Here is a 40,831-nt window from a genome sequence, read left to right as displayed (position 1 = left end):
ATGAGTGACGAGAAAATACAACCCTTTACACATCCTAGGTTACCCTTGATGAGAGATGAAGGACTTGTTCATGCAACCGTTTTTTTTGTCAAGTACAATTTATACCAAATTAGATGCGATTACCCTGCTATAATCCCAGGGATAACAGTCTGTCTAATCATGGTTTAGATCAGCTTAATCTGGAGATACGTGATCAATTAATGCGCTCTGGTCAAGCATTAGTCAATTACTCTAACTATCAAGAACAGATTGTAATTCGCTTCATTCTCAGCAATCCAGATATTAACGAAGCAGATCTAGATAGCTTTTTTGCTAACTTTATCAAAATTGGTAATAGTTTATTATAGGGTTTATTGCATTTATTAGGTACGCTTATAAACTTCAAAGTCCCCCTTGATAAGGGGGATTTAGGGGGATCGCTTTGCACCTCATGGGAGAGATAATTGCTATATAGGGTAGTCGTTTCAGCCGATTCACATTAATAGTTGATAATAACAGGTACGGAAGAGCCATAACAACAAAAAGAGAAAGCTGACGAATCTATAAGCGAATGCCAGCATCTCAATTGTAAAGGTGTGAAAATAAGCGATAGAATCGCAAAGATAAAATGTCTTATCTCATCCTGCTGTCTTGTCTAAACAAACATTAGTCTAAACCAGCCTGTCACCCGACTTGCGACGAATACCAACTACAGAAGGACGGGGTGGTCCAGAGGGATTTCCATCACCACCATCAGCCTTAGGTAAGCTACTAGGCTATTGACCTATTGGGTGTTAACTGTAACTTGTTCTGTTATTTTTGTCTTAAACTTGTACTAGGGTATATCTTTAAGGTAAGGATTCAGCCCTTAGCTGATAGCTGATAGCTGATAGCTAAGGGCTGAATCAAGGAATTAATAGAAGTAGGGTGGGTATCCTGCCCGCCTGAGGGAGGAAACGGGTATCCTGCACGTTCCACTAAGATGTCTATTCCACCTCACTCTTAAAATCATTCAATTATTAAGCAACGCCCAGATTTTTAGTTAACCTTCTTCCAAAGGTAGAAACGTGTGTAGTCATCGTTGGGCTGATAGCGGGTGGAAACAAGCTTGTCCCCCAAACCATCTTCGTGGAGGTAACTATTGTCTGCCTTGACCCGAATGCGGAAGGTGTCATCATCATTCTTGTCGAAGTAGAAGCGTGTGTAGTCATCGTTGGGCTGATAGCGGGTGGAAACAAGCTTGTCCCCCAAACCATCTTCGTGGAGGTAACGATTGTCTGCCTTGACTTGGATCCGGTAAGAACTGTCCCCCAGACGTTCTGTCAAGATGAACTTGGTGTAGTCATCGTTGGGCTGATAGCGGGTGGAAACAAGCTTGTCCCCCAAACCATTTTCGTGGAGGTAACTATTGTCTGCTACCACTTGAATTCGATATTCTCCGCTTAAGTCCATACAGGTAGTTCCGATCGCCATTGCTGGATTGGGACACCAGATCAACAAACTGGATACCGCAACCAAAAAAGCTATAGAAACATTTTCTAGAATTGATTTCATTGAAATGAATTTTATCATGGTCTGCCAATACTAATTGTTTTTTAATTGAAAATAGGTAATTAATTAAGGCGGCTTTGGTATAAATTAATAGTTTATCCTTAACCTTCCCTTAACCCTATCTTTTATAAGCTATCAGTATATGTGGTAAGTAGTATGAGGGGTAACAGCCTCCAGGGGTAAGGATTCAGGTAGGGGCTTGACAAAGTCCGGGATGGAGCTGGAGAATCATCAGAAGAATGTGTAGCTTCTCACTCTTAAAGGGTGACAACCGATCTACAAAGCTTGCTGAATCAGGGACAGCGCATAGAGCTAGCTGATAATAATCGTCAAAAGGCTTGCCACTGTTAACGATTTTCTACAAAAATCTTGCACTATTTACAAAGATGTCTTAGATTTTAATCATGGTACTAGTTCCTTTACGTAAGGCGGTCGAACTTACGGGATTATCCGGAAACACTCTAAGGAAGTATGCGGACAATGGCACAATTCGGTGCGAAAAAAACCCTGGAGGAACCAGGATCTTTGACACAGATAGCTTGCTCAGATTTGGTAGCTTCAAAGGAGACGTGGATCGAGTTCGTAAATTCAGTATTGGGTATTGCAGAGTCAGTACCCACAAGCAAAAAGACGATCTCGCCAGGCAAATTGCCTACCTCCACTCGCTCTTCCCAGAAGCGGAAATCATCAAAGACATCGGTTCAGGACTCAACTACAAAAGGAAAGGTCTTAAAGCCATATTGGAACGAATTGTGCGCGGAGATAAGCTCACAATTATTGTTACCTGTAGAGACAGGCTCACCCGATTCGGATTTGAACTCATTGAGTACTTGGTCAGTCTCAACGGTGGAAAAATCCTGGTTCTCGACCAATCTGAAAGTTGCCCAGAATCCGAACTTACAGCAGATCTTCTCTCCATCATTCACGTCTTCTCCTGCCGAGTCCACGGACTCAGAAAATACGGTAAAAAAATCAAAGAAGATTCGAGTGTTCCTAAACCCTGAACAGCGTACGCTTGTTCGCCAATGGTTTGGGGTATCCCGTTACGTTTTCAATAAAACCGTCAAAATTCTTCAAAATGGCGAAGTTAAAGCTAACTGGAAAGCTATTAAAACTGGTATATTGAACGACCTACCCGAGTGGTGCAAGTCAGTGCCTTATCAAATTAAGTCGATAGCGATAAAGGATGCTTGCACCGCTGTGCGGGAGGCTAAAAAGAAGTACAAACAGACTTTTCAGATTAATCGGGTTAAATTTAGATCTCGTAAAAATCCAAGACAGTCTTGCTACATTCCAAAGTCCGCAGTATCTGAGAAAGGTGTTTATCACACCAAGCTAGGGGAAATCTCCTATACCGAGTATCTCCCCAGCAATATTGGAGATTGCAGACTAACCAGCCACAATGGGGATTATTACTTGATAGTCCCCCATGAAGCAACGAAAGATAAAACCGATAACCAAGGCCGAGTAGTTGCTTTAGATCCTGGAGTCAGAACCTTTCTCACTTTCTTTAGCGAAACTTCCGTTGGAAAGATTGGGCATGGAGACTTTTCTCAAATTCAAAGACTATGCCAGCACTTAGATAATCTACTTTCCAAGATTATTAAGGCTAAACGTGGGCAGAAACGCCGAATGAGGAAGGCTGCCCGCCGAATGATAATCAGGATTCAAAACCTGATAAATGAACTACACCACAAAGCTGCCAGGTTCTTTGTAGACAATTTTGATGTGATATTACTTCCCACTTTTGAGACATCTCAAATGTCAAAAAAAGGAAATAGGAAGATCAGATCTAAAACTGTTCGCAATATGCTTAATTTTGCTCATTATCGGTTTAAAGAGTTTCTTTTGCATAAAGCTAAAGAGACTGGTAAGACAGTAGTAGATGTCTGCGAAGCCTATACTAGCAAGACTGTTAGCTGGACTGGTGAAATGGTAAACATTGGCGGCAGTAAAACAATCAAATCTAGAGTTGATGGTCGATCTATGGATCGAGACATCAACGGCGCTCGTGGAATATTCCTGCGAGCCTTGGGAGATACCCCCTGGCTGCGAGAGCAGCTTGCATTAGTGGGCTGAGATCTGCGTTTTGTAGATTTTGGTAGCTAAAAAGTATCGGTTCATCCTTCATCCTTCAAATTAGCGATTGTCAAGGTTAAGGACTAAATCAGACTTCAAGGTTACATCTAAATCTGTGTCAGGGTCGATGACAAATACTTCTACGTCTTCCTGACCTCCTGCAAGGAGAAGTTCTGTAACCAAACCGAGTCCAGCACCAGCTAAAACTTCCCAAAATTCAAGCTTACCAAAGATTTCAGAGAGTACAGCCCCGGCAGCTGCACCAATAGCAGCACCTTTGAGCAAATCGGGATCAGTGTTTTTGGTAATGGTTTCAGTTTTGGTGACAACCTCGGAGGTGGCATCAAGGGATAAGGATTGATCACTATCCCTGAGAATCAACTTTTCGGCGACAAACTGAGAACCTCCTTGAACTGGACGCACTTCACCTTCAATCTCACTACCTGCTGGAATTAGGAGGGTTCCTGAAAAGGAGACTACATCTCTAGCTACTATCACCGTTATCGGTAGAGTTTCATTACGAGTGACAATAACTCTCTTGGCGTCGTCGGATTCAACTGGTATTAAAGTCCCAGCAGGAATGATGACTTGGGTAAATTGAGCCAACTGTGGCTCGATGTAGAATCTAGACTGGGCATTAGCTTGAGTCGCTATCAACATTGGTAACGCCACAGTTGAAGTGATCCCCAATGCGGTGAGTAGAGCGATTCTGGACTGCCAACGATGGGAAATAAACATTAAATATATCTTCCTTGAGGATGAGTAGAAGCGATTAATTAGACTAAAAAGAGCATAGTTATGTTTCCCAAGGTGATCATGAATTATGTGATCATCAAAGCAAGCGTACGCTAATTGATCAAAATTCTGACCAGGATACCCCACCTACACCCACCCGACCTTTAAAGCTGCTTGTCACCCCATCACCCCATCACCACCATCTTCTGCTCCCGGAGCGTTCGCGTAGCGTAGCCCTTCGGGCTAATCGCATCATGTCTGTTTTAGAAGCTAATTTAAAACCTAAAATCTGTAGGATTGAGGTAAGATCAGGTTTTTGAGCCCCATAGAACTAGAATTAGGTCTGGGACTGCTAGAGCCACTGGGAGGTTTCACCATGAGTCTAGGCACATGGATTGGTCTACTTGCCTTTATCCTTTCGTTATACATCCTGTGGCAAATCCGTAAAGTACTGCTGCTGATATTTACTGCTGTGGTACTTGCCAATGCCTTAAATATCTTGGTGGAAAAATTCCGCCGGGTTGGCATCAAACGGCTTTTTGCTGTGCTGCTGTCAATTCTTCTGATGGTTGCTCTAACGGTAGGGTTTTACTGGCTAATTGTTCCACCGTTTGCCGACCAAGTGCTAGAGCTGATTGATCAGGTTCCTAGGGGTATAGAAAAATTAGGTCAGTGGTTGGATGTGTTGTCAGCGCGTCTTCCCCCAGATCTGATTACTTTCCCCGAGATCCAATTAGATTTAGATCAGCTAATTCAACAGCTACAACCGTTACTTAATCAGTTATTGGGTGGTGGATTCTCCATTGCCTTTAACTCTTTGGCTGTCGTAGCCCAAGTTTTGCTGGTATTAGTTTTGACTATAATGCTACTGGCTGACCCCAAGGCTTATCGTCAAAGCTTTATCCGACTTTTCCCATCTTTCTATCGCCGTCGAGTTGATCAAATTTTGACTCTATGTGATCACTCTTTACGGGGGTGGTTAGTAGGCATTCTCGTTAACATTGCTGCCATTTCTGGCTTAAGTTTTGTGGGTTTGGTCATCCTACAAGTGGAACTGGCACTGGCACAGGCGGCTTTGGCAGGTATCTTGACATTTATCCCCAATATTGGCCCTGGATTGAGTGTAGTCCCACCAATTGCGATCGCTCTACTAGATGCACCCTGGAAAGCGATCGCTGTTTTAATTCTCTACATCATTATTCAGCAGGTGGAAAGTAATTTGCTAACTCCCCTGGTCATGAAGCAACAGGTATCCCTGCTACCAGCAGTAACCCTTTTGGCTCAGGTATTTTTCGCGACATTCTTTGGTTTTTTAGGTTTACTGTTAGCTTTACCATTAACCGTAGTTGCTCAGGTTTGGCTAAAAGAAGTTTTAATTAAAGATATCCTCGATCAATGGAAAACTAGTCCGATATCAATCAGAGATACCCAGACCTCTACAGAAACCGTTGCGATCGCATCACCAAATCCTGATTTAGCCAGCCCAACTACATCAAAGGATTCCCAGGATAGCACTGAATCGGACAATCACCCCAAATCCGACAAATCATATCAAATCGAGAAGGAGGAAGAGTAAGCCTTCATAAGCCTTGAGCCGTTACAATCCAAGCTATGGATTTTCACAACTGCCTATGATCACGCTCGGCTGACCGAGGTGAGCTAATGGGCGGCAGCCCCGCGCCCTACCTGACAAGGTGGGCGTCGGGAAGGATAGCCCGACAATGTACGGTAACTTGGCCGTAGGCCACGCTTCGCGAACAAACCCCGTCGTTTTGCTTGTTGTTCTAACTGTCTTTTTTCAAAATAAGTAATCCTAATTGTCATTTTTTGTGTTGGAATTTTGACTTGCTAATTGACTGGAGGTATACTAGAATAATTGTAATAGGTCGAAAAACAAAGGACAAGATTAATGAGAGCTGCTTATCAGTACAGGTTACGATTAACAAAACAACAAACCATTGAATTAGAAAGGTGGCTAGAAATGCTGCGCTGCCAGTACAACTACTTGCTAGCTGATCGGTTCTCCTGGTACGAACAAAATAGGTGCGCTATTAACGCTTGTCCTCTTGTTTGTCATTTACCAGAACTTAGAGATAATCCGGATTATTACTACCAAAAGCGAACTCTGCCTCAACTCAAGAAAAATAGGCCGTGGTATGGAGAAATCCACGCTCACGTTTTACAGGATTGTGTCAAGCGGGTAGATTTAGTTTTTAAACGCTATCTAAAAGGGGACTGCAACGGGAAAAGAAGCGGCAGACCTAGATTTAAAGGTAAAGGCCGATATCGTTCTTTGACTTTTCCCTCTCTTGGCAAAAATCCTGTCGATGGTAACAGTTTAAAGCTGCCAAAATTTGGTTGGGTCAAAATGGTCTATCATAGGCCAATCCCGGACGGATTCAAGGTCAAGACAGCTATAATTACTCGCAAACCCGATGGTTTCTATGTCACCCTGTCAATCCAGGATGATACTGTTCCCGAGGTAATTCCTGTTGATAAAGTATCTAATCCAATTGGGATTGACATGGGACTTAAGTCCTTTTTGATCAAGTCTGATGGCACCGAGGTAGAAATTCCCAAATACTACCGAAAAGCTCAAAAACGGCTCAAGAAAATCCAAAAAGCTGTTAGCCGATCCCAAAAAGGCAGCAATAACCGAAAGAAGGCTGTAATCAAACTGGGTAAAGCCCACAAAAAGGTAGCTGACACCAGAAAAGATTTCCACTTTAAAACAGCCAAAGGACTGCTAGATAATCATGATCTAGTAGCTCACGAAAAGCTGAGCATCAAAGGTCTGGCCAAAACCAGAATGGCTAAATCAGTTCTAGACGCTGGATGGGGACAATTTCTGTTAATCCTATCAACCAAAGCCGAGAAGGCTGGGTTGTTAACGGTTGCGGTAAATCCCAGAAATACCAGCCAGAACTGTTCTAACTGCGGGAAAAAAGTACCCAAAAAACTAAAAGATCGCATTCACTCCTGTCCTTATTGTGGGTACGTGGAAGACAGAGATGTGAATGCAGCTAAAAATATCTTAAATTTGGCGGTGGGGCATCCCGTCAGTAGTAAAGCTTGCCGAGCAACCAAACCGTTGGGTGGTGTTGGCAAGAAGCCCGCGTTGTCCCGTTAGGGCAACGTCGGGAGTATGTCACCTAGGATACCACTGGCAAGTGATATTTTGGAAAACCTTTCTCCCCATTCCCAATCCCTATGCGAACCATTGCTCAAATTAATGACAAAATCGAGGGTAACTGTGCCGTAGTGTGGACAGTCGAAGAATTAAAAGCACGGGTGGCAGACATCGGTGTCACTCAGGCAGCGAAAGAAGTAGACATCATTACTACCGGTACCTTTGAGCAGATGGAGTCTTCCGGAGCAATCATGAATTTGGGACATACTGACCCACCCGTGAAAATACGGAAATGTTGGTTAGATGGAGTTCCAGCTTACACTGGCTTCGGAGCAGTGGATTTGTTTTTGGGAGCAACTCAAGTTGTTGACTACCCAGATAACCGTGAGATTCCAGATATGGACGAACAGAGGCAAAGGGGTGGTGGTGATGTCATTGAAGACCTGATTGCTGGGAAACCCGTCCACCTGCAAGCCCTCGGACAGGTGACAGATTGTTATCCTAGAGGCTCCTTTGAGACCACGATCACTAAGGATAGGATTAATCAGTTTTATTTATTCAATCCCCGCAATCTGTATCAAAACTTCATTGTAGGGGTGAATGGAGGCGATCGCCCCTTGTATACTTATCTGGGTTTGTTGCAGCCCAAACTCTCCAATGCAGTTTACTCTAACCCAGGAGCAATCTCACCCCTAATCAATGATCCGGAACTGAAGCTAGTGGGTATTGGCACGCGGATTTTTATGGGTGGAGGGATTGGCTATATTGCTTGGGAAGGGACCCAACACTTCCCACTGCAAAAACGCCTTCCCAATCAAACACCCATAGGACCAGCAGCAACTCTAGCTTTAATTGGAGATGCCAAGCAAATGAATCCCAAATGGGTACGGGGTTGTTACTTTAAAAATTATGGCCCCTCTCTGATGCTAGGTGTGGGCGTACCAATGCCAGTACTGAATGAAGAAGTAGTGCAACGTTGTGCTGTACAAGATCAAGACATTGTTGCACCAGTGGTAGATTTTGCCATTCCTAGACGGGTGCGTCCAACCTTTGGGTTAGTCAGCTACGCTCAGCTGAAGTCTGGTCGGATCACTATTGATGGTAAATTAGTACGTGTAGCTCCTCTTGCTAGTATTTTCCTCTCCCGGCAAGTTGCTCTGGAATTAAAGCAATGGATTGAGAGTGGCAAATTTACCCTAACTGAACCAGTAGCACCAATTCCGATGGACCGCTCATTTCTACCTCAAGACCTATGGGGTTCTCAAATTAGTTTGGATTGATTTATTCATTGGTCATTTTAAAATTAAAAACTGAAAATTGAAAAGTAATAATTAGCAATTATCAATTAGCAATTACCAATTATCTTTAGCTTACTTGAGCTGTGACATTTGCTCGTCTAACACAGCTAATTTTGAGCGCAGTAGAGGATTGTCCTGTACTGCAAGGATTCGACAAATGCGATCGCGCATTTTTTCGTGGTGCCTGAGCATGGTGTCAGCGTCTGCTTGTAAGCCGTAGTGGCGCTCTTTAATTTGTGTCTCTGGCAAGCAGAAGAATACCCCTCCATCAGTTCGTTGAATACTGCCTTCAAGCAGGTCAAATATTCGTGCGTTGCTAGTGATGGAGCCCTTGGGGTTTTGGCACCCGTATACATGAAGGCTCAAAAAGCAGGATTCTCCGGGGTTGCCCATCTGGTGAATCATATCGTCAGCTACCGCCTTTACCTCTTCTGACCTAAAGTCCAACCGCTTCAGGGTTTGTAGCACTCCATCTGTTAAGGTATACACGTAGTGTTCCGCCTCGCCAAAGCACTGTACTGCTCCCCATTGGGCTACGCCGTGGTCATGAATCGTGCTGTAGTCTCCTGGAGCCCAAGACATCACCATAATTTCAAAGGAATCGCACTCGTACAGTAGCTTTCGACCGTAGCTTTCGGTGATGGGATGATCAAAGTCAGCCCATCTAATCAAGTCTTCCGGTGAGATGCGTGCATCCAAAATGCACTGACGAGCAATTTTCGGTACCAATACCGACTGACTTTCGATATTACTAATTAAGCGCTGGATACTCTCGGGAAGACTTTGGTCGGATACAGAAGTCGAGTTTGCCTGAATAATCTGAATCATTTTTCCATCCTCTAATTTTTGAAAAAACTTGATTCCTATGAAAATGGAGACTTAAAAATTTAAAATTAACAAAATCGGATTAACCATCCTAGAATGGATTAACCGAACTTGATAGTATTACTAGGTGAAGAAATGGTGTTAGGGTAATGGTGTTAGAGTTTACTATTCAAAGCCTAATCCCTAATACTTAATCCCTCATGCCTAGATTTACCTAACTAATAATTCCTCACTGGTTGACTTTACTGTATAAACCTTAAAGCTCTAGGCTGAGAGAAAGCTGATAAATTCCTCACTATCCTCTGAAAAAGATTGAGAAATATCTCAGCTTATTTTTATTTAGTACACATGATGATTATTCCTCATATCATCAAAGATTTCTTCAAGCTATAGTAAGCCCGATTGAAACGAGAAAGAAATCCCTGCACCTCTTCGACCTCCTTCCCATCTTCCCATCTCCCCACATCTTCCCATCTTCCCATCCGTTAAATCCGCTCGAACTATCGGTTGCAAGCTCCTCCCATGTTCAAAAATAAAACACAGAGTGTTATAATTCAGGACGGTAAGGTAGGATATGGGACAAAACAAGCTGCATAATAACCATGTCGTGCCAGCGTCCCTTGAAAAACCCAATTTCTTTTTGAACACCTACAACCTCAAATCCAAATCGCTTGTGAAAATCAATACTCCCTTGATTGCAGGCAAGAATTTTAGCAACGACATGGTGATAGCAAAACTCCTCAACTTTCTTGAGCAATGCTGTTTGTAAAATACTGCCGTAACCCTTACCAGTTTCCGCTAAAGAAAAATAAATCGAAATCTCGCAGCAAACACGGTAGCCTAAGCGAGGGCTATAGCGCTTGATTACACCCCACCCAATCACACAGCTTTCTCGTTCTGCAACCAGTATGGTTTCGCGATCGCCAAACTTATTCGCGAGTACTTTCATGTCCTCAGCGGTATAAAATTGGCAATCCATCGTACTGTTGCCTGCAGCGATAGACTCGTTATAGATAGATGCAATTGCTTGGAAATCAGTATCTTTATATTGCCTTACCAGAATGTTGGGATGCTCTGATAAATCTGCACAGAAATTCTCTTGTTTAGTTGACATTTTTCTGCACTTATTTTTTTTGCCCTAATTATTTACTCGCTCTCAATTATAATTTAGAGAACTAAACACTCCTAATCTTCAACCAAACACAACTATAGCTTTTTTCTCGGCTTTCGAGAAAACTCAATCATCCAGGTGAACAATCGCTCCATTATCGATTGGTTAGTTAACAGTTCTAATCTAGCAAAGCCACCAATATTTCCTCCATTGATTTCGCTAATGCACCAGTTACCCTCATCATTCATCAAAAAGTCATATCCCAAGGTATGTATACCCCGACAGCGATAGTGTTCAAAGGTGGCGTCAATTGCTTCTTTTTCTTCAGAGCTGATATCTGATAAAAAACATTCTCCATCTACGCTGACATTATGCACCCAATGACCACTTTTCGAGCGGCGGATATAGGCACCGTAAATTTCACCATCTACCACAACAATCCGCTTGTCTCCCGCATCAACTCGCTGCAAGTATTGCACAAATTGTAGTGGTTTGCCTGTGGAACCTTTCAGATAATTCATCACCTCAGAAAAGTGAGTAAACTCCCTGGTACCTGCAAAGGGATTATCCACTAGGAAATGACCCTTGTCATACCAAATTTTAAAAACTCCTCGACCACCACAACTATTATATCGCTTAGCCACAATAACTTGGTGCTTTTCAAAAAAAGTCAATGCTTCCATCCAGCTATCGGTTACTACCATGTCTGGGGTAAATTTACTCGCTACCTTGAGGAGGAATTCTTGCTGAATTTGCTCATGAATTCCCGTAGGACTATTGACAAATTTTACAAAAGGCTCCCACAATCGTAGTCTATCTAGATATCCTTCAGGAAAAGGCTTTAAGGTGCGACAAAATACCAAGTCAAACTCCTCTAGCGATCGCCAATCCCGGACTTGTGAATCTAATTCAAGAAAGGTAGTGTAAGGTAGTATTCCCTTCACCGGAGCTACCTGAATCAATTTAGTATTTGCTCCTTGGGTGAAGACGCCCTCAGTAGGGATGTGGAAGAATTCAAATCGTTCGTCGAGGGCTAGCCGTTGGTAAAAGATGGGTATGTCCAGTAACGGACTAGAGTATCGAGAAGGATTGCAAATGGAAAGTAATTTCATCTTACATTACTTCTTATATTACTTCTTACTTTCATTAAATTACAAGCTGATTAAACTATACCGATTGCTAACTCTTTTCTACTCCTTTGATGGCAATTATCATACTGATGAGGTACACCGATTTTTGTCCCACTCCCTACTCCCTACTCCCTACTCCCTACTCCCTACTCCCTACTCCCTACTCCCTACCCACTCCTAGTAACTACCTCACTGAATTGATAACTGCTATCTACTTACATAGAAGATGCAGAACTTTCTCCTCTAGCTGCAATTTCCTGTGTTGGTTGGGGCTGTTGTTTACTAAAGTTAGTGATCGAGACTCCAATCATGATCACAATAAATGCTATTACTTGCATCAGTGAAGGGCGTTCTCCATTGAGAATTAGCGCATAAACTATCCCAAATACGGGGGATAATACAGTCCACTTACCTACCGTCTTCGAGTCTAACTTTTCCAGGGCAGCGTACCAGAGAAATTGGGTAATCACGATGATAATTAGCGCATAGATACTCATCACCATCCAAAGCTGACCTGAAAAGACATCTCCAAAATGAGACGGGCCAAATAAATAACTAGCGATCGAGAAAAATATTACAGCTGATATAAAGTTACGGCTGAAGACAATTACCGACAAACTGTTGTGTTTAGAAAGGGTCAACTTGCCGATAATCGAAGTAACTGCATACAAAAACGTTGATGCCAGGATTAAAAGGTCTCCCTGATTGATTTGATAATTACTGCTTGTGAAAACAATAGCAACAATACCGACGCCAATCAGAGAAAAGCCAATCCATTCCCATTTCAGAATACGCTTGCCAAAGAAAATTGCTCCTGCCAGAGCATAGAGCACCGGACCAAATCGCCCCAATAAGACCGCATTGGTGACAGTAGTGTGTTGTAGTCCCAGGAAAATCAGTGCAGACAGTAAGGCTGCTAAACAACCATTAATAAACAGTCCCAGAAGCAGCTTTACATTCAACTTTCTGAGTTCATTTAGAATAGGAATCGCTCCAAAAAAAGCCACCACTGCCAAAGACGCACAGAGATTGCCAACAAACAGAACGTTACAAAACGATATTGGTGTTTCCTTCCCGCCACTGAGCATACTAGCGTTGGCAATTAGGAAAGCAATCACCGAGGGTCGCAATGCTGCCAGGGCCCGGGAGACAACTAGCAGCAATTTGGGATTAAGGTTATTGATACTATTGGCAATCATTTCCGTTATTGAGGAAGAGTGGTGTATCCTTTCCTAGAGAAGCATTAGTCCAGTAATCAGAGCAATGGGTAAATCAATGACTAGGTAACACCTAAAAGGGGGGGATAGGAATACCTAAATCTATCCTTTTCTGTTAATACATATATCAGATCATTTGTCAAATTCTCTACAAGCGTGGGGAATCGGAGGAGTGTGAGTAATTCCGTTACCCATCGATTGCCCATCATCCCCAGGTTTACTGAGTCACCAGCTCATAACTTTCCGGGTCAGCTTTGAGAACAAACATATCCCCATATTGAACTACTTCCCCAGTGATCCGGATAGGGTCAGCTACCTTGTCCAAAATCCGGGAGTTAACTGCCTGGTTTTGCCGATCTACTAGGAGCAGATAAATATTATCCCTCTGCTGATTGTGTACTAAGAACACTGGAGGAACGCCACCACTAATGCAGCGAATGGCACAGGAGCGATGGGTTTTAGTTTGTCCTGGTTTCATCACCCCGGGGTAGCATTTACTGTCTAAAATCTCTCCTAAGAGGGAGAACTCACCCAGAGATTTACCCGCATCCGGTTTCACTGCTCCCGAAGGAGGGTCAATTGCCTCTGCAGAGCGAGCTGCTATCACCGTAAGGTTGTTGCGATAAACTGGACTACCGGTTAGCTTGACCCACTTTCCCACTTGATCCAAGACGCTGGACTTGGGTGAGGTTTTTCCCGGACCCGTGAGCAAGTAGCGAGAGTAGGGGGCTTGGGAGGAGGTATCCCCTGGACGGGGTACCAGCAAGTGAGGAACAGGTTGTCCTAACAGCAACCCTTCAAACTCTTGAGCCTTATTGACCTTTCCAGAATTAAACTGGTAATGAATTAAGGGGAAGACAGCCCCTAGAATCAGAATCACCAGGGCTAAGACCGGAATCAATATTAACAAAAACCGTTTGATGCCGGTCGGCACCTTACCATAACCGATATAAAATTCATCGGTGTTTTGACCTTCGCTGTTGGTAGTCACCTCTGTTCCTCCATAGCAATTACAGCAGGACTAACGCTGGTACCAGGAAGGTTCGGTATAGTTTTCACCAAAATGCGATCGCCTTCTAACTTAATATCAAACGTAGGGATTTTTTCTGTAAAGGGTGGGGGGGAAGCACCATTTTCTGGTAGATACTGGTAGCCGTGCCATGGACAGGTGATGCAGCCATCCACAATTTTTCCCTCCCCTAGAGGGCCATTCTGATGCTGACAGACGTTGGAAACCGCAGAAATCTTACCGTCATACTTAAAAATTGCCACCCGCTCGCCTCCGAGAGTGACTATCTTAGCTCGATTTTCCGGGATTTCTGCGATGCTGCCCGCATCCACAAATTCTTCGTTTCCTGTAACAAGATCCTGATTGTCCCGCCCGAACTCCCGAATCCCTGCTGCCAAATGCACTCCCACAATCCACACTAGTCCAACACCAACAGCAAGGGTCAGAACTGGATGCTTGTTAGTTTGCAGTGCTCCTAGCAGGACATGACCTGTCAGTAGTCCGTAGGCAAGATAAACGCTCATATGTAAACCTTTCCAAACCGGAGCGGTTAGGTTAGCCAGCCAGAAATCGTGGCTAGTGGCTGCCATTAGGAACAAGATCACCAGGGGAACAAATCCCAAAACCTGGAAGGGAAAGCGAATAAAGGTAAAATAGTTAGTATTGCTCAGAAACAGACTAACCAAAGGTTCGAGATTGCCGAAGTCGTGGTACCATTGCAGGCCAAGGCGGGTGTGCTGGAGGGCTAAGAAGAACATCGTAACCCCCATATGACGCCGATTGTAGAGCAGGGGATAGAATTTTGGGCTCAGGCGAGTTAGCGGACCAATGGATAAGATGACGTGGAGCAGGATGAAAGCAGCTGAGCCAAAAGCGCGAATCCTGACTCCCCTGATGTCGATGTTGCTATCGAACCACTGGGTAACATTGATGAAAAGTACAATATAAAGGATAACTAGGCTCAGAAGGATAGCATCGTAAATAAACTTCTGGCGGTTCCACAGAACAGCTTTATAGGCAACACTCATTGTTTTACTAAAGGTTATTTGCTATTGCTATAGCGGTTTTTAAGCTAGTAAGGTACAATTTTTTGGCTTTTAGGGAGCAGGGAGCAGGGAGCAGGGAGCAGTAAAGTCGGAAGAGGAAAGAGGTAAAAAGTTTTGTGTACCTCATTAGGCTAAAAACCGCTATATTGATCATTATTCATTGGTAATTATTCATTAGTAACTATCATTAAAATTTCGTTTATTTACTAAGCACTAATAACGATAAACTGTAGTCAGTTTGGCTCGCAATGGTAGAGCTGCAATAAGCTTCTGTTGCCCCTGGCTGTAGATCAGCAAATGTCCCGCTTTACCTCGCACACTGCCAGGAAGCAAAAATTGTTTACGAGATAACCCTGCCAGATTGCCTAGCAGTATAGAGCGATCGCTAATTTCTGTGGGGGCTTCCTTAGTAGCTTCCCAATACAGCAAGGGGTCAGGAACTTGGAGCAAAGAATCAGACTTCAATTCCATGACCAGTTTGCCTTGGTAATTGACAAAGGTTTCAACATGAAACCGAAATGTTCCATCCTCAAGTTTAGTTGAGCCAATTTCTTTTCTGGGTTGGGTTTGTGTCACGAACCCTGCCTGTGTAAATAATTTATTGGTAGCTACATCCACTGGTTCGTAACTAGGACGCAGTAAAATCCCTGCCAAGAAGCACACTGGTAGGACAACTGCTAGTACCACAAAGGAATAAAAGTGAGTTTTACGGCGAGCGAGAATCATAGCATTTCCCTTTCAGGTCAGTCGTTTGGCCGATATACGGTGAGCATTGCGTTCAGTCGGAAGAGTTTTTCCTCTCAACAGGCGAGTGGCAAACATCGGCCAGAAGGCAGTCACACCGGGAATGATCATAATGCGAAAGCCGATCGCCCATCCATGGACATTGGGATCAACCCGTTGCACCCCAAAGATGACGAAAGGAACCGCAAAAATCAAACCAGCGACCAGGTAAACGCGGAACAGTTTTATGATCCACTCGACCATAGCAATGGTGAGGCTTTCCATTTTTCTACTCTTGAGGAGTGATGGATATGATTCAGTTTATACCAAGCTATGACAATGGGTATCTGTTTCTTATTTAAGATTAGGTAATACTGGAGAATCTGTCTGCCTGAAAAAATCGTATGTTTGTGACACTCCCACCTGGGAAGCCTCTCAAGGTTTGTTGAGATAAAGGGCGCTCACTATTGCCTTGAAGCAAGTCCCGAAAAAATCAGGCAAAAGCAAGCCAAAAGGCAATCTTGACGATTAAGAAAGGATGAGCTAGCAGCCAAACCCAACACCCAAGCCGAGTAGCTAATCAAAAGCTGACTGCATGTAGTGTTGTAGAATCAGCTTATACCCTGCCACCAATACCGGTTGAGCTAGCTCAACGATCGGAAATTCGATCTCTTGATCTGTGGTTGTAGACTGTAAAGGTTGCTTCAGGCACTGGCAACGGACAAGAGCAACATCAAATCGGCAGGGTAAATTAGCTAAATCTGGATGTTCTGACAGAAATAACTCAGCTGTACGCCGGAGTTTAGCTTGCTTTTGTGGTGTAATCGCTCTTCGACCATCAGCATCCCAATTCCCTCGACTGCGAGTTTTAACCTCGACAAAAGCCAATGCCACCGGGTTTCCTTTGGCAATTAGGTCAATCTCTCCCCATCGACAGCGCCAGCTATGGTTTAGGATAACCCAGCCTTGGCTTTGTAACCACCTAGCGACTAAATTTTCTCCCAGTTGCCCAACCTTAGCCATCTTATGATTGTAAAGTCAATTGTATCACTGGTATCTTGATGATGATAGTTGTAATCGTTATCAATGTTGTGCTCTCCCTGTTGTGTCTATACGCTGCTTGCCAAGTGTGGCGATTGGGACAGTGGCTTTCATCTATCGCTAATCAGTTGGAAAGGGTTGAACGCGGTATCTCTAAAAAGTTATATAGTGCTCCCAAGGCAATTGTTCTTGGACAAGTAGGTATTCATGGTTTGAGAGAGGAGTATCAACAATTACAGGTTCAGCTACACACACTCAAGCAAATTTTTCTACTGTTGGGTATGCTTCAAAAATTTGGAGGATTTAGGTGGCGCTTTAGTTATAAACCTACTAGCAAGAACAGCTTAGTGCCTCGAGAGCGATCGCACTAGTATCGGGTTATGACTAGTATCGGGTTGTAGTATTCCCAGCATAGCCCTCACCAAGCCCAAGGGGCAACTTAGATCAGTCTCACCGTACCTGTCGTGAGAAACCCTACACTCTTAGCCTACTAACTACTGATCAATTATCAAGCTACTTGTAGGATAATAAACCAAAACCATTTACTATTAAAGTTTTATCCATCCCATTTATCTAAAACTGTTGTAGGAAAACAAATCAAAAGATGTCAAAAAAAAGTGCTGGAGCATTTATCGGTGGCATGCTATTGGGTAGTGCCGTAGGAACAGTCGTAGGGTTACTAATTGCCCCCCGTACTGGTCGCGATACACGCAAGCTCTTGAAAAAATCGGCGGATGCCTTACCCGAATTAGCCGAAGATCTTTCTAGCAGTGTGCAACTACAGGCAGATCGCCTTTCCGATTCCACACTGCGTAACTGGGATGATACCCTAGCTCGACTAAAGGTAGCGATCGCAGCAGGTCTTGAAGCTTCTGTGGCTGAAAAAGCTTCTGTGGCTGAAAGCGTAGAGCCAATAAAGTCCGAGTCGGAAGTTGCCGCAGAGTCCAACTCGTCCGCTAATCAACATTAGCTTTAGGCATCCCGGACGGGGGGTAAGAAGGTCTACTTCTTGTTTTGGTGTTGCCGATTGGCCAGATGTCATGGGTTTTTTCTTACTTCCCCTTCTTCCGCTTCTTCCCCCTCTTCCCCTTATCCATAAATTATCTCCCTACAAGGACAACGCCCTGTTTTTGTGTGGGCTAGCCGACTCGCGAAGATCGGAAATGGAAAAATTTATCATAATGCTGCAAGTATTAGCCAATAATATCACTAAACCTTGTCAAATACGTTGTCAAATGTCACGAAAACTGATAGCATACAATTGATTAAAGTTTGGGCGAGCTTAATGGTGTTTTCTCAAGGGTGTTTTATCAAGACTTCACGCTGGCTAGTCAGTTAAGTTGACTTAAGCTTAATTACTGAAGGCGAGGGTTGTGTGACAGTTAGCAAAAGTGTCAACTAATATTACAAAATCTACAACTAATTGGTAGATTAGAGCCATGGCACTTGTAGCCGACCTAAGGCGGTCGAACTTACGGGACTCTCGAGGAACACTTTAAGGAAGTACGCAGACCATGGGACGATCAAATGTGAAAAAACGCCAGGTGGAACCAGATTGTTTGACACCGAAAGCTGGCTTAGCCTTGGACGACGACAAGCAAGACAAGCAGTTACTATCTGCTATTGCCGAGTCAGTAGTAGCAAACAATTTGACGATATCGCCAGGCAAATCGCATACATGCACTCCCTCTTCCCGGAAGCGGAAATCATCAAAGATATCGGCTGTTGACTCAACTACAAGCGAAAAGGTCTTAGAGCCATATTGGAACGACTTATGCGCTGTGATCAGCTCACGATTGTTGTTGCCTGTAGAGACCGACTTACCCGATTTGGGTTTGAACTCTTTGAATACTTGGTCAGTCTCAACGGTGGAAAAATCTTGGTTCTCGACCAGCCTGAAAGTTGTCCGGAATCGGAACTTACCGCAGATATTATCTCCATTATTCACGTCTTCTCAAGCCGTGTCCACGGACTCCGAAAATACGGCCAAAAAATCCAAGAAGATTCGAGTGTTCCTAAACCCTGAACAGCGCTCAATGATTCGTCAGTGGTTTGGGGTTTCCCGTTATGTTTTCAATAAAACCGTCAAAATACTTGAAAATGGCGAAGTAAAAGCTAACTGGTTTGCCATTAAGACTGATATATTAAATGACCTTCCCGACTGGTGCAAGGCAGTACCTTATCAAATCAAATCAATAGCGATTAAGGATGCTTGCACCGCCGTTAGGGAGGCCAAGAAAAAATACAATTTGACTGGGCAGTTTAATCGGGTTAGATTTAGGTCTCGCAAGAATCCCGTTCAATCTTGCTACATCCCTAAGTCGGCTGTTTCGGCTCAAGGAATTTACCACACAAAGTTAGGTGAATTAACTTTTACTGAAACACTCCCCGAGAACATCTGTGATTGTCGATTAACTAGCACCAATGGGGATTATTACCTAGTAGTCCCTTACAAAACAGCTCACCTTAAGACCGAAAGCCAAGGTAGAGTAGTTGCTTTGGATCCTGGTGTTAGGACTTTTTTGACATTTTTTAGCGAGACTTCCGTTGGAAAAATTGGCCATGGCGACTTTTCTAGGATTCAAAGACTTTGTCAACATCTAGATAATCTGATCTCAAAAATCAGTAAGGCTAAAGGCAAGGGAAAATATCGAATGAGAAAAGCTGCCAGGCGGATAATAATCAAAATCCAAAACTTTATCAACGAGTTACATCACAAGGCTGCCAGATTCCTAGTTGACAACTTTGACGTAATATTGCTTCCAACATTTGAGACGTCTCAGATGTCCAAAAAGCCGAATCGGAAACTTAGATCTAAAACGGTTCGTAATATGCTCTCTTTTGCTCATTATCGGTTTAAAGAGTTCCTTAAGCATAAAGCAAGCGAAAATGGGAAAGTTGTTGTTGATGTCTGCGAAGCTTATACCAGCAAGACCGTCAGCTGGACTGGTGAATTAATCAATATTGGTGGCAGTAAAATCATCAAATCAAAAATCGATGGCCAGATGATGGATAGAGACATCAATGGTGCTCGTGGAATTTTTCTGCGGGCTTTGGTAGATACACCCTGGCTGAGCAATCAGCTTGCATTGGCGAGCCAGAATTTGCTTTTGGTAGATTCTGGTAGCTAAAAAGTATCGGCTTGAACAAAAAAGTTGTAAACTCCGATTTTCCATTGCTAGTTACCGAATCATAGCATAGATTAACCTGTATAATAAATCAACGGTCATCACCCCTCTCCCCCATAGACGGGGCTTCCCAACATCCTAGGATTTTTTGTGATTGATCCTCTATTTTGGCTCGGGCTGTCCTTTCTGCTCGTAGCAGTTAGTTTAACCGCTGTTTTGGTAACATTATTGCCTGCTGTACAAGAGTTAGCGCGGGCAGCTCATAGTGTGGAAAAATTAGCTGATACCCTAAATCGGGAATTACCACCGACCCTAGAAGCCATTAGGCTGACAGGGTTAGAAATCAGCGACTTGACCGATGATCTTAATCAAGGAGTCAAAAGTGCTGGTCACGTGGTTCAACAGGTTGACCACAGTATCAGCAGTGCTAAAAACCAAGCCCAAAAAGTCAAAGAGAATACTCGTAATGTGGTTAAGGGTGTCAAAGCTGCCTGGAAAACTTGGAGGGGTACCTCACCACAATCTTCTAGGTCAATGGATTCCCTACCATCATCTCACAGAAAAGCTCTAGAACTTCTTGAGACTGATGAACGCTCATCACAAGTTAATCAGCATTGGCAAGGAAGAAATAACTCTAACCATAAAGAGGTCAATAAGGCTACTCGTGAAACCTCTAATGACGGAATCCATGATAATTCCATCCATGATAATTCTTTTTAACGAAGGCAATACCAAGACTCGAACCTGAAGACTATACAGAATAAATAAATAATAAATGTAATGCCACCCTTGAGTTTATAAACTCAAGGGTGGCATTATCCCGTTTTTGTTAATGTTTGGTTAATGGATGAGAAATATAGTTAGTCGGTAATTGGTAACTGGTAAACAAAAGCAGATAAAAGTATAGCAATCCTATTAAATTAAAACATGCAGAAAAATCAGTCCGACTCTCGGTAGATTCTTCCCCATCTTCCCTAACTTCGGTCATCTTGCCAATCTTACAACTGGTCAGATTAGGAAAGAAATTCAAGTCTACTGCTGACATCACTCACAGATACATCGTGTAATACTGCAATCAAATCATTCTTAAAATATAAAGCTGTGCTACCGGGTAACCCATTATCAGCGTCAACCAAATCATATTGATCCGCTACACCATAGAGCTGAATGATGTCTTTAGATTCTAAGTCATAAATCTCTGCATAATCATTGTCGCCCTTACCCTGGTAGAAAGCGCGATGATCATCTCCTAGGATAAAAGTATCTGACCAAGCTCCACCAACAAGAACATCAATTTCACCATTACCTCGGGAACCATTTCCAACTCCATTGAGGGTGTCATTACCGGAACCTCCAATCAAAGAGTCGTTACCAGAGCCACCCTTAAGGAAGTCATGGTGCTGCCCACCGTCGAGGAGGTCATCACCCAAACCTCCGATCAAATAGTCGTTGCCAGAGCCACCCTCAAGACTATCATGGTTCCGGCCACCGTCGAGGAGGTCATCACCCGAACCTCCGATCAAATAGTTATTCCCAGAGCTACCTTTTAAGGTATCATGGTCACTCCCGCCATCAAGACTGTCATTACCCGAAGCTCCAATCAAATAGTCGTTACCAGAGCCACCCTCAAGGCTGTCATTTCCCTGGTCTCCTCTAAGGTAGTCATTGCCAGAGCCACCTTTGAGGGTGTCATTTCCCTCACCTCCTCTGAGAGTATCATCCTCTGTCCCAGCCTCGATGAGGTCATCACCCGAACCTCCGCTTAGAGTGTCCTGACCTGAACTACCTTCTAGGGTATCGTTACCCACATCTCCCATGATCCTATCATTGCCAACACCCCCAAAAAGGTAGTCATCTCCCTGACCACCTCCGAGAGTGTCATCATTATACCCACCATAGAGATTGTCATTGCCCCAAGTTCCTCTGAGAAAGTCGTTACCGGAACCTCCAACAAGAGTGTCATCCTCAGAACCTCCTGAAAGAGTGTCATGACCCGAGCCACCAATTAGTGTGTCATTATTGCCATTACCCCAAAGCCTATCATCACCATGACCGCCTTCAAGCCGATTATCGTAACGGTCTCCCCTAATCGATTTGCTTTTCCAATTCTGGTTAAGGACTTCAATGGTGAAAGTTTTCTCGTAGCTTTCACCCCCCTGGTCGGTGGTGCGGATTTTGATCGGGTGACTAGAGTTGATATCAAAGTCTAAGAGAGTGCCATTTTTGACTTTTAGTTGATCGTCAACAATTTTAAAGCGACCTTGAGCATCATCTAATAATTTATAAGTATGGCTATCTCCGGAATCAACATCCTTAGTAGTCAGCTTAGCAATGGTAGTGCCATTTTTACTGAATTCTTTGACACTCCTGCCATCAAGGGTGATATCCGTCGGAGCAAAATTCTGGTTAAGGACCTCAATGGTGAAAGTTTTATCGTAGCTTTTACCTCCGGAGTCGGTGGTGCGGATTTTGATCGAGTGACTAGAGTTGTCATCAAAGTCTATGAGGTGGCCATTTTTGACTTTTAGTCGATTGCCATCAATTTTAAAGCGACCTTGAGCATCATCTAATAATTTATAAGTATGGCTATCTCCGGAATCAACATCCTTAGTAGTCAGCTTAGCAATGGTAGTGCCATTTTTACTGAATTCTTTGACACTCCTGCCATCAAGGGTGATATCCGTCGGAGCAGTGTTGGTAGGTTGAGGCTCCTCTGCCACATACTGAACGTCGCTAATATTTGTTATGGTGTCCGGAATAATAATCTCTTCCCATACAGGTGGTTGACTATCCTCCTCGAAGGTAATGTTAAGGCGATCGCTTTGAGAGACTGCATAGTAGTCTTTGAGGGTAATCGAACTATCCCAGCCTAGATCAAGAATCAGGTCATAACCCTCTTGAGTTTGGGTTACACTAGAGGAAGCATATTCGGAAAGATCTAAAGTATCTAGATAGTTCCAACCTTCAATAATATCATCACCCGTGGAAATTCCCAATTCATAACCGCTAAAGATATTGGCTGCACTATTGGCAATGATGTAATCGTTACTGCTGGAGTTGATCAGATTGTGAAAAATTGTATCGAATGCGATCGCAGTTCCAGATTCAGACGTAAGGTATTTTGTTCCGCTGTCATCGGTCCTAGCTTTATAAGAGCTACCATTGTAAGCGTTTTGGGTGGTTATAATACCCCCCTCATTCATATCAAAGTGGTAACCTGTATTCAAAAAAGCCAGGTTTGAAAAGTCTAAAGTATTTTCACCACCACTATCCCAGAGGGTTTGCTTAATCGGTTTGGTTGCACCATAATCCTCACTACCATCTGTGTAGTAATAAACGCTGTCAAAGGAGTAAGTAGTATCCCCGTGGTTATACTCCCTAGCTCCATAGATTAACTGTAATGCTTGAATGTCGTAAATCATTGGGGTAATCGCTGATTTCCCAGCAAAGTTATACGACATTACTGTGTTGGTGGTATTGTCCTCGTTAAAGGGCAAAAATGGACCGTGATCATGGTCCTCGTATTTATTAGGATGTTTGAAACCCAGAGCATGTAATGTCTCGTGAATCAGGGTCATGTAGCCATGATTCCCTGGGTCGTCAGCAAATCCGTTTCCGTTCTTACCTGTGGTGTCGTAGGCTGGGTTCAAATGCACATCCCCGGCCACATCCCACCCATTGCCGAAATTGAAGTTAAATCCCTCAGGCAAATAGGCATAGGAATAGCCCGGACCATCAGATACCATGTAGCGCAATAGACCATAGTCTGTTGTCGTATCTGGTACCTCATGGAAATCAACATCAAGGTATCTTTCCAGAGTTTCGAAGATGCTTCTGATATTGTCTTTGGTTTCTTCTGATATCTCTGAAACCCCCGTTTCATCTCCGTAATAAGAACCACCGTTGGCATTGTTATAGAAGCTGTAGCTGATAGTCTGAGTGTCCCAGTGAGCAACACTCAGAAGTGGATGAGTTGAGGAAAATGTGTCAGACATTGCTTTTATTTAATTCTTACTGCTTGACAAAGCCTAGTTACGGGAATGATTTGGTCGTCAGGGAACTTCCTGATTGTTGATGTTTAATGGCTTATTGCCAGTTGCCATGAATCGTAGCTATAACCCCATTCGATAACTAGTCAAACGCACTGAATTTCATAGGGTATTGGGTTACAAACCATAAAATTTACCTAGTTAAAATCCCTAATATTAAATTAATCATGAAATATCTCTGTTTCCGTTCAAGGTTGATATGTGTATATTTTTTTTTGGGGGGGGTATTTTTTACGGTTTATATGCAAAAGTCAAAAAAACGTAAATCCGTACAAAAATCAAAAATTTCAATAAATTAAATATAAATAAATTAAGTAAGTATTTTTTCAGTATTAACGATGAATGTTTATTTAAGGGTTTTATTAGCAATTAAGCACCATTAATATCAGATAGCGTTTTTATTTTATTTGTGAAAATACTACCTTATTAAAATACAAAATACAAAAGGCAAAACGCAATAAGGGCAACAGCTCCAGAGTTTTAGTGTCCAATAAAAAAAGACATCCTACGTTTACATCTCATTTATAAACCCTATAAATAAAGCCTAGGGATAGGGATAAACTCTCAAAATTGTCCAGTTTACGTCGAACTCGAATCCTAGTTATGTGAAGTTAGTATAAAGTTCTAACAAATAGATAGAGGCTAAAATCAGTAGTTTTTCTAGGTCACCGTTTATTGGTAAGCATATGCGCTACGCGCACGCTGCGCGAACAGCATTGAGCTTAAGCTTTTTTTTGTAGGTGATGTCGCCATGATGCCCTTTTGTTCGGTTCGTTCTGTTGCCAGCATCATGAATGGCTGATAGCTGGCAACCATAGCATGGGCTTAGTTGCGTAGGGTGCGTAGGGTGTGTTATATCATGTCAGGATAATTACCCTTAATAAAAATTTCCCCCATCTCCCCATATTCCCCTCCTGGGAGGGGTTAGGGGTGGGTTCCCATCTCCCCATCTCCCCATCTTCCCATCTCCCCATCTCCCCATCTCCCCATCTCCCCACACTTCCCACCCTCCCCGCGCCCGGGCCCCTTAATTATGGGTATTCAACCAGACTTGATATTAGGGGCGGGCTTGCCCTCATCTTCAACCTCGAGCGCCAGTGTTGCGACAGCCCGCCCCGTAACGCACCACCAAAAGGCTCGCCCTCATTTTATCGGTAGCTAGTGTTGGGACAGTCGGTCCCGTAACACACCACCTAGTAGGCTGAAGGTTTACGTTGATCAAGCCTGCCTTTCAAACATAGAGTCTTTCATCTGTGTATTCTGATTTCTCAAGCTTCCCCTCCCTAAGTTGTTGCTCAAGTCATTGAGTGGGGTTATCTTAGAACGGAATTGTACTCACAGTATGAGTGTCATTATTTGCTAAGGCTCATAATTGAAAGATGTTCAGACCCAAATTATGGATCAAGATAGGTTTTATCGAGCATATAGGAGAATTTTTTGCGAAATTTAGAACTAAACCGGCTCCTAACACGGTATTTCCTACTGTATTTCTAGGTTTATCTTTAGTTTTAGTCGCCTGTGCCCCCAAGGGTGGAGACCCTAAAAGCAATACGGTTACTATCCTGGGAGTAATGACAGGGGAAGGGGAGCAAATCATGGAACAGATACTAGAACCCTTCACTAAAGAAACGGGTATCAAGGTGGTGTATGAAGCCAGTAGTGATTTCGCCACCCTCCTACCTGTGTTGGTGGAATCTGGAAATGCTCCCGATCTTGCCATGTTCCCTCAACCGGGTTTGATGGCTGACTTTGCTAGGGAAGGTGAACTGGTACCTGTAGATACCTTCATGGACAAATCTCAGTTATCTGCTGCTTATTCTCAAAACTGGCTAGATTTGGCAACTGTCGATAGTAAAGTATACGGGGTGTGGATTAGGGCGGCGGTCAAAAGCTTAGTTTGGTACAATCGAGCTGCGTTTAAGGCAGCTGGTTACAAAATCCCTACCACCTGGAATGAAATGATGGCACTGTCCGATCAGATTGTGGCAGATGGCGGTGTCCCTTGGTGCATCGGAATAGAAAGCGGTGCGGCTACAGGATGGGTTGGTACTGACTGGATTGAGGATATTATGTTGCGCACGGTTGGTGGGGAAGTGTATGACCAGTGGGTTGCTCACAAGATTCCCTTTAATCACCCAGCGGTTAAGAATGCTTTTGAGCAGTTTGGCAACATTGCCCTTAATCCTAAGTATGTGTTTGGTGGCACTGTTGGTATTATTAGCACTCCCTTTGGTGACGCAACTGCACCGTTATTTGATAACCCCCCAGGTTGCTATCTGCATCGCCAAGCTAGCTTTATCACTAGCTTCTTACCTAAAGATGTAGCGCTAGATAAGGATGTGAGTATCTTTCTGTTACCGGGTATTAAACAGGAATTGGGAGTGCCAGTGTTAGTGTCTGGTATTGTGACTGCTATGTTTAAGGATACTCCAGAAGCACGGAAGTTGATGGAGTATTTATCAACTGCCCAAGCCCATACTATCTGGGCAAGTCAGGGAGATTATGTCTCACCCCATAAACAGGTTAGTTTGGATGCTTACCCCAATGACATTGTTAAACGTCAAGCGGAAATCTTAGCCAATGCGGATATGGTGCGCTTCGATGGTTCGGATATGATGCCAGGAGCCGTGGGTACCGGGACATTCTGGAGTGGCATTGTTGATTATATTGGTGGGACAGATGTGGATACAGTTCTGAAAACTATTGAGGACAGTTGGCCAGATTAAGTATGAGGAATTAGGGATTAGTCATTGTAAAAAAAAATATTTATTTAAAATCGCCTTCTAATGTTACTTTAGCACAATTGCCAAATCGGTAACTATAATATCAAGTCTGGTTGAATACCCATAATTAAGGGGTCCGGGCGCGGGAAGTGTGGCCAGATGGGGGATATTTTTATTAAGGGTAATTATCCTGACATGATATAAGATACTGAAATCAAATTAAGTCAGTTATTCGCCACCATTTAGCGAAAGGGACAATAGCGGCGTTTAGGCATTAATTACGATTAAATATCTGAGTACAATATCAGCACTTGCGCTTCGCTCCGCTGTAACGGCAATCCCTTGGGGTGTAAGCAGGCAGGATATAGTAGGATGTCAGTGACTACTATAAATTTGGCTTTGCTGAATAGGATTTGGGTACTCAAGTATAGTTGGAGCAGTTACCGATTAACGATTACCGATTACCTTTGGATCTTCCATAATTGAGCAACACCGTAAGTTTAGGATTCCCCCTTTAGGCCAAACTCAAGTTTAAATAAGAAATAAGCTATGGATACTAGTCAGATTGATAAATTTGTTTCCTATTGCCAAGGTTAACAGCCACAAAGTGAAGAAGATATGAGACGTTTTTTTATAGGGGTTATTGGTTTTCCCTATGATCAGGAACTGCTATTACAGGCATATCTATTTTTCAATATCAACTCATTATTTCCAACCTGTAGTCAGCTCATCCTGTTTGAAAAGGCCCTAATCCAAGACTATACAAATTTAGGTAAAGTAGATTTTGTTTATCTTAGTAAAAACAAAAAAATATTTTTAATTGAAACTAAATATATTGATACTGAAGCGACAGGAAAGCACGAAAGAACTAGAAGAAATAAGCATAGAAATAAGGTAGTGGAACAAGTCATTGATTGGAAATACAAATTGAGACATTATTGGAATATATCAACTAACCAAATTCATTGTGGAGTATTTACAACCGATCCACAAGTAGGTGATCGTGCAAGGAGCACTGACATTATCGCTAAATCAATATCTATCTATGAACTGGAACTGTGGCAAAAAAATTATAAATTTTATAATTTAGAGCATGGCAATAAACGGGATTCGGTGAGAGATTTATATGAGGTGATCAAGTGATAAGGTTATCAGGTGATGAAGTGATGAGGCAATGAAGGATGGTATTGCTCAAAATAGTTACTTTCATTCTCGCCGTTGTCATAGGCTGTGGTGGGGTGATAGCTTTATTATATGGCATGAATGGCTTGGTAAATCAGCTACCCAATAAAACGCGATTGACCTTGGCCAAAAGGCCACGCTACGCGAACGGTCACGCTACGCGAACGCATTTTGTGGCTTGGGTATACTTAGCCCCTGCTTTAGCATTACTAACCGCTTACCTGATTCTGCCGACCCTCAATACTATCTATATCAGCTTCTTGGATAAGCGATCGCAAAATTTTGTGGGACTGGACAATTACATCTTTGCCTTTACCAACCCTACTATGCTAATCGCTTTTCGTAACAATGTCCTTTGGTTGGTATTGGTAACAGGGTTTAGTGTAGCATTGGGTTTAATTATTGCGGTGCTGGTGGATCGGGTACGCTATGAACCCGTAGCCAAGTCTATAATCTTTATGCCAATGGCAATTTCCTTTGTGGGGGCTAGCGTGATTTGGCGATTTATCTATGCTTTTCGTCCAGCTGGCTCAGAACAAATTGGCTTACTCAATGGCATTATTACCAGTTTAGGATTTGAGCCTGTAGGTTGGTTAGTGGAGCGCGAACTTAATAATTATGCTCTGATTGTGATTATGATTTGGTTGCAGACAGGGTTTTGCTTGATTTTGCTCTCTGCTGCCATCAAAGGTATCCCCAAAGATATTATCGAAGCTGCACGGATAGATGGAGCTAGTGAGTGGCAAATCTTCTGGACAATTACTATTCCGATGATACGAGGGACTATTGCTGTGGTTGTGACTACTGTAGTAATAGCGGTCCTAAAAGTCTTTGATATTGTCTGGGTGATGACCGGTGGTAATCAAAATACGGAAGTGATTGCGTCTCGTATGATTAAGGAAATGTTCAATTATCGGAACTTTGGACGAGGTAGTGCGATCGCAGTTATTTTATTACTAGTTATTATTCCGGTTATGATTAGCAATATCCGTCGGTTTCGAGAGCAGGAGAACAGCCGTTAATAGTAATATATAATTATTATTTGAATTGTGAACATACTCCCGCTTGGGAAAGGCAAGAGGGAAGAGGCAAGAGGCAAGAGTTAATCAAGTAGCGATGCAGCAAGGGAACAGGTGAGCCAGTGAGGCCAAAGGGGATTTCCCCCATTCGCGACTGCATCAAGACATAGAAGGATTTTGGTTAAGGTCAAAAACGGTAATTATTATTTATTATTTCTAATTGATTTAGAAATGTTATAGTATTCAGATTAAAGTTAAAATTTGATTCTGATGGCGTCACCGAGTTAAGCAACTGTTCTAGCTATGGTTGAAATTCTATAAGGCTTGGGGTGATGCGATGCTCCTTTGGAGCCGCTTCGCGAACGCATCTTGCCCAGTTGTTTTGCCCAGTTGTTTTGCCCAGTTGTTTTGCCCACTTGTTTAACGACTGCTGTTGTGGGATTGGTTGCACAAAGCGCTTATCTTGGCAAAAAATAGACTAATTCCAGACATGACTTTAACCCAGCTATGGCACCAAAACCGTTCTTTGTAGCAAAATCCCAACACCTACAGCAATTCTTCTGGAAAATCCCGATTCATCTGACCCTGATTATCATCTCTTTGATCTGGACTCTACCCACTGTTGGCTTGTTCATTAGTTCCCTACGCTACCGAGATGATGTGCTCAAAACCGGTTGGTGGTCAGTCTTCCAACACCCCTTCAATTTCACCCAATACCACCTGGGTAACTATATTGATGTGATTACCTCCGAAGGGATGGGACAGGCATTTTTCAATAGTCTGGCTATCTCGATTCCCGCTACAGTTATTCCGATTGCGATCGCTACTGTTGCTGCCTATGGGTTTGCTTGGATGAAATTTCCTGGTCGCCAAGTCCTGTTTATGGTAGTAGTTGGCTTGCTGGTAGTCCCGTTACAGATGACTCTGATTCCGGTATTGCGAGTCTACGGATATCTAGGACTTTCCGGTACATTATTAGGTATTTGGTTAGCCCACACAGGCTATGGTTTGCCCTTAGGAATTTATTTATTGCGTAATTATATTGCTAGTTTGCCTCAGGAGTTAATCGAAGCAGCAGCAGTGGATGGTGCGTCTCATCTAACCATAGTTACCCAGCTGATTGTGCCTCTATCCATGCCTGCGATCGCATCATTTGCCGTGTTTCAATTTCTCTGGGTCTGGAATGACTTGCTAGTTGCTTTAGTCTATCTCGGAGTTACACCAGACGTTGCCCCGCTAACGATCCGATTAACAAATATAGTAGGTTATCGTGGGCAGCAGTGGCATCTTCTTACCTCTGGTGCATTTATCACAATGATTGTACCACTGATTGTGTTTTTTGTTCTACAGCGGTACTTTGTGCGGGGGATTTTAGCCGGTTCGGTTAAGGGTTGAAACTCTTATCTATAGCAGTTTTTAATTACCAGAAGTACTTTCGTCCTGGGTTGCGCGGGAGTAGGGAGTAGGGAGTAGGGAGTAGGATTCAGTTTATCGAGGGTGAGATTCAGGGCTGACCTACTTTAGGTAATTCTGTTTCATTGGAGAGAGCGAAATTATCTAAAGAAACCTTTGCTGAATAGGCAATACCATCCCGCTGGTACAAAATTAATAGGCTATTTGCGTGTTTGACCTTGTAACCCAAAAATCTATCTACTCCACTTACTACTTCCTGATATTCATTACCATTGGGATGTGTAAATGCTATTGTTATACTATCATTGTTTGTTAATCTTCCATCACCATTGGTATCTTGTTTAATAAGGTTGTATAAAACGGCTATAACTGGTTTAGATTCAACCCTGTTATTAGCTCTATCATTAGTTTCTGAAATGAAGCTATCGCTAGCAATTAAATAGTCATTCTTAGCAAAGAGCCATTTGCTTTTACCTGTTTCACTATCCAAAAACAAATAGTTTCTAGTTGAGCGTGTCGATTTGCTATAATAGGATTGGGTATAAGATTGGTCTGAGTAAAGCGGCACCATTAGATAGGTTGTGCCATCAACTTCCCTGAGATTACCCAGCTCCCACTCTTGAGACCTTGAGCTATCGTCATCGACATTAACAATGTTAATCCGCTGCCGCTCTCTCGTAGTGCTTTTGACTATCTCGATAGCAGCAAAAGCCAAAACCGCTATTGCTAGCAATCCAGTAGCCATAATAACAATAGCATTAAAGCGCCACACAAAACGAAAAAATTTCTTGTCGTCCATGATTGTTCACCGTTGACAGCTGACGGTTGACTATTGACGGTTGACTATTGCTCTGAGGAATAAGACTCAATATGAGGTAAAATTATGTAATATTATTACACTAGTCAATTTTTGGGAGAATAATATGATATCTGCAGCAATCGCTTACTTTGGAATTCTAGCTGCTGCCACTGTTGTGGCTCTGACTCTATTTTTTGGACTTAGAGCAGTTAAGTTGATCTAACTACTGTTGTTTCCAGAATAATTCAAGCAGTATGGCGGATTTAAACATTTAATTGTTTTGAGTATAGCCGCCTACTGTAGCGCTATAGTTAACCAGCTATAATTAACCAGCTATACTTATAGCTATCTATACTTAGCCAGATCAACTCTCCTTGGCCAAACAAGGTTTAATTGTTGCTACCACCGACTGAGCTAGAGCAGTGAGTTCATACCCGCCCTCTAAACCAAAAACAATCCGACGAGTTAGTTGCAGACAATACTTGGTAAATAGCCCATAATCATCTGGCTGCAAGGCAATATTTGCCAAGGGATCGGCGGCATTAGCATCATAACCAGCACTGACAATCAATAAATCTGGCTGAAATTTGGTTAAAAAGGGCATCACTTTCTGTTCAAACATCGGCTGGTAATCTGCTAACGTGCTGCCTGGTGCCATGGGAAGATTAAGGACATTATTGTGAAACCCCTGTTCACTGGCTTGGCCTGTACCAGGATAGCAAGGGGATTGATGAAGGGAGATGTAGGCAATGCGAGCATCTCGTTCCACAACATCTTGAGTACCATTGCCGTGATGGACATCCCAGTCTAGGATGGCAACTCGTTCGACTCCCGATTGCTCTAAGGCATAGTAAGCTGCGATCGCAGCATTGGAAAATAAGCAAAACCCCATCCCTCTCTGACGTTCAGCATGATGACCAGGGGGACGGGCTAGAACAAAGGCTGAATTATTGGTAGTGAGGACTTGATCTACCGCATCTAGCCAAGCACTAACGGCGAGTAGGGCAACATCGTAACTGCGGGGGGATATCCCTGTGTCCGCATCTAACCTGCCACCATTACTCCTAGCTATTTCTTCAACTGTCTCAATGTAGCGCTGGCTATGAATTTGTTGTACTAGAGGCATCACTCGACGAGTTTCTACCGCTGTCGGTAACTGCCACTTAATTTGGTCAGCCCAAGGTGCAGCTTTGATAGCATCAACAATCGCAGTTAAACCTTCTGGTCGTTCTGGGTGAAACCGACCGTTATCGTGTTCAAGAAACTCATCGGAGTAAATGACAGGAAACATATTATAGCACGATTCAGCCAAAATGATGGAAAAACGCTTTAGGTCAAGGTACTTGTGAATAGATTAACCTTACCGATTACTTCATCAGGTGATCCCTAAACAGACCAAACACGACACCAAAGCCGATTATAGCTAGAGCGAGGCTGATAGGGATTAAATCTGGTCTCAAAACGATGGCAAAAATAGCTAAGCCGATCAAAACATAGGATAGTTTCATCAAAAACTCCTTAGTCGTTGGGAACCTCTGAGGTTTAGTCAGGGGAGGAAAACAATCTGGTGGCATAAACCGCCAGTCAACATGAACAAGAACAGGTTAATTTTCTAAGCTACCCTAGGAAATTTTCTGTCTTTTTCCCATAATTTTTGCACAAGAAGCGCGAATCTGCTCATTGTCTAAGCCTTGCCCGTGGTTCTGTTACCGGCTATAGTCGAGATTTTGTGTTAAAATTTAAAAATAACCAGCCAAATTTGGAAAAAAAAGGTGTTAAAAGCCTCTTTTGAGAGATTTTAACCGATTTATTTAGCAAAATCCTCGATAATAAGGGAGTTTGTCCAACTATGAGTACATCCCAAGAACGCATTGTCCCGACAAATTTGCGGAACGAAATGTCCCGGTCTTATTTAGAATACGCCATGAGCGTTATTGTAGGTCGGGCATTACCAGATGCCAGGGATGGGCTCAAGCCAGTACACCGACGGATTCTCTATGCGATGCATGAGCTGGGCTTAAGCCCAGACCGTCCGTTCCGCAAATGCGCTCGTGTGGTGGGGGAAGTGTTGGGTAAGTATCATCCCCATGGGGATACTGCTGTTTATGACGCTTTGGTGCGCATGGCTCAGGATTTCTCCATGCGATCGCCTCTGATTAATGGTCATGGAAATTTTGGCTCAGTAGACAACGACCCCCCAGCGGCAATGCGTTACACAGAGTGCCGCTTGCAAGCGATCGCTACCAATGCCCTACTCCGGGACATTGAGTCAGAAACTGTAGACTTTGTTGATAACTTTGACGGTTCCCAACAAGAACCGACTGTCTTACCAGCACGGATTCCCCAATTACTGCTCAACGGCTCATCGGGGATTGCTGTGGGTATGGCAACCAATATCCCCCCTCATAACCTGGGAGAGTTGGTGGATGGCTTAGTCGGCCTGATCCATAATCCCGAAATCACTGATAAGGAGTTAAGGCGGTATATCCCTGGTCCAGATTTCCCCACTGGGGCACAGATTTTAGGAACATCGGGTATTAAAGATGCTTACACCAGTGGTAGGGGTTCTATCACCATGCGAGGTGTGGCAGAAATTGAAACCATTGGGCAACGAGGTCGTCCAGACAAAGAAGCCATTATTATTACTGAGCTACCTTACCAAACTAATAAGGCAAGTTTAATCGAAAAGATTGCTGAATTGGTTAATGATAAGCGCATTGATGGCATTTCCGATATTCGGGATGAAAGCGATCGCAATGGCATGCGCATCGTAATCGAACTAAAGCGCGATGCTTATCCCAAAGTTGTCCTGAATAATCTCTACAAGCAAACCCCCCTCCAAACCAATTTTGGAGCAAATATGCTAGCCCTGGTGGGCAATGAACCCCAGTTGCTGACCATAAAGCAGTTCTTAAACGTTTTCCTGGATTTCCGCATTGAAACCATTACCCGACGGACTCAATATCAATTGCGCAAAGCTGAGGAACGGGATCATTTACTGCAAGGGTTACTAATTGCCCTAGATAGCTTAGATGCTGTGATTGCCGTGATTCGGGGGGCGGCGGATACGACTACAGCACGAGGACAATTAGTGACAGAATTTAGTCTATCTGAAGCCCAAGCAGATGCTATTTTGCAAATGCAGCTGCGCCGTTTGACTGCTTTGGAAGCCCAAAAGATTCAAGCTGAGCATGAGGAATTACAAGTTCGGATTGCGGATTTACGGGATATCCTAGCTCGCCGAAGTCGCATCCTGGAGATTATTGAAACTGAAGCCCAGCAACTGAAACAGAGCTTTGCCACACCACGCCGCACACAAATTCAACAGGTTGAAGGGGAACTAGATGATACTGACCTGATTGCTAATGAAAAAGCTGTGATTCTGCTGACTGAGCAAGGGTATATCAAACGCATGCCTGTGGATGAGTTTAGAGCTCAAGCTCGGGCAACTCGTGGGAAAGCTGCTGCCAGAATTAAAGATGATGATGAGGTAGAGCATTTCTTCACTTGCTGCGACCACGATAGCATTTTATTTTTTAGCGATCGCGGTGTAGTGTACTCTCTCCGTGCCTACCAAATCCCGGCTGCATCTCGCACCGCCAGGGGGGTACCGATTGTGCAGATGTTACCCATTCCCCACGAAGAAAAAATTACTTCTATTGTACCGGTATCTGAATTTACAGATGATGAATATCTAGTCATGCTAACCCATAAGGGTTACATCAAGAAAACTGCTCTAGATGCTTTCAGCAAAATTCGGGCAAATGGATTAATTGCTATTTCCCTCGGGGAAGGAGACCAGTTGCGGTGGGTACTTCGTGCTAGGCAAGAAGACAGCATCATAATTGGGTCTCGTCATGGCATGGCAATTCACTTCAAGTGTGACAATGATCAACTCCGCCCCCTCGGTCGTGCGACCAGAGGAGTTAAGGCTATGAAACTCAAGGGTGATGATGAATTAATCGGTATGGATATTTTGTCCGGTCAAATCATCGCTAGTCTAGCTGCTACTGAGGATTCAGAGGAAGAGACAGAAGACCTTAGTGATTCTGAGATGGTGGAAACAGCGGCTCAGGGTCCTTGGGTATTAATTGTCACTATGGGAGGCTATGGTAAGCGGGTACCCGTATCCCAATTCCGGCTACAAAACCGTGCTGGTATGGGAGTTCGCTCAACCAAATTCCGTTTACCGAAAGACCAACTGGCAGCCCTACAGGTAGTTAATGAAGGGGATGAATTGATGATAGTCACTAGTCGAGGGATTATCATTCGTCAAGCTGTTGATGCTATTTCTCCCCAATCTCGCATGGCAACTGGGGTCAGAGTGCAAAAGTTAGATGATGAAGATGCGATCGCAGCGGTTGCTTTAGTACCTATCTCTGATCAAGAGCAGGAAATCGAAGAGCCGGAAATCGAAGAGCCAGAAACCGAAGAGCAGCAAGAGTCAGTAGATCAATATAAATAGGCCACTAGAAATAAACCTACAATAGGTTTTTGTAGACGGTTAACCGTCAACCGTCTACAAAACCCACCTTAACTACACTAATAAACCGGTTTTCTAGGAGGCAACTCAAATGATTCAAACTGCCAAAAAGTTTTACACATTTGAAGACTATATTTCCTACCATGATGACACTGACTACAAGTATGAGCTTGTTAATGGAGAGCTTGTTGCTATGCCACCTGCTAGTGGACTACATGCCCTGATTATGCTTTTTCTATTCAAGGAATTTGATAGAGAAATTGACAGGGTTAGTTTAGATTGGGTTGTTATGCCTGGTAATCTTGGGGTTCGCACAGCTGAGAATAAATCTAGAATTCCTGATTTAGTCATTATCTCAGAAAATCAGCGGCAAGCTATCCGTTCCATGTCATCAGCGGTGCTGGAATCAGCACCACTACTAGCAGTAGAAATTGTCAGTGCAGGTAATCCTCAAGATGATTACCGCTACAAGCGTTCTGAATACGCAGTGCGGGAAGTGCCTGAGTATTGGATTGTTGATCCAATTAAGTCTAAGGTTTCGGTTTTGCGTTTAGTTGATGGGTTTTATGATCTGACAGAATTTACAGGAAATCAAAAAATTGAATCACAAACATTTACCGAGTTAGCTTTGACAGTTGAACAAGTATTTGCCGTTTAGAATAATTGTTAAGGATGAAGTAGTAATGGTTAATTGGTATTTAAAAATATCCTGTTACCTGTCCTCTTTTTATATTAATCCTAGGTTTACATATCAAATAAAAATGCTATAGATATAGCGTACTTACTATTACTTCTCCACCCGATATCCCAACTCTAATAACCGTAAGCGAGATTGTCGCCATTTCGGTTTTACTTTCACAAACAATTCCAGGTAAACTTGACCAGCAACTAACTTTTGAAGTTGTTGACGAGCAGCAGTACCAATTTGTTTGAGCATAGTACCCTTTTTCCCAATCAAAATACCTTTTTGGGAGTCTCTCTCTACATTGATCGTAGCAAAAATACGGGTGATTTTTGGTTGTTCCTCCACTAAATCAATAGTAATAGCAACCGAGTGGGGGACTTCCTCACGAGTTAGGAGTAAGATTTGCTCTCGAATCAATTCCCCCATGATAAACCGTTCTGGCTGGTCGGTTACGAAGTCAGGGGGATAATAATATGGTCCTGGTTCTAAGCGCTCAATTAATTTCTGCTGCAATAGGTCTAAGCGATCAGCTGTCAGGGCAGAAAATTTGACGACTTCCCAGCCTTGAGCAGTAGCTAGTTTAGCATAACTAGCATCGATTGATGCTCCCCTACTCTGGCGAGGTTGTATATCTGATTTGTTCACACCCAAAATTACTGGTGTCTTGGTATGGCTCAGTAGATCAACAATAAAGCGATCGCCTCCTCCCGCCTCCACCGTACTATCCACCACCAACAGCACCACATCCACTAACTCAATCGCTATTTGGGCATTTTTCACCAATACCTTACCCAGCTGATGATGAGGTTTGTGAATCCCTGGCGTATCCACAAAAATCAATTGAGCTTCCGGTGTGGTCAAGATACCTCGCAGCCGATTTCGGGTGGTTTGAGCCACTGGCGAAGTGATGGCAATTTTTTGCCCTACCAGTTTATTCATCAGTGTGGATTTGCCCACATTCGGGCGTCCCACAATCGCCACAAAGCCAGACTTAAAGCCCTCTGGAGCAACCGGAATAGTTTCTATAACTGATGGATTGATAACTTTTTCCTCTAGGTTATCTTGGGAAGAGTCTATGGTCGAATCCTCTTCCGAGTTTTGTTCGTCTTGGATTTGAGAATTGTCAGTCATTGAACCAATCGTAGTTTTTATTGTTTTATTATGAAATTTATGTTAGCAACATACATAGGGACTATGTTGAGTATGTTGTTAAAGGGGATAACACCCCGGTTAATTGACCAACATTATCATAAATAGAACTGATCGTGGGCTTGAAGTAAAAAATTTCAAGTTAGTTGCCCAGACTCAAGCAGTTTAGACTAAATACTACTACTGATGACCAATACCGCTACTTTCCCTGACCTAGAAAATCATTGGGCGAGAGATTGTATCAACCAACTGCGGGAGCGTAAGTTGGTCAGTGGTTACCCGGATGGTAAATTTCGTCCTAATTTTAGAATTACCCGCGCTGAGTTTGCTGTCTTAATGCTGAATGCCTTTCCCTCAGCACCGATTCAGCGGGGTGGTATTCGTTTTAAGGACGTACCTAGTAATCATTGGGCCAAAAATGTGATTCAAGATGCCTACAAGCGAAGATTTTTTTCGGGCTATCCTGGCAGACGATTTAAACCGAATGAGTCCATTTCTCGAGTGCAAGCGATCGCCGTTTTAGCAGGAGCCAAGAATTACCCTATCCCGTCAGAACCCGATGGAACTCTCAGACGGTATTTTACTGATGCTACCCAGATTCCCCAGTATGCTAAAAATGCGATCGCATCCGCAGCAATTAATACTATTGTGGTTAACTATCCCAATATCAAACAGGTCAAACCAAATCAGAGTGCTACCCGTGGTGAAGTAGCGGCTTTGCTGTGTCGGGCGTTAAACATCTATGCTGTTCCACCTCAGTATATTGCTGGAGTGGAAGTCTCTTCTGATGATGTTCGTAGTTTACCAGGGCAATTGGATCAGGTGCCTGTATTTAATAGCAATAGTCCAGAACTAGTCAGAAGTGAGGGGATTTTGCTGTCTACGTTTTCACCGGAAGGGAAACAAGTTCCTTCAGCCCACCTTGATTATGGCTTTAATGGACGGTTTGATATCTTTACCCACCATATTGCTAGAGCAGAGACTCAGGCGGAAACCCATCCCCTTTATCAAGGATTGATAGTTTATAATCCCAATGAAACACCTGTTACAGTGGAGGTCTTGCAAGGGGCGAGTTATCTGTCTACCCCAGATGCACCGTTTATCTCGTTGCCGGATATGGTGGATAATCCCAATGGTACAGTCTATGCTGGTCCTGGCAGTCGGACAATGAATGATGTACTCAGGGGAATTCTCCAAGAACTATTTCCCGCCAAACTGGTGCTGAAGGCAAAACAAAGCCAAATGTTAATGAATCAGCCAATTCCAGTTAAACGATCACCAGCTTCTAATGGTCGTTCTACCATGATGCGGTTACGGAGTGATGGGATGGTCTATGTGGCTAACTTAGCCATGAAAGCCCCTCGTGATGGCAATGGAATCTATCGGGAACCTACGGTAGCAGAATGGCAAGACTTACTGGATACGGGCGGCTTAGCTCAACCCCGTGGACCAATACCCACTCCTCTCGAACCACCTCAAGAACCGACGGTGTTTGGTCGGGTGGCTGGTGTTTCCCAAGGTTCTCAATGGCAAGTGCTGATTCAAGATAATCCAAATGTTAACTATTTGAGTATTCCTCAGCTAGGGCAGGCATTTTCTTATGTGGTGGGGACTCTACATCTGATTACTCTGAGTACAGGGCAAATTCAAAGTGCACCGATGTTAAGGCGCTATGCCGATACGGCCTACTTTGCCCACAGTAATTATGGGGTAGAATACAATATAACTTTACCATTGAAGAATACTACTAATCAACCCCAAACGCTGACGGTATCGCTGCAAACGCCATTGAAGGATGAGGGGGGTACTGATCGACTGCTGTTTTTGAACCCACGGGTTGAAAACGTGTTCTTTCGGGGTACACTCAGAATAAATTATGATGATGATGATCGAAAGGCTCAGACGCGCTATGTGCATTTAGTGCAGCGACGAGGACAGCCAGGGCATCCATTGGTGACGTTGAATTTAGCCCCTGAAGAAGTTAGGCAGCTACAGGTGGATTTTCTCTATCCCCCGGATTCGACACCACCCCAGGTGCTTACAGTTCGGACTTTGGAGGGTTAGGAGAGTTGGAAATCGGCTCACAAATACAAGGTCGCAATTGTGCGATCGCACAATCAAATATTAATCTCGATTCTAGTAGTATCACGGATTTAGCCTGAATCTGCTATTGTGTAACGTTAGCAGCATACTAAACTTTATCAAAAATAGCTGATGCCAGCAAAAGCGATCAGTATTAACTATTTAGGAGTTTAGTTATTGCTGACGAAGTTTTGCCTAAGATCATCAAACCAGCAGAAATGCTTACTCTAGATGATAGAGATGATCTAGTTACGGCAGCTACTGCCTAGGGATATACCTAGAATTGCTGTCGGCACCAGAACAACTATATCACACTCAGGTTGCTTGATAACTTTTGCTAGATAACTATTGATATCTTGACCACTTATGCCTTCTCAAACCTTTATCGTGCGTGCTCACACTCGTACGATCCATACCCGTCCAGTTACCTTTTTTTGCCCCAAATGCAATCATATGACTACTCGTGAGTGCTATCCTGGTAAGCCTCCTAAATACTGTCTCGAATGTAGTCCGAGACGAAAACGTCAGCAAGATGAGCTGTATATACCCGAAAAGGGGATGTTCAAGCCAACACACAACTTGGTGAATCTTACCAGTGGGCAGAAGACACCAGTATGTCTGGAGAAGTCCCCCCAAGCTGGGTGGCTTTTCGTGAGGACAGCCCTAGATTGGTTTAGCGGGGAAAGCATCATCAAGTATCACACAACTAAAGGGGTTTACAGCCAGGAGGTGCCGTTGGCAGATTATATCGTCGAAGCTCTACCAGCTGGCGATATCACCACAGCATTTCCATCAGCTACCTCTGCTAAAAAGAAGATTACTCCTGCTAAATCTTCATCAGAGCTACTTTTAGTAGAACCCTACAGTGTGAAGAAGATGTGCGATCGCTTCCGGTGCGGGGACAGGTTACTCAAGAGGATGCGCACTGACCCAAACTTCAGCCAGTGGAGTCGCTCTCGGGATCCCGAGGGCATCACTTGGGAGTATCGGCAAGGAAAATATTTTCCTTTAGTTGATCAGGTTAATCAGGAATCATCAGCCACCTCTGAACCTGAAATAGAGGAGACTACCCCCACGACTAATGGGTCATCCCAGGGGATTTCAGTAGAACCCTACAGTGTGAAGAAGATGTGCGATCGCTTCCGTTGCGGGGACAGGTTACTCAAGAGGATGCGCACTGAGCCAAACTTCAGCCAGTGGAGTCGCTCTCGGGATCCCGAGGGCATCACTTGGGAGTATCGGCAA

The 40,831-nt window shown here is 43.5% G+C and carries 40 protein-coding genes; 20 read left to right on the top strand and 20 right to left on the bottom strand.

Going from position 1 to position 40,831, the window contains the following annotated elements; translation table 11 throughout:
* Positions 1-113 precede the first annotated feature (113 nt).
* Entirely contained in the window at positions 114-347 is a 234-nt protein-coding gene (locus tag F6K49_RS17650; protein ID WP_293098681.1) for a hypothetical protein, read from the top strand.
* A gap of 670 nt (positions 348-1,017) precedes the next feature.
* On the opposite strand, the gene F6K49_RS17645 is transcribed toward F6K49_RS17650, so the two are convergent.
* Positions 1,018-1,533 carry an RICIN domain-containing protein gene (locus F6K49_RS17645; protein WP_293098678.1) on the bottom strand — a complete coding sequence of 172 codons (516 nt, stop codon included), beginning with the start codon at positions 1,531-1,533 and terminating at the stop codon, positions 1,018-1,020.
* A gap of 401 nt (positions 1,534-1,934) precedes the next feature.
* Here F6K49_RS17645 and F6K49_RS17640 point away from each other — a divergent pair, with 401 nt between their 5' ends.
* Entirely contained in the window at positions 1,935-2,534 is a 600-nt protein-coding gene (locus F6K49_RS17640) for an IS607 family transposase (protein WP_293098675.1), read from the top strand.
* Positions 2,518-3,609, top strand: a complete 1,092-nt coding sequence (locus F6K49_RS17635; RefSeq protein WP_293098672.1) for a transposase — start codon at positions 2,518-2,520, stop codon at positions 3,607-3,609. The genes F6K49_RS17640 and F6K49_RS17635 overlap by 17 nt, the downstream gene beginning before the upstream one ends.
* 60 nt (positions 3,610-3,669) lie before the next feature.
* On the opposite strand, the gene F6K49_RS17630 is transcribed toward F6K49_RS17635, so the two are convergent.
* Positions 3,670-4,347, bottom strand: coding sequence for a hypothetical protein (locus F6K49_RS17630; RefSeq protein WP_075902617.1), 678 nt, complete (start codon positions 4,345-4,347; stop codon positions 3,670-3,672).
* A 373-nt stretch (positions 4,348-4,720) separates the two neighbouring features.
* Between F6K49_RS17630 and F6K49_RS17625 the strand changes: the two genes are divergently transcribed.
* A complete protein-coding gene (locus F6K49_RS17625) occupies positions 4,721-5,920 on the top strand; it encodes an AI-2E family transporter (protein WP_293021044.1) in 1,200 nt (399 codons plus the stop codon).
* Between the two features lie 83 nt (positions 5,921-6,003).
* Here F6K49_RS17625 and F6K49_RS17620 read toward each other — a convergent pair whose 3' ends face one another.
* Complete coding sequence (locus F6K49_RS17620; protein WP_293098669.1) at positions 6,004-6,168, bottom strand: hypothetical protein; 165 nt, start codon at positions 6,166-6,168, stop codon at positions 6,004-6,006.
* Positions 6,169-6,253: 85 nt separating this feature from the next.
* Here F6K49_RS17620 and F6K49_RS17615 point away from each other — a divergent pair, with 85 nt between their 5' ends.
* Together F6K49_RS17615 and F6K49_RS17610 are read left to right on the top strand one after the other, a co-directional pair.
* The gene (locus F6K49_RS17615) at positions 6,254-7,474 is read left to right on the top strand and encodes a transposase (protein ID WP_293098666.1); all 1,221 of its coding nucleotides are present in this window, start codon (positions 6,254-6,256) and stop codon (positions 7,472-7,474) included.
* An 80-nt stretch (positions 7,475-7,554) separates the two neighbouring features.
* Complete coding sequence (locus tag F6K49_RS17610; protein WP_293040327.1) at positions 7,555-8,754, top strand: homocysteine biosynthesis protein; 1,200 nt, start codon at positions 7,555-7,557, stop codon at positions 8,752-8,754.
* A gap of 90 nt (positions 8,755-8,844) precedes the next feature.
* On the opposite strand, the gene F6K49_RS17605 is transcribed toward F6K49_RS17610, so the two are convergent.
* The 3 genes from F6K49_RS17605 to F6K49_RS17595 all read right to left on the bottom strand — a co-directional run bounded on the left by F6K49_RS17605 (position 8,845) and on the right by F6K49_RS17595 (position 11,820).
* Positions 8,845-9,600, bottom strand: coding sequence for a cysteine dioxygenase (locus tag F6K49_RS17605; RefSeq protein ID WP_293070979.1), 756 nt, complete (start codon positions 9,598-9,600; stop codon positions 8,845-8,847).
* 544 nt (positions 9,601-10,144) lie between these two features.
* Positions 10,145-10,711 (bottom strand): GNAT family N-acetyltransferase, encoded by a 567-nt coding sequence (locus F6K49_RS17600; RefSeq protein ID WP_293070977.1) that lies wholly within the window; start codon positions 10,709-10,711, stop codon positions 10,145-10,147.
* Between the two features lie 92 nt (positions 10,712-10,803).
* On the bottom strand, positions 10,804-11,820 hold the full coding sequence (locus F6K49_RS17595; protein WP_293070975.1) for a hypothetical protein: 1,017 nt from the start codon (positions 11,818-11,820) through the stop codon (positions 10,804-10,806).
* Here F6K49_RS17595 and F6K49_RS17590 point away from each other — a divergent pair.
* Entirely contained in the window at positions 11,804-12,019 is a 216-nt protein-coding gene (locus F6K49_RS17590) for a hypothetical protein (RefSeq protein WP_293052438.1), read from the top strand. The genes F6K49_RS17595 and F6K49_RS17590 overlap by 17 nt on opposite strands.
* 34 nt (positions 12,020-12,053) lie before the next feature.
* Here the strand turns inward: F6K49_RS17590 and F6K49_RS17585 are convergent, their stop codons facing one another.
* The 7 genes from F6K49_RS17585 to F6K49_RS17555 form a co-directional block, all read right to left on the bottom strand.
* Entirely contained in the window at positions 12,054-13,037 is a 984-nt protein-coding gene (locus F6K49_RS17585; RefSeq protein WP_293052435.1) for a DMT family transporter, read from the bottom strand.
* Positions 13,038-13,272: 235 nt separating this feature from the next.
* Positions 13,273-14,046 (bottom strand): hypothetical protein, encoded by a 774-nt coding sequence (locus F6K49_RS17580; RefSeq protein ID WP_293098662.1) that lies wholly within the window; start codon positions 14,044-14,046, stop codon positions 13,273-13,275.
* On the bottom strand, positions 14,043-15,092 hold the full coding sequence (locus tag F6K49_RS17575) for a Rieske 2Fe-2S domain-containing protein (protein WP_293021057.1): 1,050 nt from the start codon (positions 15,090-15,092) through the stop codon (positions 14,043-14,045). The genes F6K49_RS17580 and F6K49_RS17575 overlap by 4 nt, the downstream gene beginning before the upstream one ends.
* Before the next feature lie 7 nt (positions 15,093-15,099).
* A complete protein-coding gene (locus tag F6K49_RS17570; protein WP_293098658.1) occupies positions 15,100-15,237 on the bottom strand; it encodes a hypothetical protein in 138 nt (45 codons plus the stop codon).
* A gap of 86 nt (positions 15,238-15,323) precedes the next feature.
* On the bottom strand, positions 15,324-15,836 hold the full coding sequence (locus F6K49_RS17565; protein ID WP_293021061.1) for a hypothetical protein: 513 nt from the start codon (positions 15,834-15,836) through the stop codon (positions 15,324-15,326).
* 12 nt (positions 15,837-15,848) lie between these two features.
* On the bottom strand, positions 15,849-16,118 hold the full coding sequence (locus tag F6K49_RS17560) for a hypothetical protein (protein WP_293021063.1): 270 nt from the start codon (positions 16,116-16,118) through the stop codon (positions 15,849-15,851).
* A 291-nt stretch (positions 16,119-16,409) separates the two neighbouring features.
* Positions 16,410-16,856 (bottom strand): YraN family protein, encoded by a 447-nt coding sequence (locus tag F6K49_RS17555; RefSeq protein ID WP_293098654.1) that lies wholly within the window; start codon positions 16,854-16,856, stop codon positions 16,410-16,412.
* Between the two features lie 38 nt (positions 16,857-16,894).
* Between F6K49_RS17555 and F6K49_RS17550 the strand changes: the two genes are divergently transcribed.
* From F6K49_RS17550 to F6K49_RS17535, 4 genes are all read left to right on the top strand, one after another.
* Entirely contained in the window at positions 16,895-17,245 is a 351-nt protein-coding gene (locus tag F6K49_RS17550; RefSeq protein WP_293070960.1) for a hypothetical protein, read from the top strand.
* Positions 17,246-17,478: 233 nt separating this feature from the next.
* A complete protein-coding gene (locus tag F6K49_RS17545) occupies positions 17,479-17,844 on the top strand; it encodes a YtxH domain-containing protein (RefSeq protein ID WP_075902592.1) in 366 nt (121 codons plus the stop codon).
* 544 nt (positions 17,845-18,388) lie between these two features.
* Positions 18,389-20,005 (top strand): transposase, encoded by a 1,617-nt coding sequence (locus F6K49_RS17540; protein ID WP_364303894.1) that lies wholly within the window; start codon positions 18,389-18,391, stop codon positions 20,003-20,005.
* A gap of 147 nt (positions 20,006-20,152) precedes the next feature.
* On the top strand, positions 20,153-20,722 hold the full coding sequence (locus tag F6K49_RS17535; RefSeq protein WP_293021066.1) for a DUF948 domain-containing protein: 570 nt from the start codon (positions 20,153-20,155) through the stop codon (positions 20,720-20,722).
* A 293-nt stretch (positions 20,723-21,015) separates the two neighbouring features.
* Here the strand turns inward: F6K49_RS17535 and F6K49_RS17530 are convergent, their stop codons facing one another.
* Together F6K49_RS17530 and F6K49_RS17525 are read right to left on the bottom strand one after the other, a co-directional pair.
* A complete protein-coding gene (locus F6K49_RS17530) occupies positions 21,016-23,997 on the bottom strand; it encodes a hypothetical protein (protein ID WP_293070956.1) in 2,982 nt (993 codons plus the stop codon).
* A 911-nt stretch (positions 23,998-24,908) separates the two neighbouring features.
* Positions 24,909-25,049 (bottom strand): hypothetical protein, encoded by a 141-nt coding sequence (locus F6K49_RS17525; RefSeq protein WP_293098646.1) that lies wholly within the window; start codon positions 25,047-25,049, stop codon positions 24,909-24,911.
* A gap of 381 nt (positions 25,050-25,430) precedes the next feature.
* Between F6K49_RS17525 and F6K49_RS17520 the strand changes: the two genes are divergently transcribed.
* The 3 genes from F6K49_RS17520 (at position 25,431) to F6K49_RS17510 (ending at position 28,978) form a co-directional block, all read left to right on the top strand.
* Positions 25,431-26,777: an ABC transporter substrate-binding protein gene (locus F6K49_RS17520; RefSeq protein WP_293071622.1), complete on the top strand. Its 1,347-nt coding sequence runs from the start codon at positions 25,431-25,433 to the stop codon at positions 26,775-26,777.
* A gap of 615 nt (positions 26,778-27,392) precedes the next feature.
* Positions 27,393-27,917, top strand: a complete 525-nt coding sequence (locus tag F6K49_RS17515; RefSeq protein ID WP_293024318.1) for an NERD domain-containing protein — start codon at positions 27,393-27,395, stop codon at positions 27,915-27,917.
* Positions 27,918-27,955: 38 nt separating this feature from the next.
* Positions 27,956-28,978, top strand: coding sequence for a sugar ABC transporter permease (locus F6K49_RS17510; protein ID WP_293098639.1), 1,023 nt, complete (start codon positions 27,956-27,958; stop codon positions 28,976-28,978).
* Between the two features lie 298 nt (positions 28,979-29,276).
* Here the strand turns inward: F6K49_RS17510 and F6K49_RS17505 are convergent, their stop codons facing one another.
* Positions 29,277-29,426 carry a hypothetical protein gene (locus tag F6K49_RS17505; RefSeq protein ID WP_293024322.1) on the bottom strand — a complete coding sequence of 50 codons (150 nt, stop codon included), beginning with the start codon at positions 29,424-29,426 and terminating at the stop codon, positions 29,277-29,279.
* A gap of 56 nt (positions 29,427-29,482) precedes the next feature.
* Here F6K49_RS17505 and F6K49_RS17500 point away from each other — a divergent pair, with 56 nt between their 5' ends.
* Positions 29,483-30,370 carry a carbohydrate ABC transporter permease gene (locus F6K49_RS17500; protein ID WP_293071619.1) on the top strand — a complete coding sequence of 296 codons (888 nt, stop codon included), beginning with the start codon at positions 29,483-29,485 and terminating at the stop codon, positions 30,368-30,370.
* A gap of 109 nt (positions 30,371-30,479) precedes the next feature.
* On the opposite strand, the gene F6K49_RS17495 is transcribed toward F6K49_RS17500, so the two are convergent.
* The gene (locus F6K49_RS17495; RefSeq protein WP_293039589.1) at positions 30,480-31,187 is read right to left on the bottom strand and encodes a hypothetical protein; all 708 of its coding nucleotides are present in this window, start codon (positions 31,185-31,187) and stop codon (positions 30,480-30,482) included.
* 124 nt (positions 31,188-31,311) lie between these two features.
* Here F6K49_RS17495 and F6K49_RS17490 point away from each other — a divergent pair, with 124 nt between their 5' ends.
* Positions 31,312-31,410, top strand: a complete 99-nt coding sequence (locus F6K49_RS17490) for a cytochrome b6-f complex subunit PetL (RefSeq protein ID WP_293024328.1) — start codon at positions 31,312-31,314, stop codon at positions 31,408-31,410.
* Positions 31,411-31,551: 141 nt separating this feature from the next.
* Here the strand turns inward: F6K49_RS17490 and F6K49_RS17485 are convergent, their stop codons facing one another.
* On the bottom strand, positions 31,552-32,478 hold the full coding sequence (locus F6K49_RS17485) for a histone deacetylase (RefSeq protein ID WP_293098630.1): 927 nt from the start codon (positions 32,476-32,478) through the stop codon (positions 31,552-31,554).
* Positions 32,479-32,554: 76 nt separating this feature from the next.
* The gene (locus F6K49_RS17480) at positions 32,555-32,695 is read right to left on the bottom strand and encodes a hypothetical protein (protein WP_293039591.1); all 141 of its coding nucleotides are present in this window, start codon (positions 32,693-32,695) and stop codon (positions 32,555-32,557) included.
* Positions 32,696-33,036: 341 nt separating this feature from the next.
* Between F6K49_RS17480 and gyrA the strand changes: the two genes are divergently transcribed.
* On the top strand, positions 33,037-35,652 hold the full coding sequence (gene gyrA, locus F6K49_RS17475) for a DNA gyrase subunit A (protein WP_293079529.1): 2,616 nt from the start codon (positions 33,037-33,039) through the stop codon (positions 35,650-35,652).
* Positions 35,653-35,761: 109 nt separating this feature from the next.
* Positions 35,762-36,328: a Uma2 family endonuclease gene (locus tag F6K49_RS17470; RefSeq protein WP_293071617.1), complete on the top strand. Its 567-nt coding sequence runs from the start codon at positions 35,762-35,764 to the stop codon at positions 36,326-36,328.
* Between the two features lie 129 nt (positions 36,329-36,457).
* Here the strand turns inward: F6K49_RS17470 and era are convergent, their stop codons facing one another.
* Positions 36,458-37,486, bottom strand: a complete 1,029-nt coding sequence (gene era, locus F6K49_RS17465) for a GTPase Era (RefSeq protein ID WP_293024336.1) — start codon at positions 37,484-37,486, stop codon at positions 36,458-36,460.
* Between the two features lie 204 nt (positions 37,487-37,690).
* On the opposite strand from era, the gene F6K49_RS17460 reads away from it, so the two are divergent.
* On the top strand, positions 37,691-39,568 hold the full coding sequence (locus F6K49_RS17460; RefSeq protein WP_293024338.1) for a DUF3370 family protein: 1,878 nt from the start codon (positions 37,691-37,693) through the stop codon (positions 39,566-39,568).
* Between the two features lie 471 nt (positions 39,569-40,039).
* Positions 40,040-40,831 (top strand): hypothetical protein (locus tag F6K49_RS17455; protein WP_366514200.1); only part of this gene is annotated, 792 nt, incomplete at its 3' end.

It is taken from the genome of Moorena sp. SIO3I6 (assembly GCF_010672095.1).
This window is presented reverse-complemented; position numbering and strand designations above follow the sequence as displayed.

Coding starts and splice junctions, on each gene's coding strand:
- F6K49_RS17650 (WP_293098681.1), top strand. CDS start 114: ATGCGATTACCCTGCTATAATCCCAGGGATAACAGTCTGTCTAATCAT.
- F6K49_RS17645 (WP_293098678.1), bottom strand. CDS start 1,533: ATGAAATCAATTCTAGAAAATGTTTCTATAGCTTTTTTGGTTGCGGTA.
- F6K49_RS17640 (WP_293098675.1), top strand. CDS start 1,935: ATGGTACTAGTTCCTTTACGTAAGGCGGTCGAACTTACGGGATTATCC.
- F6K49_RS17630 (WP_075902617.1), bottom strand. CDS start 4,347: ATGTTTATTTCCCATCGTTGGCAGTCCAGAATCGCTCTACTCACCGCA.
- F6K49_RS17625 (WP_293021044.1), top strand. CDS start 4,721: ATGAGTCTAGGCACATGGATTGGTCTACTTGCCTTTATCCTTTCGTTA.
- F6K49_RS17620 (WP_293098669.1), bottom strand. CDS start 6,168: ATGACAATTAGGATTACTTATTTTGAAAAAAGACAGTTAGAACAACAA.
- F6K49_RS17615 (WP_293098666.1), top strand. CDS start 6,254: ATGAGAGCTGCTTATCAGTACAGGTTACGATTAACAAAACAACAAACC.
- F6K49_RS17610 (WP_293040327.1), top strand. CDS start 7,555: ATGCGAACCATTGCTCAAATTAATGACAAAATCGAGGGTAACTGTGCC.
- F6K49_RS17605 (WP_293070979.1), bottom strand. CDS start 9,600: ATGATTCAGATTATTCAGGCAAACTCGACTTCTGTATCCGACCAAAGT.
- F6K49_RS17600 (WP_293070977.1), bottom strand. CDS start 10,711: ATGTCAACTAAACAAGAGAATTTCTGTGCAGATTTATCAGAGCATCCC.
- F6K49_RS17590 (WP_293052438.1), top strand. CDS start 11,804: ATGGAAAGTAATTTCATCTTACATTACTTCTTATATTACTTCTTACTT.
- F6K49_RS17595 (WP_293070975.1), bottom strand. CDS start 11,820: ATGAAATTACTTTCCATTTGCAATCCTTCTCGATACTCTAGTCCGTTA.
- F6K49_RS17585 (WP_293052435.1), bottom strand. CDS start 13,037: ATGATTGCCAATAGTATCAATAACCTTAATCCCAAATTGCTGCTAGTT.
- F6K49_RS17575 (WP_293021057.1), bottom strand. CDS start 15,092: ATGAGTGTTGCCTATAAAGCTGTTCTGTGGAACCGCCAGAAGTTTATT.
- F6K49_RS17570 (WP_293098658.1), bottom strand. CDS start 15,237: ATGAGGTACACAAAACTTTTTACCTCTTTCCTCTTCCGACTTTACTGC.
- F6K49_RS17565 (WP_293021061.1), bottom strand. CDS start 15,836: ATGATTCTCGCTCGCCGTAAAACTCACTTTTATTCCTTTGTGGTACTA.
- F6K49_RS17560 (WP_293021063.1), bottom strand. CDS start 16,118: ATGGAAAGCCTCACCATTGCTATGGTCGAGTGGATCATAAAACTGTTC.
- F6K49_RS17555 (WP_293098654.1), bottom strand. CDS start 16,856: ATGGCTAAGGTTGGGCAACTGGGAGAAAATTTAGTCGCTAGGTGGTTA.
- F6K49_RS17550 (WP_293070960.1), top strand. CDS start 16,895: ATGATGATAGTTGTAATCGTTATCAATGTTGTGCTCTCCCTGTTGTGT.
- F6K49_RS17545 (WP_075902592.1), top strand. CDS start 17,479: ATGTCAAAAAAAAGTGCTGGAGCATTTATCGGTGGCATGCTATTGGGT.
- F6K49_RS17540 (WP_364303894.1), top strand. CDS start 18,389: ATGGGACGATCAAATGTGAAAAAACGCCAGGTGGAACCAGATTGTTTG.
- F6K49_RS17530 (WP_293070956.1), bottom strand. CDS start 23,997: ATGTCTGACACATTTTCCTCAACTCATCCACTTCTGAGTGTTGCTCAC.
- F6K49_RS17520 (WP_293071622.1), top strand. CDS start 25,431: ATGTTCAGACCCAAATTATGGATCAAGATAGGTTTTATCGAGCATATA.
- F6K49_RS17515 (WP_293024318.1), top strand. CDS start 27,393: ATGAGACGTTTTTTTATAGGGGTTATTGGTTTTCCCTATGATCAGGAA.
- F6K49_RS17510 (WP_293098639.1), top strand. CDS start 27,956: ATGGTATTGCTCAAAATAGTTACTTTCATTCTCGCCGTTGTCATAGGC.
- F6K49_RS17500 (WP_293071619.1), top strand. CDS start 29,483: ATGGCACCAAAACCGTTCTTTGTAGCAAAATCCCAACACCTACAGCAA.
- F6K49_RS17495 (WP_293039589.1), bottom strand. CDS start 31,187: ATGGACGACAAGAAATTTTTTCGTTTTGTGTGGCGCTTTAATGCTATT.
- F6K49_RS17490 (WP_293024328.1), top strand. CDS start 31,312: ATGATATCTGCAGCAATCGCTTACTTTGGAATTCTAGCTGCTGCCACT.
- F6K49_RS17485 (WP_293098630.1), bottom strand. CDS start 32,478: ATGTTTCCTGTCATTTACTCCGATGAGTTTCTTGAACACGATAACGGT.
- F6K49_RS17480 (WP_293039591.1), bottom strand. CDS start 32,695: ATGAAACTATCCTATGTTTTGATCGGCTTAGCTATTTTTGCCATCGTT.
- gyrA (WP_293079529.1), top strand. CDS start 33,037: ATGAGTACATCCCAAGAACGCATTGTCCCGACAAATTTGCGGAACGAA.
- F6K49_RS17470 (WP_293071617.1), top strand. CDS start 35,762: ATGATTCAAACTGCCAAAAAGTTTTACACATTTGAAGACTATATTTCC.
- era (WP_293024336.1), bottom strand. CDS start 37,486: ATGACTGACAATTCTCAAATCCAAGACGAACAAAACTCGGAAGAGGAT.
- F6K49_RS17460 (WP_293024338.1), top strand. CDS start 37,691: ATGACCAATACCGCTACTTTCCCTGACCTAGAAAATCATTGGGCGAGA.